The sequence below is a fragment of the Weissella kandleri genome (assembly GCF_045504165.1).
Lineage (GTDB): Bacteria > Bacillota > Bacilli > Lactobacillales > Lactobacillaceae > Weissella > Weissella kandleri_A.
The window spans coordinates 1-45,140 of sequence record NZ_JBJJNY010000011.1; the positions used below are offsets into that span (position 1 = coordinate 1).

At 39.6% G+C, this 45,140-nt stretch carries 42 protein-coding genes and 1 pseudogene; 27 read left to right on the forward strand and 16 right to left on the reverse strand.

All coding sequences use genetic code 11. The features are described 5' to 3' along the window. Positions 1–3 precede the first annotated feature (3 nt). From ACJQWY_RS06920 to ACJQWY_RS05770, 22 genes and pseudogenes are all read left to right on the forward strand, one after another. Positions 4–375 (forward strand): annotated as a pseudogene (locus ACJQWY_RS06920) (IS30 family transposase); the annotation flags it as partial. A gap of 780 nt (positions 376–1,155) precedes the next feature. After that, positions 1,156–1,497 (forward strand): thioredoxin family protein, encoded by a 342-nt coding sequence (locus ACJQWY_RS05670; RefSeq protein WP_407076764.1) that lies wholly within the window; start codon positions 1,156–1,158, stop codon positions 1,495–1,497. A gap of 6 nt (positions 1,498–1,503) precedes the next feature. After that, entirely contained in the window at positions 1,504–2,970 is a 1,467-nt protein-coding gene (locus ACJQWY_RS05675; protein ID WP_407076765.1) for an oligosaccharide flippase family protein, read from the forward strand. A gap of 24 nt (positions 2,971–2,994) precedes the next feature. Then, positions 2,995–3,891, forward strand: coding sequence for an ABC transporter ATP-binding protein (locus ACJQWY_RS05680; protein ID WP_407076766.1), 897 nt, complete (start codon positions 2,995–2,997; stop codon positions 3,889–3,891). Then, entirely contained in the window at positions 3,892–5,145 is a 1,254-nt protein-coding gene (locus ACJQWY_RS05685) for an ABC transporter permease (protein ID WP_407076767.1), read from the forward strand. 374 nt (positions 5,146–5,519) lie between these two features. Then, positions 5,520–8,198 (forward strand): DNA polymerase I, encoded by a 2,679-nt coding sequence (polA, locus tag ACJQWY_RS05690; RefSeq protein ID WP_407076768.1) that lies wholly within the window; start codon positions 5,520–5,522, stop codon positions 8,196–8,198. After that, positions 8,185–9,003, forward strand: coding sequence for a bifunctional hydroxymethylpyrimidine kinase/phosphomethylpyrimidine kinase (thiD, locus tag ACJQWY_RS05695; protein ID WP_407076769.1), 819 nt, complete (start codon positions 8,185–8,187; stop codon positions 9,001–9,003). The genes polA and thiD overlap by 14 nt, the downstream gene beginning before the upstream one ends. Next, positions 8,987–9,526, forward strand: coding sequence for an ECF transporter S component (locus tag ACJQWY_RS05700; RefSeq protein ID WP_407076770.1), 540 nt, complete (start codon positions 8,987–8,989; stop codon positions 9,524–9,526). Before thiD ends, ACJQWY_RS05700 begins: the two co-directional genes overlap by 17 nt. Before the next feature lie 38 nt (positions 9,527–9,564). Continuing rightward, a complete protein-coding gene (locus tag ACJQWY_RS05705) occupies positions 9,565–9,708 on the forward strand; it encodes a hypothetical protein (RefSeq protein WP_407076771.1) in 144 nt (47 codons plus the stop codon). Between the two features lie 43 nt (positions 9,709–9,751). Next, positions 9,752–11,035, forward strand: a complete 1,284-nt coding sequence (locus ACJQWY_RS05710) for a tetratricopeptide repeat protein (RefSeq protein WP_407076772.1) — start codon at positions 9,752–9,754, stop codon at positions 11,033–11,035. 11 nt (positions 11,036–11,046) lie between these two features. Next, positions 11,047–11,772, forward strand: a complete 726-nt coding sequence (locus ACJQWY_RS05715; RefSeq protein WP_407076773.1) for a hypothetical protein — start codon at positions 11,047–11,049, stop codon at positions 11,770–11,772. 76 nt (positions 11,773–11,848) lie between these two features. Beyond that, positions 11,849–12,274, forward strand: a complete 426-nt coding sequence (ndk, locus tag ACJQWY_RS05720) for a nucleoside-diphosphate kinase (protein WP_407076774.1) — start codon at positions 11,849–11,851, stop codon at positions 12,272–12,274. A 186-nt stretch (positions 12,275–12,460) separates the two neighbouring features. Continuing rightward, complete coding sequence (locus ACJQWY_RS05725) at positions 12,461–13,150, forward strand: tRNA (adenine(22)-N(1))-methyltransferase (protein ID WP_407076775.1); 690 nt, start codon at positions 12,461–12,463, stop codon at positions 13,148–13,150. A 1-nt stretch (position 13,151) separates the two neighbouring features. Further along, positions 13,152–13,955, forward strand: coding sequence for a Nif3-like dinuclear metal center hexameric protein (locus ACJQWY_RS05730; protein WP_407076776.1), 804 nt, complete (start codon positions 13,152–13,154; stop codon positions 13,953–13,955). Positions 13,956–13,979: 24 nt separating this feature from the next. Continuing rightward, positions 13,980–15,215, forward strand: a complete 1,236-nt coding sequence (gene pepT, locus ACJQWY_RS05735; protein WP_407076777.1) for a peptidase T — start codon at positions 13,980–13,982, stop codon at positions 15,213–15,215. A 2-nt stretch (positions 15,216–15,217) separates the two neighbouring features. Next, on the forward strand, positions 15,218–15,856 hold the full coding sequence (locus ACJQWY_RS05740) for a hypothetical protein (RefSeq protein ID WP_407076778.1): 639 nt from the start codon (positions 15,218–15,220) through the stop codon (positions 15,854–15,856). Positions 15,857–16,070: 214 nt separating this feature from the next. Further along, positions 16,071–16,220 carry a 50S ribosomal protein L33 gene (gene rpmG / locus ACJQWY_RS05745; protein WP_006845447.1) on the forward strand — a complete coding sequence of 50 codons (150 nt, stop codon included), beginning with the start codon at positions 16,071–16,073 and terminating at the stop codon, positions 16,218–16,220. A gap of 2 nt (positions 16,221–16,222) precedes the next feature. After that, entirely contained in the window at positions 16,223–16,492 is a 270-nt protein-coding gene (gene rpsN, locus ACJQWY_RS05750; RefSeq protein WP_407076779.1) for a 30S ribosomal protein S14, read from the forward strand. Positions 16,493–16,774: 282 nt separating this feature from the next. Beyond that, entirely contained in the window at positions 16,775–17,392 is a 618-nt protein-coding gene (locus tag ACJQWY_RS05755) for a 5' nucleotidase, NT5C type (RefSeq protein ID WP_407076780.1), read from the forward strand. A 27-nt stretch (positions 17,393–17,419) separates the two neighbouring features. After that, positions 17,420–18,301, forward strand: a complete 882-nt coding sequence (gene fba, locus ACJQWY_RS05760; protein WP_407076781.1) for a class II fructose-1,6-bisphosphate aldolase — start codon at positions 17,420–17,422, stop codon at positions 18,299–18,301. A 213-nt stretch (positions 18,302–18,514) separates the two neighbouring features. Beyond that, positions 18,515–20,017 (forward strand): YfcC family protein, encoded by a 1,503-nt coding sequence (locus tag ACJQWY_RS05765; protein ID WP_407076782.1) that lies wholly within the window; start codon positions 18,515–18,517, stop codon positions 20,015–20,017. Positions 20,018–20,029: 12 nt separating this feature from the next. Then, positions 20,030–21,367, forward strand: coding sequence for a M20 family metallopeptidase (locus ACJQWY_RS05770; protein ID WP_407076783.1), 1,338 nt, complete (start codon positions 20,030–20,032; stop codon positions 21,365–21,367). A 100-nt stretch (positions 21,368–21,467) separates the two neighbouring features. On the opposite strand, the gene lepA is transcribed toward ACJQWY_RS05770, so the two are convergent. Next, on the reverse strand, positions 21,468–23,243 hold the full coding sequence (gene lepA, locus ACJQWY_RS05775) for a translation elongation factor 4 (protein ID WP_407076784.1): 1,776 nt from the start codon (positions 23,241–23,243) through the stop codon (positions 21,468–21,470). Positions 23,244–23,546: 303 nt separating this feature from the next. Here lepA and ACJQWY_RS05780 point away from each other — a divergent pair, with 303 nt between their 5' ends. The 4 genes from ACJQWY_RS05780 (at position 23,547) to ACJQWY_RS05795 (ending at position 27,823) form a co-directional block, all read left to right on the forward strand. Further along, positions 23,547–24,911: an MFS transporter gene (locus tag ACJQWY_RS05780; RefSeq protein ID WP_407076785.1), complete on the forward strand. Its 1,365-nt coding sequence runs from the start codon at positions 23,547–23,549 to the stop codon at positions 24,909–24,911. Positions 24,912–25,053: 142 nt separating this feature from the next. Beyond that, a complete protein-coding gene (locus ACJQWY_RS05785; RefSeq protein ID WP_407076786.1) occupies positions 25,054–25,476 on the forward strand; it encodes a CopY/TcrY family copper transport repressor in 423 nt (140 codons plus the stop codon). A gap of 51 nt (positions 25,477–25,527) precedes the next feature. Then, positions 25,528–25,908 (forward strand): cupredoxin domain-containing protein, encoded by a 381-nt coding sequence (locus ACJQWY_RS05790; protein WP_407076787.1) that lies wholly within the window; start codon positions 25,528–25,530, stop codon positions 25,906–25,908. Between the two features lies 1 nt (position 25,909). Continuing rightward, the gene (locus ACJQWY_RS05795) at positions 25,910–27,823 is read left to right on the forward strand and encodes a copper-translocating P-type ATPase (protein WP_407076788.1); all 1,914 of its coding nucleotides are present in this window, start codon (positions 25,910–25,912) and stop codon (positions 27,821–27,823) included. A gap of 198 nt (positions 27,824–28,021) precedes the next feature. On the opposite strand, the gene xerS is transcribed toward ACJQWY_RS05795, so the two are convergent. The 5 genes from xerS to larD all read right to left on the reverse strand — a co-directional run bounded on the left by xerS (position 28,022) and on the right by larD (position 34,044). Then, complete coding sequence (xerS, locus tag ACJQWY_RS05800) at positions 28,022–29,092, reverse strand: tyrosine recombinase XerS (protein ID WP_407076789.1); 1,071 nt, start codon at positions 29,090–29,092, stop codon at positions 28,022–28,024. A gap of 186 nt (positions 29,093–29,278) precedes the next feature. Further along, complete coding sequence (locus tag ACJQWY_RS05805) at positions 29,279–30,736, reverse strand: glycoside hydrolase family 1 protein (RefSeq protein WP_407076790.1); 1,458 nt, start codon at positions 30,734–30,736, stop codon at positions 29,279–29,281. 27 nt (positions 30,737–30,763) lie between these two features. Then, the gene (locus tag ACJQWY_RS05810; RefSeq protein ID WP_407076791.1) at positions 30,764–32,593 is read right to left on the reverse strand and encodes a beta-glucoside-specific PTS transporter subunit IIABC; all 1,830 of its coding nucleotides are present in this window, start codon (positions 32,591–32,593) and stop codon (positions 30,764–30,766) included. After that, a complete protein-coding gene (locus tag ACJQWY_RS05815; RefSeq protein ID WP_407076792.1) occupies positions 32,586–33,068 on the reverse strand; it encodes a CAT RNA binding domain-containing protein in 483 nt (160 codons plus the stop codon). Before ACJQWY_RS05815 ends, ACJQWY_RS05810 begins: the two co-directional genes overlap by 8 nt. Before the next feature lie 262 nt (positions 33,069–33,330). Further along, complete coding sequence (gene larD / locus ACJQWY_RS05820) at positions 33,331–34,044, reverse strand: D/L-lactic acid transporter LarD (protein WP_407076793.1); 714 nt, start codon at positions 34,042–34,044, stop codon at positions 33,331–33,333. Positions 34,045–34,329: 285 nt separating this feature from the next. On the opposite strand from larD, the gene ACJQWY_RS05825 reads away from it, so the two are divergent. Then, entirely contained in the window at positions 34,330–35,856 is a 1,527-nt protein-coding gene (locus ACJQWY_RS05825) for a helix-turn-helix domain-containing protein (RefSeq protein ID WP_407076794.1), read from the forward strand. A gap of 69 nt (positions 35,857–35,925) precedes the next feature. Here the strand turns inward: ACJQWY_RS05825 and ACJQWY_RS05830 are convergent, their stop codons facing one another. The 10 genes from ACJQWY_RS05830 to ACJQWY_RS05875 all read right to left on the reverse strand — a co-directional run bounded on the left by ACJQWY_RS05830 (position 35,926) and on the right by ACJQWY_RS05875 (position 44,904). Then, positions 35,926–36,519 carry a glutathione S-transferase family protein gene (locus tag ACJQWY_RS05830; RefSeq protein WP_407076795.1) on the reverse strand — a complete coding sequence of 198 codons (594 nt, stop codon included), beginning with the start codon at positions 36,517–36,519 and terminating at the stop codon, positions 35,926–35,928. A gap of 38 nt (positions 36,520–36,557) precedes the next feature. Further along, positions 36,558–37,139, reverse strand: a complete 582-nt coding sequence (locus ACJQWY_RS05835; protein ID WP_407076796.1) for a hypothetical protein — start codon at positions 37,137–37,139, stop codon at positions 36,558–36,560. Positions 37,140–37,143: 4 nt separating this feature from the next. Next, positions 37,144–37,464: a hypothetical protein gene (locus ACJQWY_RS05840; protein ID WP_407076797.1), complete on the reverse strand. Its 321-nt coding sequence runs from the start codon at positions 37,462–37,464 to the stop codon at positions 37,144–37,146. 24 nt (positions 37,465–37,488) lie between these two features. After that, on the reverse strand, positions 37,489–39,525 hold the full coding sequence (locus ACJQWY_RS05845) for a pectate lyase-like adhesive domain-containing protein (protein WP_407076798.1): 2,037 nt from the start codon (positions 39,523–39,525) through the stop codon (positions 37,489–37,491). A gap of 215 nt (positions 39,526–39,740) precedes the next feature. After that, positions 39,741–40,484, reverse strand: a complete 744-nt coding sequence (locus ACJQWY_RS05850) for an EAL domain-containing protein (RefSeq protein WP_407076799.1) — start codon at positions 40,482–40,484, stop codon at positions 39,741–39,743. A 66-nt stretch (positions 40,485–40,550) separates the two neighbouring features. Continuing rightward, positions 40,551–41,741, reverse strand: coding sequence for a GGDEF domain-containing protein (locus tag ACJQWY_RS05855; RefSeq protein ID WP_407076800.1), 1,191 nt, complete (start codon positions 41,739–41,741; stop codon positions 40,551–40,553). 35 nt (positions 41,742–41,776) lie between these two features. After that, complete coding sequence (locus ACJQWY_RS05860; RefSeq protein WP_407076801.1) at positions 41,777–42,505, reverse strand: EAL domain-containing protein; 729 nt, start codon at positions 42,503–42,505, stop codon at positions 41,777–41,779. Between the two features lie 103 nt (positions 42,506–42,608). Then, positions 42,609–43,787, reverse strand: coding sequence for a thiolase family protein (locus ACJQWY_RS05865; RefSeq protein WP_407076802.1), 1,179 nt, complete (start codon positions 43,785–43,787; stop codon positions 42,609–42,611). Between the two features lie 258 nt (positions 43,788–44,045). Further along, positions 44,046–44,489 (reverse strand): hypothetical protein, encoded by a 444-nt coding sequence (locus tag ACJQWY_RS05870; RefSeq protein ID WP_407076803.1) that lies wholly within the window; start codon positions 44,487–44,489, stop codon positions 44,046–44,048. A 268-nt stretch (positions 44,490–44,757) separates the two neighbouring features. Then, positions 44,758–44,904 carry a nucleoside hydrolase gene (locus ACJQWY_RS05875; RefSeq protein WP_407076804.1) on the reverse strand — a complete coding sequence of 49 codons (147 nt, stop codon included), beginning with the start codon at positions 44,902–44,904 and terminating at the stop codon, positions 44,758–44,760. Positions 44,905–45,140 lie beyond the last annotated feature (236 nt).

Here is a 45,140-nt window from a genome sequence, read left to right on the forward strand (position 1 = left end):
TCTATTTATAATTGGATTGATAAAGGAATGCTTGATTTCAACCCGGAATTACTACCAGATAGGGCGCGTTGTCGTAAGCGGCAGAATGAAACGTGTGGAACGTTCAAAATTAACGCTACAATTGATCAAAGACCTGATGCTGCCAATAAAAGAACGGAATTCGGACATTGGGAAGTAGATACTATTTTGTCATCTCGTGGTCAATCTAAAGAATGTTTAGCTACATTTGTAGAGAGACAAAGTAGATTTATATGGGCCATTAAAATTCAAAATCGATCAAGAGACTCTATGAACCATGTATTTTCAACATTTATGAATCAATTTGGTTCAACAGTAAAATCGATTACAGTTGATCATGGGAAAGAATTTTCTGGATACCGTGANATATGGGCCATTAAAATTCAAAATCGATCAAGAGACTCTATGAACCATGTATTTTCAACATTTATGAATCAATTTGGTTCAACAGTAAAATCGATTACAGGTGATCATGGGAAAGAATTTTCTGGATACCGTGAATTGAATCATAAATACAATATTCCTGTTTATTTTTGTCATCCTTATGCTCCATGGGAACGCGGATCAAATGAATAATTTAATCGAAAATTACGTTTGTTTTTTCATAAGAAAACCAATTTCAATCATGTATAAGAAGACGAAGTCTTCGAAGCACTTGAATTCATTAATAACCGACCACTATAAGTATTAAATGGAAATACAGCTATATCTACATTTAGAAAGTATTTTAATGGGTGTTCGGATTAATGTTGCAATCTGCCGTGTTTAGAAGAAAAAGAATTTAATTTTAGAAAAATATTTTAATATTAATCGCTTTGGCTTAATTGTTGAAGCGTTTTTTGTATATAATCAATTCAAAGAATAAAGGTAACATTCGTTATCTAAAATCAATTGTTTTTGTAGTGATTAAATAAAAAAAACGTGTAATTTGGGTAATGATTGATACCTATACCGATAAATTGATAAATTTTGAAGGTTGAACAGAATTTGACCCAAAGAGTGAAAAAATATGGTAATTTTGATAATTTAAATAACTGATTGTAAGATTTTGCATGATTAAAATAAGAATAGATTGAATTAATGAATTAGGACAGTGTATGATATTGATAGTTATTAAGAATTTGGGAGGGTTGGCTGATGGATTTTTATGAACCAAGTATTATGAGTGATCAGGAATTAAATGCGCAAATTAAAACTAATGGTAAACAAATTATGTTTATGAGTGCTGAATGGTGTGGGGATTGTAAAGCAATTAAGCCCTTTATTAAAGCCTTAAAAAAGCATGCCGAAGATGCAGGGATTAACTGGTTTGATGCTGATCGCGATGCGAATATGGCGATTGCTCAGGCACAAGATATCTGGGGCATCCCCGTTTTTGTAGCCTTCGTTGATGGTGTACAAGTAGATCATCTTGGTGATGGGCAACGGGTGGCACCCAAAGAAGTGACCGAATTTATTGATAAGTTAATTAATCGGTAATTATTAATGCGAGGATTAAAAAATTATTTCAATCAAGTTGTCTATGAATTGATGCAAGTCATTATTCCCTTGATTCCCCTGGCCTATCTAACCCATGTTTTGGGGATGAATAGTTTTGGCTTAGCCGCTTGGGCGATTGGGAGTATGGATTTGTTGTGCCTTTTATTTTTAGGGTCTAGTAATCTCTTAGGGCAAGATCTTTTAAGAAACAATCTAGATGAAACCGAAGCCAATGTCTTCTGGAATGTTTTCGTTATTCGGGGACTGGCGATTTTAGCGGCTGCCATCTTCTTTGGTGGCTTTGTCTGGTGGCAGAGTCAAACCAATGGCTTGTATCAAAGCCATCACGACTTACTGCGTGCGAGCTTGTTATTGCTAGTGGGGAGTGCACTTGATTTTTCGTGGTATTTTATTGGTACGAAGCGGCCTTTGCGTCCTTTATTGCAAGCGACGTCGACCAAAGTACTATTTTTAGTGCTAGTCTTGGTTTTAGTTAAAACGCCGGCTGACTTTAATAATTATGTTTTATTAATTGGTTGGACGCGAATTGTTGGGAATCTTTTCTTGATTTTCCAATTACCGTCAACTTTGAAAAAACGCATCCATTGGCACATTGGAAGCTATTTGGGGCAGTGGTTGAAAACTTTAACCCATGTTCTAGGCTTTGAATTATTCGCATTAAGTGGATTAGTCATTGCATCCATTCAAGGCCCTACTGAAATTGCGGGGATGGGTTATTATGAAGCCGCCTTACAGCTCACGCAGGTAGGAATTGTTTTAGTGATTACGGTGGGCGTTAGTACCTTGCCACGCTTCTATCAAATTTATCAACAAAATAATTATCAAAAATTGATTGAACATATTGATAATGCGGTGGAGTCTGTGACAGCCGTTGGGATACCATTAATGTTTGGGACGGCGGCAACCGCAGTCCAATTTAATACTTGGTTCTTAGGACAAGGCTTTAGTGCGGTTGGACTCTTTATGGCCGCTTTGGCTCCATTAATTTTATTGTTGGGTTGGAATACCATTTTGGGTGGTCAATTCCTCTATCTGGCTGGACAAGCGCGGGTGGTGAATTTTACCCTTTGGTTAGGGGTGATTATAAATACTACTATCGCCTGGCTGTTAGTTCCGCGGTACGGTCTATTTGGAAGTATTTATGCTTTATTAATCACAGAATTAATGATTTTTGCTATTCAGTTGTACTATGCGCGCGAAGTGATTGCGTTTGGTCGGATTATTGCCCTCATGTCTAAGTATATGGTGACAGGAAGTCTAATGTACTTAACGATTGTGGTAACCACGTATAATTGGCCACCTTACCCATCGACAACAGTGTTTCAGATTGGGTTAGGTATTATGTTATATGTTATTGGGATTGTCTTATTACGTAGTCCGCTGGTGAAAAAATTTGGACGGATTTGTAAAAGTTATTTGAAGGTCATTCGACGCCGATATCGGACAGAATAAATATGATGAAAATAGGGAAACAAAATGATAGAAGTTAAAAATGTGACAAAACGCTTTGCCGATAAAGTAGCGGTTGATGACTTGAGCTTTACGGTTAAACCAGGAGAAATTATGGGCTTAATCGGGCAAAATGGGGCGGGTAAAACTACTACTTTTCGCATGTTGTTAGATTTTATTGAGCCCAGTCAAGGGACCATCACGTGGGACGGTCAAGCTTTGAATAATGACCTGCGCCAAAAAATCGGCTTTTTACCGGAAGAACGCGGACTATATCAAAAATTAAGTATTGAAGAACAAGTTTTGTATTTTGCAGAATTACACGGGATGAAACGGCGGGATGCGCGACATGATTTAGCGCTGTGGATGGATAGATTCAATGTGGTCGGGCGACCAACGGATAAGGTGCAGAAATTATCCAAGGGAAATGCACAAAAAGTTCAAATAATTGCGACTTTAATTTTTCATCCTGAATTCTTGATTTTAGACGAACCTTTTACGGGGATGGATCCCGTGAATGCGGAGATAATTTTGAATGAAATTCATGAATTGAAACGTTCCGGGGTGACAATTATTTTTAGTTCACATAATATGGCAGGGGTCGAAAGCCTATCAGATCATGTGACGATGCTGCGTCATGGTCAAACAGTCCTTCATGGTGAAACGAATCAAATTCGGGAACGCTATGGGCGCACTGAAATTTATCTGGAAGCGCCGCAAACTGACGCAGAGTTGTTGGCACTTCCAGGGGTCCAAAAAGTCGAACCGGAGGGAATGGGGCGGCGTGTTTTCTTAGCTAATCCTGATGTTGGGCGGCAGGTTTTTTCCTTGGTTAGTGCTAGCGGATACGTGCAAGCTTTTAGTCAACAAGCACCTTCGTTAGATCAAATTTTCAAACGAGAAGTGGCGAAGGGGGAAAATTAAATGTTTTTGAAACAACTTTTATTAGTCGCTAAACAAACTTTTAAGGTCCGCGTCAAAACAATTGGCTATTGGTCTTTAGTCTTATCACCTATCTTAATCGCTGGCGTCATCTTTATGTTTGGATTGTTGTTTAATACCTTGTCCAGTCACCCGACGCCTGTAGTAGGTGTACGGGTTGATTCAGGTCTGGAACAGCGCTTAATGCATAGCCAGACGATTAAAGCGAAATATCGGCTAGTCGATAGTGAGAAGCAAGGCTTAAAATTGCTCCATCAGCAAAAAATTGACAGTTTATTGACGCAAGCTGGTACGACATATTTGGTGCAAAATACACCCAAGGGGCACCCAGTTGATGCAGATCAACTGCAAACCTTTTTAAAACAATATACGATTGAACAAAAGGCTCAGGAAATGCATTTATCATCGGTCGAGTTACAAGCCTTAATGGCACCACCGACGACTAAGACTCGTTTAGTGAGCGTAAAAGGGGAAAGCGCCGGTGATGATGCTGCTAAACAGGCCCAATATATGTTGACGGTTGGTTTGGGAATTTTCATTTTCATCTTCCTATCAACTTATGTGGGGATGATTGCGACAGAAATCGCGAATGAAAAGTCATCTAGAATTATGGAAATTCTATTAGCTGCTACGAGTCCCGCCGTGCAGTTCTTTGGTAAATTGTTGGGAATTATTGGGCTAGCATTGCTTCATTTAGGACTTTACGCGGCCATCTTGTTACTTTCATGGCAATTCATCCCAGCGAATAATCGTTACGTGCTGATGTTTAAAGACATTTTAAAAGGGGTCGACCTTAATTTTGTCGTGACGACCTTATTAATGGTCTTCTTAGGCATTGTCTTGTATTTAATTTTAACAGCGATTATTGCGGCGATGATTAATGACCAAAGCCAGGTGCAACAGGCGGTTTCACCCGTGACTTATTTGGCAATGGGTGGTTATATTTTGACCTTTATGGTTTCAAGCACTAGTGAAAACATGGTGATAAAAGTTCTATCTTATCTGCCATTCCTGTCACAAACCTTAATGCCCGCACGTGTAGGTTTGCAGCTCACGCAACCATATGATGTTTGGCTAGCGATCGGGTTCCAAATCGTGATGATTTATTTCCTCGGTCGTTATGGATTGCGTGTCTATCGCGACAATGTCTTACGTTATAGCGAAGGTAATTTAACCTGGGAGAGCCTAAAAAGTTTGGGTAAGATTATCCATTATCAAAAAAATAGTCAAGCTTAATGCTTGGTCCTCCTCATTATAAGGAGGACTTTTTTGATGGATTCAAAAATAAGTGTACAATTTGCAACATCCTGCTAAAACGATGAAAAAGATTCCAGAAGTATAAATTAATTTAAAACTGACTCTGAAAATAGCATAAGCTTAATTTCAGAGTTTTTTTAATTGAGCAAAAATAAGTCGATTGACGTTGCTTGAACCGTTTGATTTTAGGTAGAAAATGAGGCTAGCTCACAGATTTTTTGCAAAAGGTTCATTTTCAGGGACTAGCACAACATGCTATAATAGATTAACTGAAATGTAACAAGTTAGAGCTAATTGACGGATTAAAATTAACGTCTTGATAGATCTAAGCAAAGGAATGGAAGGAAGTATGCATGGCTAAACCAACTTTATTATTAATCGATGGGAATTCTCTGGCGTTTCGCTCTTTTTACGCGCTGATTAATCAGGTGGACCGATTTGTGAGCCATGAAGGTCTTCATACCAATGCTTTAGTCGGCTTTAATAATCTTTTGGATGGAATTGTAGATCCATTTAAGCCCGACAAAGCGCTGGTGGCTTGGGATGCTGGTAAGACGACTTTTCGGACAAATTCTTTTGGTGATTATAAGGGGAATCGGGATAAAACACCGCAAGAATTAGTCGAGCAATTTGAACCCATGAAACAAATGGTGGGGCTTCATGGTATTAAAAATTATCAGTTGGTCGATTATGAGGCTGATGATATTATCGGAACCATTGCCAAAGCGGGGGATGCAGCTGGCTATGCGGTAACGATTGTGACCGGAGACCGGGATATGCGGCAATTAGTGACGGATAATATTACGATTTGGTTGACTAAGAAGGGAATTACCGAAATCGATAAATATACACCAGATCAAGTGGCTGAAGTTTACGGCGGATTGACCCCAGCCCAAGTCGTCGAGGTGAAAGGGTTGCAAGGTGATCCATCTGATAATTATCCTGGGGTGCCCGGCATTGGTGAAAAAACGGCGATTAAGCTAATCCAAGAATATCATTCCATCCCCGAACTGTATGAACATATTGATGAAATGAAGGCTTCAAAGCGTAAAGAAAACTTGATTGCATACCGCGATGATGCTTTTTTGTCGCGCGATTTAGCTCGGATTCGGACTGATGCGCCATTAGATATTAATTTGGATGATTTGGATTATCAGGGGATTCAGTATCGAGCCTTAATTCCTTTTTATCAACAATTAGACTTTAAACAGCAATTGGTTAAACTAGCCAATATGGGCTATGTAGCCGAGGATGTTGAACCGGTCAAAAAACAATCGCTCAAATGGGTTGCGTTGGGTGCGGAGAACGAAGCTGAGTTAGCTCGTATTGAAGATGTCGTGGATGTCTATGTTGAACTCGATGGTGAGAACTATCATCGGGCCAATATTGTGGGCTTTGTGATTGGGAACGCGCAAACAGGTTATTTTGCCAGTCGAAATGTGGATTATTTAACACAGGATTCGCCCGTGCAAAAACTTTTACAAAATGCAGCGCTTAAAAAGCGTGTTTTTAACGCCAAAGCCTTAACGGTTGCTTTAGCTCGTTATGGGGTGCAACTAACGGGTGTGACGTTTGATCTATTATTAGTTTCATATTTGTTAAATGTCAATGATAATAGCGATGATTTAGGGCAGGTTGCTCATGAACATCAGTATTTTGATGTGGCGACGGACGAAGAAGTGTATGGTAAGGGAGCTAAGTTCAAAATTCCAGATGATGATCAAGTCTTTTTGAAACACCTTGGACGAAAGGCACAAGCGATTGGTCAATTAGAACCAGCTTTGTTGCAACAATTAACTGACCAACAGCAAGCCAGCTTATACACTGAAATTGAATTACCATTAACTTTTGTTTTAGCTGATATGGAAATGCAAGGGATTACAGTCAATGCGGATCATTTATTAGCGATGCAGTCTAAGTTTAGCGAACGACTCAGTGAATTACAGCAAAAGATTTATCAGCAAGCGGGTCATGAATTTAATATTCAGTCGACCAAGCAATTGGGAACGATTCTCTTTGAAGAAATGGGCTTCAAACCATTGAAAAAGACTAAGACGGGTTATTCAACGTCTGTTGAAGTACTGGAACAAATGACCGATGTACCCATTGTGGAGTCAATTTTGCAATATCGGCAATTAGCAAAGATTCAGTCGACCTATGTTGATGGATTGTTACGGGTGATTCATGGAAGTGATTCGAAGGTGCACACTCGTTATTTGCAAACGTTGACCCAAACCGGACGGCTCTCATCAGTGGATCCGAACTTACAAAATATTCCGGTACGCGTAGAAGAAGGACGCCAGATTAGAAGCGCGTTTGTCCCTAGTCATGAAGGTTGGTTCATCTTTAGTGCCGACTATTCCCAAATTGAATTGCGGGTCTTAGCGCATGTGACCGGGGATGTGGAAATGCAAAAGGCCTTTTTAGCCGATGAAGATATTCATGCGTCGACAGCGCACCGAATTTTTGGAATTCCTTTAACCGAGCCAATTAGCCCCAATTTGCGGCGGCAGGCTAAGGCGGTTAATTTTGGAATTGTGTATGGAATTTCTGATTTTGGCTTAGCTAAAAATATTGGGACGGACCGTAAAACGGCTAAACAGATTATTGAAACCTATTTAACAGAATACTCAGGTGTTAAAGCTTGGACTCAAAAGATTATTGAAACCGCACGTGAGCAAGGTTATGTTGAAACAATTGCGCATCGTCGGCGTTATTTGAAAGATATTAAGGCGAAAAGCTTTAACTTACGTAGCTTTGCTGAGCGGACAGCTATGAATACCCCAATCCAAGGGTCAGCGGCTGATATCATTAAAATTGCGATGATTAAGATGCAGACTGCCTTAAAAACGCATGGATTGAACTCAAAAATGTTATTGCAGGTACATGACGAATTGATTTTTGAAGTGCCAGCGGAAGAATTAGCAACAATGCATCAGCTTGTCCCTGAAATTATGGATTCAGCGGTGCAATTAGATGTGCCACTAAAAGTAGAGACTCATGAGGGGAAGACGTGGTATGATGCAAAATAAAAGTCAGCCAGCGGTGGTCTTAACAATTGCGGGGGCGGATAGTTTATCCGGGGGTGGAATGCAAGCCGATTTGGCTACTTTTAATGAGTTAAAATTGTATGGATTAGCCACAATGACGAGTATCGTTGCAGTCGGACCTGATGATTTAAAAATTACACCGCTACCGGCTGCATTAGTGCAAGATCAATTACAAACGCAACAAGCAGCGTTTCTTCTACGGGGGGTCAAGATTGGTCTCTTGCCTACCATTGAACAGGTTAAATCTGTTGCTGCATGGATTAGACAATTGCCAAAAACAGTTCCAGTCGTAGTCGATCCCGTCTTAGTTTTTAAAGAGGCTCAAAATGATGCTTCAGCAGCATTAAGGGATGCTTATTTACGGGAACTTTTTCCTTTAGCAACCATTATTACCCCGAATTTAACCGAGGCAATGCAACTAACAGATCAAGTCTTGATTAATGAACAGGATATAGTTCAAGCAGCGCAAGTGTTAATACAAACTGGAACGCAGAGTGTTGTCATTAAAGGTGGTCATCGCTTGGGTGGTTCGATGGCGAAAGATTATTTATTAACAAAGACTGGAGCGCAGTGGTTTACGAGCCCTAAGTTAACTTCAAACAATAATAACGGGGCGGGATGTACTTTTTCAGCTGCTATTTTAGGCTATTTAGTGCAAGGACATTCGTTGGAAATAGCCGTCACGCAAGCTAAAACTTTCGTCCAACATGCAATTGAAGCAGGACTTACAATCAATGAACAGCAAGGTAATGTATGGCAAGGAGCAAATCGTGAATATTCATCTTAAACCAACTTATCGGCTGACAATTGTAGGGCTGTTAGTCGCTTTAAATATTTTGTTAAATATATTTTTACGTTTGCCTACGCCGTCTGGCTTTATTAGTTTAGTGGAAGTCGGAATCTTTTTAGCAGGATGGCTCTTTGGCCCACGCCTTGGTGGGACTGTTGGCGGTCTCACTGGTTTATTAGTGGATTTATTCGCCGGTTATCCGCAATGGATGCTAGGTTCATTAATTATTCATGGGCTAGAAGGTTATTTAATTGGCGCCTGTTGGCAAATAGCTGGTAATAAACAGCGCTCAACTTGGTTTGGGCTAGTGCTGAGCTTAATTATAGGTGGAAGTGCCATGTTGGCGGGGTACTGGCTTTTTGGTATTGGATTACAATTATTAAACCATGCCGCGTTAGCAACCGCATTGACGATTTCTACGGCTGAACTAGCAACCAATGTTCTCCAAGTTTTGGTCGGTTTTGGAATTGCCATAATTTTACGGCCTGTTTTAATACGTTATTTAAAACGACTTAATTAAACGAATCAGATTGATGAAAAGAAAGAAGGTTAGCTAAAATGACCGCTAAAGGATCAATTAAAAGTAATGACTTTGCTCGCGGGGCTGCGCAACAGGGACAGGTTAAACCAACTCCGCAAGCTAAAATGGCCGCCAAAAAAGCGCTATTAGAAAAAGCGCGGGCACAACATTCCACCAAATAATGGGGTGTATCTTTGAAATTTAAAATTGTGGGGGATGAGAGAAATGACGAGTTATTCAGAACAAATGTTGGACGATTTAGATCGTGGTCAATTAGATGCGGCTAAAAAGTCGTTTGCGTCCGCTCTACGTCATGATGATGATGAAACCCTGCATTCATTAGCAGAAGAACTGTTTGCCTTAGGTTTCACCAAAAATGCAAAGCGGACGCTGTTAAAGCTTTTGGAGCGTTATCCAAAGGAAGATTTATTCCGAACAGAGTTAGCGGAGATTGCCATCGCTGACGATGACACTGAAGCAGCCTTAAATTACTTATCTGTGATTGAACCAACTTCAAATGCCTATTTAGAAGCACTGTTAGTTCAAGCCGATTTATATCAATCAGAAGGTTTGAATGAAGTAGCGGAAAATAAGTTGCAGGTGGCAGAAGCAATGGCCCCTGACGAACCGGTAATTCATTTTGCGCTGGCCGAATTGTGGTTTAGTGCCAGCCGGTATAGTGAAGCAATTCCCGAGTACCGGAGCCTGATTGCCGCTGGAACGACGAGCTGGTCAGGGGTTAACTTGGTTTCACGGATTGGGGTAGCGTATGCGATGTTGGGTGATAATCGTAAAGCATTAGGTTATTTGGAGCAAATTCCAGTCACCGAGTTAACGACTGATGTTAAGTTTCAATTGGCGATGTTGTACGCGATGGATGATGAACAAACAGATCAAGCGATTAGACTTTTTGAAGAGCTGTTGGATGAGGATCAAGCCTATGCTGGGGCGTACGTACCTTTGGCACAATTATACGAACAAAAAGCTGATCCAAAACAGGCTTTGGTTACCTATGAGGCCGGCCTAGCAGTCGATCAATTTAATGAAAAATCATATTTGAATGCAGCACGGGTGGCTCAACAGCTTGGTGAAATAGATCAAGCCGATCAGTTATATCAAAAAGCGTTAAAGAACTTGCCTGATAATCCTGATATTATTAATGCGTATGCCAGCTTTTTAGTGTATAATCAGCAGATGATTGAAGCAGTTAATTTATTAAATAAAGCCTTAGAAGATGATGATTATGAGTTAGATGCGTTTGGGTATTGGAATTTGGCGCAAGCTTATACTGATTTAGAAGATTATGCGATGGCTGATCAATATTGGCAAGCGGCCTTCCCATTATTACAAACGACGCCGGACTTCTTAAAACAGAGTTATGCTTACTATCGTGAGGCTGGTAATCGGCCGATGATGCAAAAAAGCTTAGCCGCTTATTTACAGGCTGAACCAGATGATACGGAAATGGCTTATGAATACGAATTATTAAAAGATGATTTAGAAGATTGAGGTCAATGGGGATGGCAAAAGAAAAGACAATTAATTGGATTAAGCTTCAACAGGTATTTGATGAAAACATTCCCAGTTTGAAATTGATTGAACAGTGGGTCGCGGATAATGCCGATTTACAAATTTTAAAACGATATACCATTACCAAAGTATCAATCCCCAAAGCTCATCAAAAAAAGGCCCATGCAGCCTATTTGGTGAAATGGCGTAAAGCCTTGCAGCAGTTTAAGGGACGCTGGCAATGGCGAGAAGTGGAGTCATATCTTTTAATTGAAGAAGGCGGAGAAACTGCTACCACGGTACCAAAGAGTTCTATTCAATCTGCTGAGGTTAAGGAGCAAAAGCCGGCTATTTCTAAGCCATCTGCCAAGGTAGTGACGCAGCAGCCAATCAAGGTCCAACAAATGGCAAGTGATTCTAGGGTTAAAGCTGAACCCAAAGCAACACCTACGTCAAAAGCACATCCGGCTAAGAATAAAGCACCTAAATCAGGCATTAATTTAGAATCTAAAAAAGCGCCGGAGCATGCTAAAGGGCATCATAGTAAAAATATGGAGTCTCAAAATAATGTAGCGAAGAAACGAAACACTTCGGGGCATAATGCGCACCATAATGTAAGCGATAATGGTAAGCATAAAACACATGCCAGTTTAGCGAAGGTACAGCCGGTGCCACTACATGGTCTGGAAATTAAGCAACAAAACCTTTATTCGCGGCGGCCTTTAAGTAAAAATTAAATTATTAGTGAAAACGGTTACATTCAAACGAGTTTTTCGTTATAATATTAATATTATGAACTGGAGGAAAATTTAAATGACTGAACGCACATTAGCAATTGTGAAGCCCGATGGTGTTAATCAAAAGAAGGTTGGCGAAATTATTCGACGGATTGAACGAAAAGGCTATGACATTGTCGACATCAAAATGCTAAAGGCGGATGAAGAATTATTACGCCAACATTATTCAGATTTAGCAGGGCGACCTTTTTTCCCTGGTTTATTAAAGTATATGATGGAAAATGAAGTAGTCGCGATGGTAGTTGAAGGGGATAATGTTGTGAAGGGGTGGCGGACTTTGATGGGGACGACGAATCCGACCGAAGCAGCCCCTGGAACCATCCGTGGTGACTTTGGTCGTGACTGGCCGGGGGATGAAGTACGTAACGTGGTGCATGGATCTGATACGCCAGAGAATGCCGAACGGGAAATTAAATTATGGTTCCCAGAGTTAAAACGTTAGAATTCAAATTAATGGTGCAATTTGGTTACAGCCTAACTGAGTTGTGCTTTTTTTATGCGAAAAAGCGGCCCACATGTATATTCAGCCAAAGGAGAACCAAGCATGGGCGCATGGTGAATTTATGCTAAAATAGAAACTATTAAACTGCAATTCCTCACTTAGGGGATGCTATTGAGGAGATACAATATGGACGCAATTAAATTATCACCACGCTTACAGGCCGTTGCTGAATTTGTACCGGCACGGGCGCGCCTTGTAGATATTGGTTCAGATCATGCTTATTTACCGGCTCATCTTTTATTAAATCAGCATATTGCATATGCGGTTGCCGGCGAAGTGGCGGTCGGCCCCTTCCAGAATGCCCAGCAAACGCAGGAACAATTTCAATTCGGGCCAAACTTAGTAACTCGTTTGGGGGATGGTTTTGCGGTGGTGCAGCCTGAAGACCAAATTGATACAGCAGTCATTGCCGGTATGGGTGGGCAATTGATTAATAAGATTTTAACGGCAGGCCTTTCTGAAACGGGGGCCTATGAGCATTTGATTTTACAACCTAATACGGATGTCCACATGGTGCGAGAATGGTTGCAAAGGCACCATTATCAGTTGGTGGATGAAACCATTTTGTTTGATGATGGGCACTATTATGAAATTTTGGTGGCCCAACCGGGTGAAGTTCAATATTCACCGGCGGAATTAATGTTTGGACCGTTTAATTTAAAACGACGCCCAGCACCTTGGCAACAATATTGGCAGCGTGAGACCAATAGATTGAAAAACTTATTAGTACAGATGCAACAAGCTGGTCAAGACGCCAATTCTGCTTATCAAGCATATGAAAATCAATTGAACCTGATTGAGGAGGTCTTAAATTAATATGTTACAAGCGCAAACATTGATTGATGCAATTGAAGCTTTAGCGCCACTCAATTTGGCGTGGGAGCGTGATGTCGTTGGATTACAACTGGGTCGTGCTGACCAACCCATTAAACGGGTGATGACAACGTTAGACGTTCGGCCTGAGGTAGTGCAAGAAGCGATTGATAAGGATGTTGATTTTATTTTTTCCCATCATCCCTTAATGTTTCATCCGGCGCGGAATTTGGATTTGAGTCGTCCGCAAAATCAAATGTATGCCGATTTGTTGAAGCACAACATTGTCGTTTATAGTGCGCATACGAATTTAGATGCTGCAGTGGGGGGGATGAATGATTGGCTAGCTGAGGCTCTGCGAATTCAAAATCCGCGGCCATTAATTCCTAATGCGGATGGTAAATCTGGTTTAGGTCGGATTGGGATATTAGAACGGCCCAAAACCGTACGCACATATGCACAAACTTTAAAAGATTTATTTAATGTTGCAGCTGTGCGTGTTATTGGACCTGATTTGGAGCGTTCAATTCAAACAGTCGCAGTGATTGGTGGCGATGGTGGCGATTATTATCGGCAAGCCCAACAAGCGGGGGCAGATGTCTTAGTGACGGCTGATTTGTACTACCATGTGGGGCATGATGTGATTGCTGATGATTTTACGGTAATTGATCCTGATCATCATATGGAAGCGATTGTTAAATTGAAGATGGTGGAACAAATTCAGACTTGGCAACGCGCTTATAGCTGGGACTTAGATGCGGTTTTCCCCTCGGCAATGAATACAGATCCATATCAATATATTTTATAAAAAATCAATTAAGGAGGCTTTACCATGACAAGTAACCAAGGATTAGTTGAACGCTTTTTGCGTTATGTTAAAGTTAATACACGTTCCAATCCCGAAAGTACAAACATTCCGTCTGATTCAAAAGAAGTCGTTTTTTTGAATCAATTAAAAGAAGAACTAGTAGCAATTGGTCTGCAGCATGTTACAACCCAAGCTGACGGCTATGTCTTTGCGGAATTACCTAGTAACCTGAACTATACTGTGCCAACTATTGGTTTAATTGCCCACGTGGATACGGCAGATTTTAATGCAGAAGCAGTCCATCCCCAAATTATTAAAAATTACAATGGCGGTGTTATTCAGTTAAATGATGATTTCACGCTTGATCCTAATCAATTTCCAAGTTTGCTAAAGTATCAGGGACAAACATTGATTACGACGGATGGAACAACCTTGTTAGGGGCTGATGATAAAGCGGGAGTCGCTGAAATTATGAGTGCGGCTGAATATTTTCTTCAACATCCAGATATTCAACACGGTCGAGTTATGCTGGCTTTTGGCCCAGATGAAGAGATTGGGACGGGCGCTGACCACTTTAATGTGCAGAACTTTGGAGCGGATTTTGCTTATACGGTGGACGGTGGTCCGTTGGGTGAACTCGAATGGGAAACCTTCTCGGCAGCAGCAGCGAAGGTGCAAATTCAAGGTTTAAATGTTCATCCAGGTTCGGCGAAAAATCTCATGGTCAATGCTTTACAGGTTGCAATCGATTATCATAACCAGTTGCCTGAGCATGACCGGCCAGAAAACACGGCAGGACGAGAAGGCTTTTGGCATTTAACTAGTTTAACCGGAACGCCCGAGCATGCCACGCTGGAGTATATTGTCCGTGATCATGACCGGACGCAGTTTAATCAACGTAAACAGTATCTAATAGAGCTTGCGCAAAAGATGAATCAAAGTTTTCAAACGGAACGAATTCAAGTTGAATTAAAAGATGAATACTATAATATGGGTGAAATCTTAAAAGATAATATGTATCCAGTAAAATTAGCCCAGCAGGCCCTAGAGACATTAGCGATTGAACCAATTATTGAACCCATTCGTGGGGGCACGGATGGCTCAAAGATTACCTTTTTAGGTTTACCAACGCCTAATTTGTTCGCTGGGGGTGAAAATATGCATGGTCGTTATGAATACGTGTCCGTGGAAACGATGGAAAAAGCATATCAGACTATTTTGAAAATTATTGAACTCAATGTAAAAGAAGGTGGCAATTAAGTATGCAACAATGGTGGCAAAACAAATATATTTGGGCTTGTGGTCTATTAGGGAGTATTTTGATGCTACTGACACCTTTAATTGGGGTGTTAAATTGGCCCGTTTATGCGCCGCTAAAACAAATGAGCGTTATTTTAACAGCACGTGATCAACCATTGCGGACCCTGTTTGTCGGTTATAATTTAGTGGCAACGTTGTTAATCGTCATCTTTTTATGGGCATGGGTACAATTTTGTAGCTATAAGCGGCTTACGCGGCAACGTCAGACAGTTTTAAACTTGTTAGTTGGATTTATCGTTTTGCAAATTCTGCGTTGGGGTTTTCCATTAGTGGGAATGGCGCAATTAAGTTCGGTCACTGATCGATTAAATTGGTATATTTTGTTGTTATTAGTGGGTGATGCTTTGTTGGCCTGGTTAGTTGGACGCATTGGACAAAGTTATAATGCTAACTTGCAACCTTCGTTGACCAATATGTGGCGTCTATCAGGTGGTCTAATGTTAATTTTTACGGGTGCCTTGTTGATTATTCAATTATTGGGGTGGCCGTTTGCCGGTGCATTTGATGAATTAATTAACTTCATGCTCCTGTGGCCTATTATGTATACGAGCTGGGATTTTATTCAGAAGACGTGGCAATAAGCACTGGAGCTGAGCGTTTTACCTGTAAAGTAAATTTACTTTACATATTTTTTAAAAAGGCTTGCAATTTAGGGTAAAGGCGTGTAATATTACTATTTGTAATTTACTAGCTATTGTGCACGACGCAAGCTTGGGGCCTGGTCTATGCAGCTAGGCCTGTCGTTTACACTAGTGGGGATGGCAATCACCCAAATACATTTCAAGGAGTATGTTAATGCGCATTAACATTTTGTTAGAAGCTGCCGAAACCGGTGAGCGTATCTACCTAACTTCAAAGAATCGTCGTAACACACCTGACCGCTTGGAATTGAAAAAGTATTCTCCAAAGTTGCGTAAAGTTACCACATTCAAGGAGGTTAAGTAATCATGGCTAAGAAGTCAAAGATCGCTAAGGCTAAGAAGATTGAAGCAACAGTTGCAAAGTATGCTGACAAGCGTGCGGCATTGAAGGAAGCTGGAGACTATGTTGGTCTTTCAAAGTTACCTCGTAATGCATCACCTGTTCGTATGCACAACCGGGACCAACTTGACGGACGTCCACACGCTTACATGCGTGAGTTCGGAATGTCACGTTTGAACTTCCGCGACCTTGCTCACAAGGGATTGATTCCTGGTGTTAAGAAAGCTTCTTGGTAAGCTGAGCAAGTTTATATTAAACCATGGGTATTTTAATACTCATGGTTTTTTTGTGCCTAAAAAGGTATTTAGTGATCAAATGTAACCTAGACCAATTTATATAAAGCGTTTGTTTAAGATAATGTTTTTCACATTTAGTTTTTATTTGTGAAAAAATAGAACAGTTGATACGAACACTTTTATTCTTTTTACTAGATTTAAAAAATAATTTGTTTTTTCACAACCAGCGCGCTATAATAGGTACTATTATATGTATACCAATTCATATAGTCGGAGGAAAAAATGAATAATCATAAACCAAAATTATTTTTAGATATGGATAACACGATGGTTGATACTTTAGCTGTGTTGAATCTAGCAACGGAGCAAGCAACCACGTTAGGACTTACCAAACCAGATCAAATTCCAGGAATTTTTAGGGATTTAAAGCCATTGCCACATTTAATGGAAGCCTTACAACAATTAAGTGTATATTATGACTTATATATTTTGACCACGGCGCCTTGGAATAACGTCAGCGCTTGGAGTGATAAGCTCGCATGGTTGTACGAATATTTCGGAAATGATGCACATAGCCTCTTTTATAAGCGGGTAATTATGACGCATGATAAAGGCTTAGCGCGAGCTGAAGGAGGCATTTTAGTTGATGACCGTCCTTATCATGGCGCCGCAGCTTGGGAGGATAATGAATTAGGTACGGCTTGGATTCAATATAATTATGATCAAAAGATGCAGTGGGCAGCCGATGGTGGTTTAGTTGACCTATTGATTGCGACCGCTAAGGTTTATCAAACACAAAATATTAATATCCGGACAGCTTTATTGAAAGCCAATCAAATTCGGCATCTCAAGTTGCACGGTCCTATGGATGATTTTCAAAAAGCAGCCTGGGAAAAGTGATAGCACTGGTAAAAGGGAGGAATGAAAATGACAATTCAAAATGCAAAGCAGATGATGCAAAAGGCACGGAAAAATCACTATGCCTTAGGTGCTTTTAATACTAATAATTTGGAATGGACGCAGGCAATTTTGAAGCGAGCGCAAGCAAACGAAGCGCCCACTATCTTGGCTATTTCAATGGGAGCGGTTAAATATATGGGCGGCTTTAAGGTTGTTGCTAATTTAATTCGAAATTTGGATGAAGCTTTGGAAATTACAGTGCCCATCGCGATTCATTTGGATCACGGGACATATGAAGGAGCAAAACAAGCCATTGAAGCTGGCTTTACGTCAGTGATGTTTGATGGATCAGCGCTACCTTTAGCTGAAAATTTGGCGAAAACAAAGGAGATTGTGACCCTGGCTCAAGCTGCCAATGTATCAGTTGAAGCTGAAGTCGGTTCAATTGGCGGTGAAGAAGACGGGGTGATTGGTGAAGGTGAATTAGCTGCTATTGATGATGCGGTTTTGATGACGCAAACGGGGATTGATTTCTTAGCGGCAGGGATTGGTAATATTCACGGCATCTATCCCGAAAATTGGCGTGGGCTACATTTGGACCATCTTGAGCAATTATCAGCAGCCGTAACGGCGGCGCGCGGTCAGGAGATGCCAATTGTTTTGCATGGTGCATCAGGAGTTCCTGATGACCAAATTCAAGCTGCCGTTCAATTAGGCGTGGCCAAGGTGAACGTTAATACTGAATTACAATTAGCATTCCATCATGCTACTCGTCAGTTTGTTGAAACGGATCAAGATCTCATTGGTAAAAACTATGATCCTCGTAAATTCTTGCACCCGGGGGTAGTCGCCATTGAACAAGCTTTAGATGAGCGAATTGCAGTGTTTGGCAATGCTAACCGAATCTAATGGAAAGAAGACAGAATTTAGCAAGAGCTGAATGCTGTCTTTTTTGTAGCTTTGACGTAAGGAGCGAATATATCGGTAAAGAAAACTTAATATTGACTAGAATGGAAATGTATTAAAAAATTAAACAATTTTAATTAATTGCTTTTAAATCGAGTTAAATTAAGCTATTATATAGGTAAAGTTAGATGTTGCACAAATAAAAGGAGTAGACTTATGAATGGAAAAAAGAAAAAATTTCAGATGCCGTCGTCGTTTACGATTCTGTTTTTTCTAATCATTGCAGTAGCCGTTTTAACGTGGATTATTCCCGCTGGTGAATATACTACGAATAAAGCGGGGGAGATTATTGCGGGGACTTACCATAGTCGGGCGGCCAATCCCCAAGGTTTATGGGATGTCTTCATGGCGCCTATTAAGGGAATGGTGGGGACTGATACCGCTGATGGAACCATCTCAATTTCATTATTCATTTTAGTGATTGGTGGATTCTTGGGCGTTGTTAATAAAACTAAAGCTTTAGATGATGGAATTTCATCAACCTTGCGGAAATACGCGGGAAAAGAAAAGCTGATGATTCCACTTTTGATGAGCTTGTTTGCGATTGGTGGTTCCACCTATGGAATGGGTGAAGAAACCATTGCCTTTTATCCTATTTTGATTGCGGTAATGATTAGCGTGGGCTTTGATTCATTAGTGGCGATTTCAATTGCGTTGATTGGGTCGCAGGTTGGGGTGCTAGCTTCTACGGTGAACCCTTTTGCGACTGGAGTAGCCTCACAGAGTTTGAATCTGTCACCGGGGGATGGCTTGGTTCCTCGCCTGATTTTGTTTGTTATTACAGTTACGATTAGCATTGTGTATGTGATGCGTTATGCTAGCAAGGTGAAGCAAGATCCTTCAAAATCAATGGTTTATAATCGGCGTGAGACAGATTTAGCTGAGTTTTCGCTTTCAAGTGATGATGCTGGGACAGAAATGACCGGTCGGCAAAAAGCAGTACTTTGGATCTTTGGGCTTACCTTTTTATTGATGGTGATTGGAATTGTTCCTTGGAGTAGTATTAATGAACATTGGACGTTCTTTGATTCATTTACTAAATGGTTAACGGGAATTCCATTCTTAGGCGATTTCTTAGGTCGCGATATGGCCCCCTTTGGAACCTGGTACTTTGGTGAAATGACAATGTTGTTCCTCTTTATGGCAGTGGTGGTAATGTTTGTTTACCATATGAAAGAGAGCACCTTTATCGATGCCTTCTTAGGCGGAATGAATGAATTCTTAAGCGTGGCGATTGTGATTGCGGTGGCTCGCGGAATTCAATTCATTATGAGCGATGGTTATATTACAGCGACTGTTTTGCACGCCGGTGAACAAGGTCTGCAACATTTGCCTGCTGGAATTTTCATTGTTTTAACGTTCTTCTTCTATATTCCAATGTCATTCTTAATTCCATCAACGTCCGGTTTAGCAGCAGCGACAATGGGAATTATGGGACCTTTGGGAAAGTTTTCTGGAGTTGCGCCCGACCTAATTATTACGGCCTATCAAGCCGCCGTTGGTTGGGTGAATGTTATTACACCTACTTCAGGGATTGTGATGGGGGCTTTGGCCATTGCCCATGTTGATATTGTGACTTGGCTTAAGTTTACCGCTAAATTGATGGGCATTTTGTTAGTCGTTACGATTGGATTCTTGGTAATTTGTACTTTAATTTAAGGAGAAATAATCATGCAGAACTATATTTCAGATGATGTTCAAAAACAAGCCATTCAAGCACTTAGTCGTTTGGTTGCGAAGCCTTCATATAATACTGAAGCAGCGCCTAATGCACCATTTGGTGTGGGGATTCGGGCCGCTTTAGATGAAGTCTTAAAGATTGCTGATGAATTAGGCTATCAAACGTATGTTGATCCAGAAGGTTATTATGGTTATGCTGAAATTGGAGAAGGTCCTGAAATTTTTGGTGTGATTTGTCACGTCGACGTTGTACCAGCTGGTGATATGGATGCTTGGAAAACTAATCCCTTTGAATTGACGCAAAAGGATGGTGCTTTATACGGACGTGGAAGTCAGGATGATAAGGGTCCATCGATTGCTACTTTATTCACGGTTAAGGCATTGTTAGACCAAGGAATGCATTTCAATAAAAAGGTGCGCTTTATCTTTGGAACTGACGAAGAGATTCTTTGGCGGGGGATGGCCAAGTATAATGAAAAAGAGGCCGGTATCACGATGGGCATTGCACCGGATGCTGAATTCCCATTGGTTTATGCTGAAAAAGGGCTGCAACAGTCATATTTGGTCGGACCAGGTTCTGATGAAATTGCATTAGACTTAGTCAATGCTTTCAATGCTGTACCAGGTCTAGCCAACTATGCTGGTCCTAAGCAAGCTGAGGTGGAAGCAGCTCTCAAACAACATGGCTTTGCTTATGACAAACAAGACGGTCAATTGGTCGTGCAAGGAAATTCGGTTCATGCTATGCATGCGCCAGAAGGTACGAACGCGGTGCTGCGCTTAGCGATTGCGCTAGCAGATGTCTTCCCAGGTGTGCCAGCTTTGGAATTTATCAAACAATTTGGTGAAGATGCAACTGGCGAAAATATTTTGGGTGTGATTAAAGATGATGTCTCAGGTCAATTAACCTTTAATATTTCTAGCTTACAAATTAATACGAAAGAATCACGAATGCAAATCGATTTGCGGATACCCGTGCAAGTGAAGCATGATGATTTAATTCAAACAATTGCGGCCAAAGTTGCGCCGTTTAATTTGAAGTATGAAAATTTTGATTACTTGGAGCCACTATATGTACCAAAGGATGGTGAATTAGTCACAACCTTGATGGATGCTTATGCTGAAGTAACGGGTGATACAACTTCACAACCAGGGATTTCTGGTGGGGCAACCTTTGCCCGGACAATGAAGAATAGTGTGGCCTTCGGAGCAATGTTGACGACCACGCCGGACTTCATGCATCAAGCAAATGAAAATTGGCCAATTAAGGATATGCGGATGGCGATGGAAATCTACGCCCAAGCTTTAAAGAAGCTTTTAGTAGATTAGTGATTGCTTAATAAATAAAAATCAAAAAAACTGCAAGAATCTTCAAACCGAGAGGAATGGTGATAATTGCAGTTTTTATTTATTTTTTTAAGATAATTTTTTATCCTAAATCTAAGATGGCATCGAAGACAGCTTGTGGTAATTCAATGTCCACCTTGGCTTGTCCTGAACGTCGGAGCTGTTGCTGCTTTTTAGAGACCTTAGTGCCTTTTGCAGCTACTTTTCGGAGCGGTGGGATGTTTTCACGGGCGATTACGCGACCTTCGACAATCGCCTGAACAGGCATGGCTTGTAGTTTCCGAGGCACAAGATCACGTAACTTTATGACCATATTTTGCGCAATCTGGTCAGCCTTAAGCCGGTGCGTGATAATTGTTAAAGCGTCAATGTTAGCGTAGTCGATGGCAATTTCTAATTTCACTAAATCAGAATATTCATAATCGGCTGATTCAGTGGAAAGTGTAGCGAAGCCATGTGAAACTGATTTCAATTCATTGAAAAAATCATAGGCGATTTCAGAAATCGGCATTAGATAAGTGGCGACGACCATTGAACCAAGCGTATTTAAATCTTCTAACGTTCCCCGCCGACTTTCAGCTAAGCGCATAATATCATTTAACATTTCATTAGGTAAGGTGATTTTAGCATGGACATATGGTTCTTCGACCAAATGGATTTGTGACCAATCGGGAAATTGAATTGGATTTTCAACATAAATGGGTTCATCCTGGTTTTTCAAGGTAATTTTAAAAGTTGAATTGGGCATGGTCGTTAAGACGTTAATTCCGAATTCAGCCATTAAACGTTCGCGAATAATTTGCAGGTGAAAAATACCTAAAAAGCCACCACGAAAGCCCATTCCCAGAGCTTCGGATTGTTCAGGTTCATAATGAAAGGCGGCATCATTTAAAGCTAATTTTTCAATCGCCGTTTTGAATTCTTTATAATCAGTATCCTTAGGGTAAAGCCCTGCATAGACCATTGGTTCAACTTCTTGATAACCAGGTAACGGTTGCTCAGCGGGCATGGCTTGGTTTGTTACGGTATCGCCAATTTTAATACTATCAGGATCTTTGACTCCCGTAACGAGGTAACCAACGTCTCCCGCATTGAGGGTGTGTAATGCTTGAGGTTCCGGTGTAAAGACGCCCACTTCTTTATTCGTTGAAGCAACCTGGCTAGCCATGAAGACTTGCTTGGTTTGGGTAATCAATTGCCCTTCCATAATCCGCACTTGCGCGATTACCCCTTTATACGGGTCAAATTTAGAATCAAAAACGAGAGCTTTCAACGGAGCTTGGATGTCACCAGTGGGAGCTGGAATTTGATTGCGGATGGCTAGTAAGACTTGGTCGACACCTAACCCGCTTTTGGCTGAAATATGTAAAATCTGATCAGCTTGAAAAGTTGGTTCTAATTCGAGTAATTGTTCAGTCGTTTTTTGAATGTCAGCCATTTGATTATCAATTTTATTAATAATGGGGATAATTGTTAGGCCGGCTTCTTTAGCTAAACGGAAATTCGCGACAGTTTGGGCTTGCACTCCTTTAGTAGCATCGACGACTAAAAGCACACCGTCCGTGGCTGAGAGGGAGCGTGAAACTTCATAATTAAAATCGACGTGCCCAGGGGTGTCGATTAAATTATACTGGTACTCTTCGCGGTGGTCATCAATGTAATAATTACGAACCGCTTTAGACTTGACTGTAACGCCATGCGCTTTTTCAACAGCTAAATCATCCAATTGTTGCGCAGTTGATTCACGATCACTAACAGTGCTAGTCATTTCCATAATTCGATCAGCTAAAGTTGATTTACCGTGATCGATATGGGCAATAATGGCGAAATTGCGAATGTGGTCTTGTGGGAAACTCATGTATTTACCTCTTTAAAAAATTTAAATAATAATTATAGCATACCACGCCGAGTTATCTTTGGGGTAAGGTGGGGATGTAAATCTTAAAAAAATAGTCTTACGTGTACAGCTGATATACGGGGCCCGGCGCTTGCTTTGCTTTGGGACGCATGTTAGAATTAACTTATATTTTCGTACAGATAGTATACTTAGTTGTATACCGAGAAAAGAGGCGAGCATAATCTTTTGGTTATGCCCGTTTTTTAATGTCTGAGATTCTGGCTGTGCTGTAAATATATTTAAAAAAGGAGGAGTGCTTTAAAGATGCAAAAAACAAAAGAATGGCATGTATTGGTCGCTGTAATTGCGACTGGTATTATGTGTTTTAGTGGGGTCTTGATTGAAACTTCAATGAACGTCACCTTTCCGGCATTAATGGAAGAATTTAATGTGAATGCGAATGGTGTCCAATGGGTTACTACGGGGTATCTTTTAGCGATTGCAATTATTGTGCCTTTATCAGCTTATTTCATTCGTAATTTTTCATCACGTACATTATTTATTGTCTCAAATATTTTGTTCTTTATGGGAATTATCATTGATAGCTTTGCGGGGACCCTCCCAATTTTGTTAACTGGACGAGTTTTGCAAGGTTTGGGAACGGGAATTGCCTTACCATTAATGTTTCATATTATTTTAACGAAATCACCAATGGAAAAACGAGGCGTCATGATGGGAATTGGAACGATGACGACTTCCATTGCACCAGCGATTGGTCCGACCTATGGTGGAATCTTGATGGGTACCTTGGGTTGGCGTGCTATTTTCTGGTTCTTAATACCCTTGGCGTTGGTTTCCTTTGGTCTGGGCTTATATGCTATGCCACAAGAGCACGTCGAGCGTTTTGAAAAGTTTAACCTAGGGGCATTTGTATTTTTAGGGGTTGGGTTAAGCAGTCTCTTGTTAGCCATTGAACAGCTTTCAATCAGTTGGTTCATTGGGAGCTTAATTGCTTTGATCGTTTTCTATTACTTGAATAAACAGCGTATGTTATTGAATTTAAATGTCTTTAAAAACAGTGTTTTCGACCGTTTACTGTATGGAGTACTCATATATCAAGCCATGTTCTTAGCTTTATCATTTATCTTACCAAGCTTTATTCAAATCGGTTTGGGCAAGTCTTCAACCGTGGCCGGATTGTTCATGTTCCCTGGAGCAGTAACTGGTGCCATTTTAGGGCCAATTTCTGGAAGGATTTTGGATAAGATTGGACCAGTTAAGCCGATTGTTTTCGGTTTGAGCACTTCAACGCTTGCCATGACTAGTTTAGCAATTGCCTTTCAATGGGAACAAATCTGGATTTTCTTAGGTCTTCACGTCTTGACCATGATTGGTTCGGGGATGGCTATTAATAATTTAATGACTGCCACCTTAAGTCAATTAGATGAAACTTTATCTGCGGATGGGAACAGTGTCATGAATACCTTACAGCAATTTGCGGGGGCTGCTTCGACGGCCATTGCAGCACGTTTGTTTGCGATGGGACAGGCTAGCGATGCAGTGCATGGAGCCATGATTGGTGGCCGGCACGGTATTATCTTATTGGCCGTCCTCTTTGTAATCGCCTTAATACTATTTATTACGACAATCAAGTTGTTAAAGCAACAATGGAGCCGGTTAACAGCTTAAGCGTTCTATTAATATTTAAACGCTAGCAGCGAGGAAGATACTCGCTGCTTTTTTAGTAGGCGGAGTAGGGTCATGTTGACAAATGTAGACTATAAGTTTATCATTGTTTACAGATGTAGATGAAGAAAGGAGTTGGTCATTAATGGAAGCCATCAGTAATATTTCAGAAGCTGAATTTGCGGTGATGAATTTAATTTGGGCTAAGCCAGGGTTAACAAGTCATGCGATTAGCGATTTATTGGCCCCTGATCACAACTGGTCAGCCTCAACGATTAAAACGATGTTAGCACGTTTGGTAAAAAAGGGATTTTTAGTAACACAACAACTGGGAAAGCAATATCAATATACAGCGTTAGTGGATGAAGATCATATATCAATAGAGTATACGCAGACACTATTTCAGCGACTATGTGATCGACATCAGGGTAAGGCATTACAAGAGCTCTTGAAAACGGTGCCGATTAGTCAGACTGATATTGCCGCTATGCAAGACATTTTGCAAGCCCGCGCAAAATGCGCTCCAGAAGCGGTGTCATGTCATTGTATTCCGGATAGTAATTGTTAACGATCAGCGTTTGTCAATTTGATTAGAGTTAAGGTGAAAAGGAGCTGAATGATGAGTAAATTAATTGTTGGAATCGTCGGAATTATTATGATTATTGGAATTTTATGGTGGTTTTTTGGAAAACACCAAGTGGCTGAATCAACGGCGGTAATAGAGGACCAAAAGCAGCGCATTAATATTAAAGTTGATGGGGGGTATTCACCTGAAAAAGTTGTTTTAAAGCAAAATGTACCCGCTGAGTTGATTTTTACGCGTACGGATGCTTCAAGTTGTTTGGATCATGTTGTGTTCCCAGATTTAGGAATTAATCAAGCATTGCCTAAGGATCAACCAGTAACGGTGAAGATTGATACTAATCGGGCTGGTGATTTTAATTGGGCCTGTGGTATGAATATGTTCCATGGCCAATTAAAGATTGAACCGGAGGCTTAAGATGCGAATTGAAACGCGTTTTTGGAGTTCATTAGTTTTAACACTGCCGTTGTTGGCGGAGATGATTTTAACACCGCTGGGAATCATGTTCCCCGGAGGCGTTTGGACGATGGCGGCGATTACAACTGTAATTATGTTAGTTGCTGCACGTCTATTTTGGCATAGTGCATGGGCTTCATTTAAAAAGCATCATGCTAATATGGATACTTTGGTTGCGGTTGGGACGGCAACAGCTTACTTTTATAGCTTATGGGCGATGCTTCAACATCAGCCGGTTTATTTTGAAAGTGCCGCGGTGGTAATTACTTTTGTCCTATTAGGTCAAGTATTAGAAGGGCGGATGCGCAAGCAAGCTAGTACTGGGGTTGAAAAACTCATGCAGTTACAAGCTAATACGGCTGAAGTATGGCGTGATGGACGGTATCAAGAAATGGCGATCAATCAACTGCAAGTTGGTGACCAATTACGAGTTAAGCCAGGAGAAAAGATTCCTTTAGATGGAATTGTCTTAGAAGGTAATTCATCGGTAAATGAGGCGATGCTGACCGGTGAAAGTTTACCCGTCCAAAAGCAAAAGGATGATCAAGTTTTTGGGGCAACATTAAATCAAAATGGAACGCTGGTTGTGCAGGTCAATAAAGTGGGCTCGGAGACGATGCTGCAGCAGATTATTGAAGTCGTGCGAAAAGCACAAGCTAGCCAGGCACCTATTCAAAAATTAACTGATCAGATATCAGATATCTTTGTACCGGTCGTCTTAATTGTTTCAATTTTAACTTTTTTAGTTTGGTATTTGTTTTTGGATGCAACAGTTGGTCAAGCCATTAATTATGCGGTCGCCGTCGTAGTGATTGCATGTCCGTGTGCGCTAGGTTTAGCAACTCCAACGGCTTTAATGGTTGGGACCGCTCGTGGAGCTAAATTAGGGATTTTAATTAAGAATGGAACTGTCTTAGAACAAGCCAATCAGATTAAAGTGGTTGCGTTTGATAAGACGGGAACTTTAACTGAAGGAACCCCCAAGGTTACACAAACGGCCACCTTACCACAAGTGGATAATCAACAAATTTTAAATTGGGCGGCGAGTGTTGAACAGGTTTCTGAGCACCCTTTGGCACAAGCGGTGGTTTCCACGGTAAATGCCGATGAATTGCAGCCGGTTCATAATTTTAAAGCAATTGCTGGACAAGGGGCACAAGGTGAAGTAGCTGGGCACTTGGTCACGGTTGGTAATCGCGCTTTGATGGGCGAGGCAACACTAGCGCCAGAATTGGAGACGGCCGCCGTAACTTATATGCAACAGGCGCAAAGTGTGGTGTACGTTGCTTGGAATCAGCAGGTACAAGGTGTACTGGCAATTCAAGACCAACCGAAAGCTTCAGCTAAACCCGCAATTCAACAATTAAACCAAACTAATTACCGAACGGTGATGATTACCGGTGATAATCAAAATGTAGCGCAGGCGATTGGTCAGCAATTAGGGATTGATGAAATCCAGGCCGAAATATTGCCTAACCAAAAAGCGGATCATTTGCAACAGTTAAAGAGTCATGGTCCTGTAGCATTTGTGGGTGATGGATTAAATGATGCACCGGCTTTAGCCACTGCTGATTTAGGAATTGCGATGGGAACAGGAACTGATATCGCGATTGATACTGGTGATATTGTATTGATGAAAAATGACGTAACAGATGTACCCAAGGCATTGAAATTAAGTCAAAAAACCTTCATGAAAATTAAAGAGAATTTATTCTGGGCTTTCATTTACAACATAATTGGTCTACCATTAGCAGCGGGATTATTTGTAAAATGGGGTGTTACATTGAGTCCGGAATTTGCTGGATTGGCTATGGCTTTGAGCTCTGTTTCCGTCTTAGCTAATTCACTTTTGCTTAAATTCTCTAAAATTAATTAAATGGCTTAATATAGAGGTTGTGTATAGGGCAAATTTAAAAATGTATATTACAAAATAATGTAATTTAAAAGCATAGTCAAATTTAAGACTATGCTTTTTTGTTAATTAAGATTCAAGTCGTTTTTTTAATCAGACGCTTATGACAATTTGTATATATTTAAAATCGGTCTAAGAACCATTTATTATTTTAGCGTAAAGCTATTCTAATTTTTCGATTGCTTGATTGCGTTTTTCTTGATCCGCATGAATGTAAATTTTAGTCGCTGAATCGGTAGTTTGACCCAGCGCTTGTTGAACATCGATAACCGAGTTAGTCGCTCGATAAAGCTCAGTGCCGAAGGTATGGCGAAGTTTGTGAGGGGTTGTTTCTCGACCAAAGGCCTTAGTATACTTCTTAACCATACGCTCGACTTGTGATTGAGAAATGCGATAAACTAAGCCACGGCTTAAAGTCACAAATAAGGCTGAATTTGCTTGTTCATCAAAGTTAAGATTGCGGTATTCGAGCCAATCTGCAATATATGGTTCAGCCCAAGCTGCGTATTTGACGACGTCCTCGTGGTCTCCTTTACGAATGACGTTTTCAATAATATGTTGATTATTATCAATATCGTCTAATTCGATATTAACGAGCTCAGTCACCCGAAGACCAGAAGCAATTAGGAGAGCAAAGATGGCACAATTACGAACTTCAGTTTGTTCATAAAGTTTGAGTGCTTGTGGCGATAGCGTTTTTTTATAGTCATTTTGCAACCAATCTAAAAAATTAAATTTACGATTACCGTCATAAATTTTCTTATTAATAGCATTCGCTTTAGCATTTAAGGTTGCCTGACCATATTTGAATTTAATTTTAAGCATGGGATTATTAGCTAAGTAGCTGTGCGGTGTATTTTGTGGATCAGTAGATTCGATAGTTAACCAGCGGAAAAAGCCGCGCAACGACATTAATCTGGTATTGATGGTATTCTTTGAAACCGGTTTAGTACCGTCTGCAGGTGCTAGCATTGATGTAATGTAAGCTTGAATTGTTTCGGAATTAATCGAAGCTAAGTCCGAGACCCGCAAAGCTGTTTGTTTAGTAGCATTTAACGCCGGCGTATTGTTACAAAACCAGCTAAAGAATTGATGTAGATTATTTAAAGTTGTATACATAGTTGATGGTTGCGCGCCGCTGGCCATGCGATAATTATAAAATTGTTTAGTAATGGGAGGCATTAAAAATAATTTTTTTTGTGCGTTTTCAATAAATTGTTTCTTAGTAGTCATAAATAAGCTCCTTAGTTCAAACGACTAGATAAGCCGCCATAATGATTGGGTATTGTTATTTTAACATACTATGCGTAAATATGTAAATATGTCCGCATACTGAAATACTATTAACAACTACCTCACTATGGGATTTTATAAATAAAAAAGACCAAGTCCATTTTGCTGAAACCTGGTCTTAAAATATTATAAATCTGCGCCATTAGTTGCAATTATTTTTTGATACCAATAATATGAATCTTTTTTTAAACGTCGACCAGTCCCATAACCATCATCATCCAAATCCACGTAAATAAATCCGTACCGTTTGTTCATTTCCGAAGTACTAAAACTAATACAATCAATTGGTGACCAAGAAGTATATCCTAAAATCGGAATGCCTTGTTCCAGGCTTAATTTCAACTGATGTAAATGCTGTTGATAATAATTAATCCGATATTCATCGTGAATTTGCTCATCATTTGTAATTCGATCTAGCGCTCCTAAGCCATTTTCAACAATAAACAAAGACTTTTGATAACGGTCCCATAATGTATTTATTGTAATCCGAAGCCCAATTGGATCAATTTGCCAACCCCAGGCTGAAGTTTCTAAATATGGATTAGCTTTTCCAACTACCATATTACCAGCCGCTTGTCGATGCCGGCTTTCTTCGTCAACAATCGTTGTCATGTAGTAGCTAAAGCTAATAAAATCAACCGGATATTGAGCAATTATAGCTTGATCAGCTAACGTAATATCTAAATTCAATGCCTGTTCCTTAAAATATCGGTTCATATAATTGGGATATTCACCCCGTACTTGGACATCTAAGAAAAACAAATTTTGTTGATCGGTTTCTTGGGCTGCTAAAACATCATTGGGTTTAGCTGTAGCCGCATAGGTTTGCATTCGAGCTAACATCGCGCCAATCTGAGCTTGTGGATTGATTTGTTTAAGCTGTTGAGTTGCTAAGGCACTCGCCACAAATTGATAATGAACAGCTTGATACCGTAATTGTAGTTGTTCTTGGCTAGTCTTTTCGGCGTCAAGGACACCCGTTTCATGAAAGCCCCATAAACTTGTATTAATTTCATTAAAAGTTAGCCAATATTTAACCTGTGGATACCGCTTAAATAAAACCGCTGTAAACTTGGTAAAGGCCTTGATCACTTCGCGACTAGCCCAACCTTGATACTTAACACATAGCATGGCCGGCATTTCAAAATGTGAAATTGTTACTAGCGGCTCAATATCATATTTCGCTAATTCCGCAAAAATTTGATCGTAATAGGCTAAACCAGCTAAATTTGGTTCTTCCTCTAACCCTGTGGGGAAAATTCGTGTCCACGCAATTGAAAAACGTAACACCTTAATTCCCATTTCGGCTAGTAAGGCAATATCCTCTGGATAAGTATGATAAAAGTTAATTCCTCGCCGTTTTGGATACTGATCAACATCCATATTATGATACGCTTCATCAAAATCCGCCCGGGTAATCGGCGTTAAAGCCTTATTTTGACGATTAATTACCCGTCGCATCATATCGGCAGTGCTTAACCCTTTACCGTCTGTTTGCCATGCTCCCTCCGTTTGATTCGCAGAAATTGCACTGCCCCATAAGAAATCTTCAGGAAAGCCTTGTGTAAGATTAGCTTGATACATTTAACGTTTCTCCTTAAATAATTATATTTATCGTGCTACTTTTGGGTTTGGTTGCAAGCGAATTAACCAATTTTTAGTCGTTTCTAAGTCTTGCGTTATCTGACATCGATACTCTGGCGTATTCGTCACAATTAATAACACAATTGGATCATATCCAGCCGCTTGGATCGCCGAGCGGTCAAATTCTAAGATTGAATCACCTAAATTTACTTTTTTGCCTGGTTCGACCAACGTTTTAAAATACTTTCCATTCAATTGCACTGTATTAAGTCCAATATGAATCAATAATTCAGCGCCTTGCTTTGAGCGAATGCCAATCGCATGTGGGTGCACTGTAATAATTTCACCAGTTACAGGGGCCGTAATGACGTTTTGTTTCGGAATAATCCCAATTCCTTGCCCCATGGCGCCGCTTGCGAATACTTCATCATCAACGCTTATTAACGGTACAATTTGACCAACAACGGGTGCTTTAACATCTTCGTCATGTAATTGCGTTGGTTGATCATGGGCGGCTTCGGTTACTCCAAAGAAATAAGTCCCCACCGTGGAAACACCAAAAGCCAAGCATAAACCTAACACTAAGTAAATTACTCCGCCATTTAAATATGCCGGTAAGGATAATAAGCTTGGCAGAGTAAAGGCAGTCGCTTGAACTTTTCCTAAGCCAATGATAGCTCCACCCAGGCCACCGGCCCCAACGGCAATATAAAATGGCTTCTTTAATTTAAGGGTAACCCCATAAATGGTTGGTTCCGTAATTCCAAGTAGGCTGGTTATAACTGATGACCCCGAAATTGATTTAAGTTTAGTATCACGTACTCGTAAAAATACACCTAAGGCCGCACCCGCCTGGGCCATTACTGATACACAAATAATCGGTGTTAATGGGTCATGACCAAGCTCGCCGATATTATTAGCGATGATTGGGATAAATGTCCAATGCACTCCAAAAATTACAAATAATTGCCAACAAGCTCCAATAATTGCTCCCGCCAAAAACGGGACACTTTGATTGATACTCATAATTCCGGCTGAGAGCACTTGCCCAATCCAATTTCCTAATGGACCAATGCTCAGCAAAGTTAATGGCACCATAATCATCAAAATCAACATCGGCGTTAGAATATTGCGAATTGAAGCCGGTAAAATTCGGTTGAATTGAGGTTCAAGATAAGATAATAACCAAACTGCTAACAAAATGGGTAAAACACTTGAGGCATAATTCGCCCCAACGACTGGGACACCAAAGAACGTCAACGGGGCTTTAGCCATCAATTGAGTGGCTAAAGCTGGATACACTAAGGCTCCCGCTAAAGCCATTGCTGTATATTGATTGACCCGCAACTGTTTCGCCGCGGTTAAGGCTAATAAAATTGGCAAGAAATAAAATAAGGCGTCACCCGCTGCGTACCAAATTTTATAAACACCACTTTCTGGAGTTAACCAACCAGTAACTAAACTTAATGCTAAAATTCCTTTTAAAACTCCAGTTCCCGCTAAAGCGCCCAAAAAGGGGGAGAAAGTTCCCGAAATAAATGTAATAATCCGGTTAATCATTTTCTCGCGATTGGCCGTTTCTGCTATTGTCTCATCACTAACCTCATCCACTGTTTGATGCTGCTCTCTTAAAGCCTGATAAACTGTATTAACATCGTTTCCAATGACTACTTGCAGCTGGCCACCCGAATCTACTACCGCAACTACTTCATTAATAGCTTCCAAAGTATTTTTGTCCACCAGAGTTTTATCTTTCAATTTAAATCGTAATCTAGTAGCACAATGCCATACGCTTTGTATATTATTCGCACCACCAACCACCGTGATAATTTTTTGCGCTAATTCCTTATTATCCATACCTCTTATCTCCATATTCATTCAACAATTCCAAAGCAATTAGCCCAGCTTCATGAATTGCGACATCACATTTCAAATTATTACTTAACAAACGCAATCCCATTTGACCAATTTGCAATATTTGCGGGTAATTTTCTTGTAAATGCTGATAAATAACAGGGGCTAGCGGATGTGCTTGACCTTCACTTAAGATGATGCGCTCTAACGTTGACGTCAAACGTTCCGCCAACATCTGACTCGACCGAATTCCTAAACCTTTAGTTGCAGTAATCATTTGGTTGACAACTATGCAACAAATTGCATAATCTTCAAAATTATTTAAATGCTGTCTGCTAAACCATTTTTCAATTTTTTGAACCGCTATTTCTTCACCCCCTCTCACTTGATATCCAATCCCGCAACCTAACATCACCACTTCGCCAAATGGTGTTGCAGCAATAATCGCGTTATTATTCAAAATTTTCTTAACCAACATCTATCTCACCCCCAAGCCCTAACAATAAAAAAAGACCCAATAATACGGAAAAGTAACAAAAAAATTTACTTCTCCGTATTATTCGGTCTTGCCCAACGAATTGGTCACAATCCAAATTGCTGTCTTAAATTTTACCATCTAAAGAAAACGTTTTCAATAGTCGTTTTCAAATCTTGCTTCCACTAAAATAAAAAGACTTATGCAGATGATTACATAAATCCTTAAATTGATATTAAAAAACTAATTTTTAAACTATAATGGATTAAAGCCCTAAGAAATATTTAACAAATAAAGCAGCCACCACAGCTCCCACAAAAGGTGCTAATCCAGGAACTAGGATTGCATACTTCCAGTCTGAATCAGCTTTATTCCCAATTGGCAAAATCCAGTGTGCTATCCGTGGACCCATATCTCGCGCTAAGTTCATTGCAAACCCAGTCGTTCCACCAATTCCCATTCCAATGGCCCAAACCAAAAGTCCAATCCCAATGGCTGAAATTCCTTCTGTTTTAACCTGGACAATCGCCAAAATACCAGTCAAAAAGACAAAGGTTGCAAAGGCCTCGACAAAGAAATTACGTGGTAAATTCCGAATTGCTGGTGCTGTTGAAAAAATATTTCGAACATCATCAGGCGCCACATCACCTTCTGAAGCTTTAAATTGATCAGCATACATAATCCAAACGATTACTGCACCAATAATTCCCCCAGCTACTTCAGCCAATGAATAAGGAATAAACATTGACCATGGTAACATGCCCAAAATATTTTGGGCCAAGACCATCGCCGGATTCATACATACCCCGCCAAAAATAAACAAAGCGACGGTAATTCCAAATGCCCATGTAGTAATCGCAAACAAATGCCCGGAACCATGGTACTTCGTTTTATTTAAAACTACGTCTGCATGGACCCCAACCCCAAAGACAATCATTAATGCCGTACTCATGAATTCGGCTAACAAATTATGTATCATTTTAACTCCCTAAAATAAAACTTTTATATTTGTGACAGACAACCATATAATTATGCCCTAAACTGTAACATTAGTAAACCTTAATTTATGTTTATTTATTATCATTTTTATGATAGATTTAATAATGTATACAAATTTAGATACGTATGCTACATAATAATATTCGAATTAATCAATATAAAAATTAAAAAAATCACTAGCTAATCACATATATTTGATACATATAAATTAGTGGTACAACACAAACAAAGCTGTTTATGCTTTTATTAGGAGGTTTCCAATCCAATGCTGGAAGAATACAATGTTAGTTTTGCTTCTAATATTTATAGTTACGATATCCATCACCGGATTTCAATTCTCCAAATTATCGCCGACTATAACGAAGGCGTAGATATTGCCATGATTCAAGAACGTTTGCCCCTTAACCGGCGAACGATTTATAAATATATTGATGAAATCAATAATACTGCAATCAATGATCAGAACGAGGCTGCTGAAGAATTAGGTTATATTGAAAAAAATAATAATACTTATCGCTACGTTGGTAACCGTTTAACGTATCAACGCCTATACATTAGAATTATCGAAAATTCAATACAATTATTATTGTGTAAACAATTACTTCAAAATCCTATCATTAATATTAAACAGTTTTGCATTGATAACTATATTAGCGAAACCGCCTTGCGTCGTAACATTGCCAAATTTAATACCGAAATGGAGCCTTATCAACTTTCCATTGCTCTTTATAAAGGAAATATACGCTTAAGTGGTGAGCCAGAAAAAATCCGATTTGGAATAACCACATTTTTATGGCGTATTTATCGAGGAGTCACTTGGCCTTTTGAGACGGTCTCACAACAATTAATGAAAACAATTGCTAAAGGCATTTTTAAAGAATATAGTATCCCCGATAATGATGGCAAACTAAACGAACTAATGTTTATTTTAGCCACTAATTTTGCGCGAAGCCAAGCAAATATGTTCCCAATCAGCCCTGTGTCTAATGAATTAGTTGATATTTTAATTTTTGATGAACATGATCAACGCGTGTTAACACAACTAACACAAAATTATGGTTTAGCCAAAAATGATGCACAATTTGTCCTCTTATGGTTAAAAACAATTCCAGATTATTATCTCTATCGTGGTCGTGCTTTAGCTATTGATCGAAAACTGGCCTCCTTAAATAACCCGTTTCACGATACGGTTCATCATTTCCTCGATCGAATTCAAACAAAAATGGGTCTAAAGATTGATTTATCAACCGAATCTGGCCAGAATTTCTTAGTTTCACTCATTGCCGGACGTATTCATGTAGCCTTATTCCCTGACATCGATTTTACCATTTCTAATTTAAATTTAGTCGAGGTCTTAGAACAAAACGCCCCACATCTCTTAGCCAATGTTAAAGCGCTACTAGACCCTGCTGATATAGCGCAGATGAGTCCAGTCACCTTGCGCGCCCTTTGCATTCGTTATGGCTATGCCTTTGCAGCCGTCCAATCACTTTTTTATTTTGAACCAACCATTAAAATTTTAGTACAGTTAGATTCGCCCAGTTACATTGATGCCGGTTTCCGCAATCGCTTAGAGACGCTTCTACAACCTTTCTTTAATATTAAAGTCCAACTCCATGATATTAAAAATGAAGCTGATTTGGTCGTGCATACCGATTTGTTTGTCAATTCTAATTACCCCCTAGAAAAACAAATCTATGTCCATAGTCAAATTACAACTAGTGATTTCAATAATTTAATTGAACGTTTAAATAAGATTAAGGCGCAACAAAATACGCAACTTATGGAATAACAATTTAAAAAACGACATTGTATGCACCACCAATGAGGCTGCTACAATGTCGTTTTTTAGTTACTTATCCTATTCTACATCCGCCACCGCATAAAGTTGATACTTAATTGCTCCGGTTAGCTTGTCACCAGCTTTTAACTGCATTTGTGGGTCTTTAAAGTTAATTTTAACCCCTGTTACCGGCGTCGTCAGTAAACCTGTGTTATTAGCAACTGTTTTGTCGGCACTTTTGGCTACAACTGTATCAGTTCCCGTTGCTAAAGCAATGTCATTAATGCTAAATTGATCAACATTAAAGTAATCGCCACCTCGCACTAATTGATCATTTAACACGCTTGCCTTAACGGACCATTGGCGTGCGCTACGGTCATTGAAAACTTGGATATTATCATTCATCGTAGCATTCAACTTGTATCCATTTCGGGCCAATGTCGAACTAAAATCATATGCGCCAGGTACGTGTTCTAACGTCAAATGGGCTTGCGTGGGGTCGCTTGGATCTAATGGATCTGGATCGCCGAGGTCATCTATAATTTGCACCGTGGTGGGCGTTTGCTTAGTCCCGTTAACAACTAATTGGTCGGCTGCTAAGATGGGAGTCGCCCCCGTGGCAAATAAAATCAAGCTGGCAAAAGTGGTTCCTAATATTTTTGTCATTTTCATAGTATTTTCCTCCATTTTAATGGGTCCTTGTCCATTCGCTATGGCACGTTCGGACTGCTTATTAAACTAACTGTTTGCGTGGCAGTATAATCACCCGCTTGAACTGCTGCGGGAAGGCTCATTTGAATTTGACGCGCTGGGATATTATATTCATATTCTCCCGTTGATAAATTGGTTAATTGCAGCATAGACACTTCATTTTGCAATGTTCCGGTCATCATGAACGCTTGCGTGTCTCCTATGTCACCTGACAAAGCCTTAAATTGACCTGCATCAATTTGATACTTTGGTTGAATGGTTTTACCATTTGTTTGGTTTTTAAATGCCGATAATTTAAATTGAAGTTGCCATCGCTGTTGCTTAAATGCCGTATTCACCTTGAGGCGAACCCGTAATGGGCGTTTAGCTTGAAAATGTTGTGGATTTTGACTATATTGCGTCGAAAAATCGGGAGTTCTAATATCTTCCAAAAGAATAGGCGTAGGAGTAATCTGAATTTGAATCGGTGTACTAACAACTTGAGCTTTAACAGATTGTAAAAAACAACCCAAAAATACAACTAAACATCCGATGATTAAACTATACAATAAATATGCCGGTGAGCGTGTTCGAAGGTCCATAATCCTACTCCTTTCGTGTTGATAAAAATTGAATCTGTCGAGCTAGCCAAAATAGCCAAAGCATCAATAAAAATCCAAAACCTAGCATAAAATATAAACGATCTACTCCGGTCGTTGGTAACTGCAAGCCATTGTCAAGAAAGCTTTGTTCAAAAAATGCGGTTTTCGGTGATTCTGTTGGTTCGACCCTTAACCGAACAATTGCTTGCTTTTGTTGTACTTCACTAGCACTAATCAAAGCGTTCCGCCATCCATTAAAGTTCATTCCTAAAAGACTGATACCCACTAACGTAAATTTCTTTTTTAAGTTTAACAGTAATCCCATATTCCCTCCTTTTTGAACGCTTACTTATGGTACATCTGAGTCCACGGTGTTTACAGTCCAAACTACAGTCTGCTGATTTTGATATTGACCGATGGGAATATACGGTTCAGTCTCCAGTACAACTCCCGTTTCGGCATCCCATGTCTGCTGAAAATCCATCTGCACTTGGGCTGGGTTTTGCTGTTGCCAAATAACTTGGCCATCTAAATCTAACAACGGATCAGTTTTATTTTGCCGCCACTTTAAATGAAACGGCGCTTTTAAATCTCCAATAACATGTGCTTGTAGCGTCCATTGACGAGGCGTTGGCCGACTATCTATTACCCGAAACGGCGCAATATTCGCAGCATCACGGCTTAAAATTTGAGTCTTAGCTTTTGGCGTGCGTTGTGACCATTGAAAACTTTCAGGAACATCGATTAATTTTAAACTACCGGTCACATTTACTTGCAACTGAAGATCAGTTGAACCTGCATCACTTAATGAACCATCCGTATTTTCTCGCACAACGTGAATCTGATAAATTTGAGCTCCATAGTCGACTCCTCGCTTTGGTAACTGTATGGTCTGCTCTTTCCATGTGGCTGAACCATCGCCCGTATTAACCTTACTCGTTTTAACGATTTGCTTATTTGCATCTAAAAGTTGAAAATTCAATTGCTCATTGGGATCATTATCTTGCCAATAAAAGGTAAGTTCTTGACCATCCGTTTGTTGTAAATCATACATATCAATATCAAAGTTTTTCGTGGTTTGGACAGAATCACTGCTCCAACTCAACTGCGTGGGCTGATTTTTTTCGCCGACTAATTTTATCTCTTTAGCGGTTTTTAACGCATTTTTTTGGTCAGTGCTAAAGTCTGTTCCATTACGTGAAAAACCACTTGTATTTAATATCCAGCTATCGTTCGTATTTTGTTTCGTTAATGCTGGCTTAGTTTGATTGATATATACGCCATAGCCGTCTAATGGCGGTACAAAATCCGTAAAATCAATTCCTCCAACTAAACCAATCGGTCCAGTACTAGATACACCTTGCCCCGACCATGTCACATCTTGAACATTATCTAACTTGATGTTCCCGCTTGAACCGCCAAAAAAGTTATTACCTTGTTTCGTGTTAAACAAGCTACTTGATCCAGCACCTAAGTTAACTTGTATGTTACTAAATTTATTTTCATTTTTGGTTTGTAGACTAATGTTTGCATTTTGTCCAACCTGAATCTGTGGTTTTAAATTATCTTGGTAAATTAAGCGGCCCAGGGTTCCAGCCGCTAACGAATCTGTTTGCTTAATATTTAGCTGTGCGCCGGACCCAAGATTGAATATTGGAGTGCTTTCTGAGGAATACAAAAAGTCATGTCTCGTTGTAATATTTACTTTTGCATTAGTTTCAACATTAAAACTTAATGCTGTATTTGTAGCCCAAATAAATCCTAAATTAGTGTTATTTTGATCCACAATAGTAGTTTGACTGTTCGCTTTAAAAGTGAATTTATGCGCTTCCGCAAATTCTTGTGAGTTTAATCCCCCCATCATTTGAAAATTATTCGTTCCGCTAAAGATAATCTGATTCTCAGCAGCTGGTAGATAAAAAGGCTGAGCACCTAAATCCGAATAATAGCCAACATTTTCCACTTGTAAGGTCAGACCTCTTTTTCCATTTTGCGGAGCAATACCATAATAATTATTGGCATTATTTAAAATATTTAACCCTAGATTACTTTCTCGGCCAAAATTAATATTTTTATAATGAATTTCAATATCATTTGCGTTAAAATAAACCCCTTGTGTTTGCAAAGTTCCATTAAATAAAACCGTATGTCCCATACCATTAATCACCACTGAATGATTCACCGGAAAACCCTCAACCCCGTAATTCAGGTCATTTTTTAATTGTATTTCAGTCACGTTCGGGTCAGCTAGAGCCGTTCGATATTCTGAATTCGAAGTTACTTCTTTCACATCCGCTGCCATTGAATCAAAACTAATTAATTGCACACCGATGAAGCAAAGTAAGATTAAAAAGCCGGTTTTTAAATGAAAATCTGTTACTTGCATCGCTTTGCTCCTTTCAGCCTATTGAAAACGTTTTCACTTTCTTTTTATTTATTTTAACTGATAATCATACTCAATAGCAATACTTTCTTTAATGTTTTCACTTGTAATTTTTATTCAATTCTCATTTTCTGCTTGTAAATGCTGATTTAAAGCTTTTTTGAAACGCAAAAAAGCATCAGCTATTCGCTGATGCTTTATTAATCTAATTCTACAAATTAACTTAATATCTTTTTACTTTCATCAATTACCAGAGGCATTGGTGCAATCTCATGTGGTTTTTCAAAATGGTAACCTTGTTGCAAACAAACTTGCTTTTGCAGCAAACAATCAACGATATCTTGATTTTCAACTCCTTCTACCACTAGGTCTAGATGTCGATTTTTGGTAATGCTAATCAATAATTCTAAATTTAATTTCAAAACGTCTTGATTGAGTAATTTCCGAACATGCAATAACGACCATTTAATCCGCTTAACATATTGGACAATCAATAACATATTCCCAAGTGAATTATTTCCTTGTCCAAAATCATCAAACGCGACCTGATAACCCATATCTTGCAATCGCGCGAAAGCCTCAACGTTCAAGCCGTTTGCATAAGGCTTTGAACGGTGCTGCGCTGGTAATTCCGTAATCTCAATCCATAGACGCGCATGGACGTTTGGTACAATTTGAGCTAGCATTTCTAGCATTTCAAAAGTCGCCTCATACTCTAACTCTTGTTGATCCAAATTAAATGAAAAAATATCATCTAAATTAGCTTTCAAAATTTGTGGCAACACTTGCAATACGATTTCCATATAATCTTTATGGTTTTTTTCATCACTAATCATCTTTAAATATTGCGTTTGTGGAAAGCCGGGTGCTTGATGGCTACGTAAAAGCAGTTCATATTCTGAACTTGAACCGTCTATCTCTAAGTTAACAATTTTTTGAGCTACAAAATAGAAATCGTTCATTATTACTGTAATCCTTCCCCATTCTTTTCTTTTTTCGTCATATTACACTAGATCAGCAATATATTATTAATTATACTTCCGCGTCCAGTTAGACGTTGTCAAAGCGTGTTTACCTTCATTTTTAGAAGTATACAAGTATGAATCAACCCGCCCATACAAATCCAGTGCTTTGGCATCTTCTAACTTTTGCTCTGAAACACCAGCGGAAACCGTCACATTTAATACTGTATTATCCTTGGCAATTGGTACTCGAACTTCTTCAATATGTTGCATGATAATCTCGGCTGCTTCAACCGCTTCCATTTCCGTTTTATTGCGAAAAATAATCCCAAACTCTTCCCCGCCTAACCGAAATAGTTGCCCGGATGAATTCGTTTCAATTAAAGTACTTTGAACTGAGGACGTCACTTGTTTTAATACTTCGTCTCCCACTAAATGTCCATACGTGTCGTTAACTTGCTTGAAGTTATCAATATCAAATAATAATAATGACCATGGAATTTGGTTATTACTAAAAGCATCAAAGACCTCGTTAAATACACTATCAAATGATTCACGATTATAAGCGTTCGTTAAAAAGTCACGCCCGATATTCTTTTGCAAAGTAATATAGTGTTTCCACATGCGGCGAACAAAAATATTTAAAATATGAATAACACCCATAAAAATAATAAATTTGGTAATAAGTGCTAGGTATTTAGCCACTGTGATATTTGGGTATAGCAATGAAAGCATCATCCACCAGGCATTAGCGTATAACAAAATCATTGCCAAGTATTTCCATGGGTGGTCAATAATGGAGTCAGCCCTTTTTTGAATATATGCTGAAATCAATATTACCGCAATCGCACCCAATACCGCTAAGGCAAAACGCCCCACACTCGGATGTTGCATATTAACAAAGTAGATTAACAAACCCACCGCGGTTAACCCCTCAAACACTAACTGTACACGATTTTTGAGGATGAACAAAAAATATAAAAAGATTATTAATTGTAAATTAGTTTCTGTAAGCGCCAATTGGTTATTATTCATCATAATTAAGTAAACTTGTAAGGTTAGGACCGCCATCAGGGGGACCGCTCCTAGTAACCAATTCATTGTATTCGAAGAAACGCGCATTCTTAATCGTTCTTGCATGAAAACAGACAATAACAAACTAATGGCTAAAATTCCTATCACTACAAAAAAACCTTCTAAACTACTCTGTTTGAAAACGTGTGTTAAAGCATCCCAATAATTATTTAAATATTGCATCAAAATGCTGTCTCCTCTTTTTCGCTTACTAATTTTTAGTCAGATAAATCCAACCGGTTAGTCACTAGCGCAATGGGTTCAACGCCAGCAGGTTTAGCAAATAAATATCCTTGTTGATTGTTAATATTATTATCAAATAACCATTCTGAAATTTCCTGATCTTCCACTCCTTCAATCACTAAATTCAACTGATATTGTTGAGCAATTAAGTTCAAAAATTGGATCAAGTACTCCACTTCTTCTTTAGTCACTTTATTAATCACATGAATATACGACCATTTCATCTGTTTCAAATATGGAACTACGAGTAAAAGGTTACCGATTGAATTATTTCCTTGCGTAACGTCATCCAAAGACATCTGATATCCTAAATTACTAATCTTTTCAAAGGCTTGAACATTAATCGCCGTGCCATACTGTGTTTTTTGATCAAATGGAGGCAATTCAGTAATTTCAATCATCAAACGTAAACGCAACTTTTCATCGATGGCCGCCAACATTTTGAACGTATTTTCATATTCAAGTTCTTGTTGATCTAAGTTTAGCGCAAATCGTTGCTTAGGATTAATTTTCAAAATTTGCTGAACTTCATCTTGCAAAAATTCTAAATATTCATCGTGCTTTTCTTCAGATTGGATGTATTCAGCGTATTTTTGAGCTGGGAAACCAGGGACACTATGGCTCCGGAGCAACAATTCATACTCCGTTTGATTTTCATCCATTAAATTAACAATTTTTTGACCCACAAAATATAAGTCATTCATTTTAAAAACCCCATTTATCTATTTTATATATATTTTTAATAACTAATTGCACAAGTATAACCTAAAATAAAAGGGTTGTAAATATAGTCACAACCATCTTAACTTACCTTGTAATTAGCACTGCGACACCCATTCCACCTCCGACGCACAATGATGCAATTCCACTTTTTTGATGCTGGCGTTGCATTTCATAAATCAAAGTAACTAAAATTCGACTTCCAGATGCACCCACTGGATGGCCTAATGCCAAAGCGCCTCCATTTCGGTTAACCCGACTAGGATCTACTTGCAATCGTTGCATACTTGCCAACGATTGTGCCGCAAAGGCTTCATTTAATTCAAACGTGTCAATTTGATCGATAGTTAAGTGTTGCTCATCTAATAACTTCTCCACGGCGTAATAGGTACCTAAGCCCATCAGTTCAGGAGCAAGGCCCACCAGACTGGCAGCTTGCCATTCCGCCAGCGGTGTTAGTTGTAATTCTTTTAATTTGGACTCACCCACTAAAATAACTGCAGCAGCTCCGTCGTTAATTCCGGAAGCATTACCAGCTGTCACCGTGCCATCTTTTTGATAAACGGGCTTTAGGGCAGCCAATTTAGCTAACGACGTATCGGCCCGAGGCGCTTGATCCGTTTGGACTTGCGTCACCTTGCCTTTAGCATCCATAACTTTTACCGGCGCGATTTCATCATCAAACCGCCCCGCTGCTTGAGCTGCAACTGCCTTTTGATGACTTTCTAAAGCATATTGATCCATCATAGCCCGTGAAATATGATCCGTTTTGGCCACATTCTCAGCCGTAATGCCCATATGAAAACCGCCGTTCGCATCTACCAAAGCATCGGACAAAAGCGTATCTTTTAATTGACCATCCCCCATGCGGTAACCGAACCGAGCTTGGTGTAGGACATACGGTGCTTGGGACATGCTTTCCATCCCCCCGGCAACCACTACCTGCGCCTGCCCACTTTGAATCAAGGAAGCAGCTAAATTAATACTCGACAAACCAGACCCACAGACATCATTAATAGTAATGGCCGGTACTGTTACTGGTAGCCCGGCTTGACGGGCCGCTTGGCGCGCCGGGTTTTGACCTTGCCCCGCTTGCAAAACATTGCCCATTAAGACCTGATCAATTTGATTCGCCTCTAGACGGCCTTGTTGTAAAACAGACTGAATCACCGTTGCGCCTAAATCAACTGAACGATTTTGCGCCAAAGTACCTCCAAATTTACCAATGGGTGTACGTTTAGCCGCCACAATAAATACTCTTTCCATGCTATTCCCCCATCACTCTCCGACTTGATTATCAATCCTTATCTTGTTCTATAGACTTTCACTTAAATAAAAACCATGCCTAATTAAATTACCTATCCAATTGAATAATCTACCCCATAAAGTTTAAACATACTTATCATTATACTATATGCTCTAGAATCTACTCAAATATCTCCGCTTGTAATGCGGTCGTTTTCAAAAATCTCATTAAAAAATGCATCCCCAGCTATCTGCAGGATGCATTACTTTATTTTAATTTTAAACATCTGATTCAACAACTGCCTGGCCTTGATACATCTGACCTTCCACGGCTACATCTATTTTTGTCAGCGATACCGGCGTAGAGACTTGTAGCAGCAATTGATGCGTTCCATTATGTGGAACTACCCCCACATAAGCAACATCATTGAGCATCATTTGCACTAAGTCACCTGCTTGAAAATCACCTTCCAATAGAATTGATTGCTTATGGTCCTGGTCATGATACAATCCAACCATTTGCACCGGCGTTACTCCATTTGCTTTGTTAGTTGCCAAGGACTTGGTAACTGCCATTGACTCAGCTTGGTTCGTTGTCGCATAAGCCGTTATTGGCTGAGTAACCGTAAAGTTAAAAGCCATTGCGGCCGTTGCTAACGAACTAGTCATGAATACTTTTGTTTGAAATTTCGGCTTTGGTTTCACTCGTTGTTGATTGGTCATAATCCAGGCTCCTCCTTTGGAATAAGCTTATTATGTCAATTCAACGATAAAACAAACTTAATAAACGCGTTTTTAACGTATTATATTGATAATCTGTCATTTCATTTGTTGATAATTGATGAATATCTAACTGAGACTGTATTAATTCATCTTGTTTTTTCTTTTCCAGGGCTTCTAAGGTCTTCGTTGGTTTAAGCTGTAGTTGAATTCCTTTATTCTGATTCGATAATTGATTAATTTTAAAATTAACAAATTCTGCGCATTACTTTCAATTCCACACTTTGTCTAAAGATTCATTTCCTCCAATAGTTGATACTCCCAAAAGTTTCAGTTTCTCTGGATGAGCTAATGCTGTCAAAATAGCTAATGCATCATCATGTCCTGAGTCACAATCAATCCAAATTTTTTTAACCATATCGATACCTCTCCTGATTCAATCTTTATTCAATCTTTCTATCTTGAATTAACACCCTCATTATAAAATATGGTGGAAAGATTTTAATACGCCAAATGTCCGAATAGTTGAATGCGCTTTCACGTTCGATTTGAGCGTATTCATACTTGTTGGACTTAAATTGTAACTTCGTCATATAAAAAACACCCATCCTTAGTGCGGTGTACCCAAAAAGTTAAAGTAATATATTTTAGCCG

Bases quoted from the DNA above. Each gene is read 5' to 3' on its own strand.
- ACJQWY_RS05670 (WP_407076764.1), top strand. From the start codon at position 1,156: ATGGATTTTTATGAACCAAGTATTATGAGTGATCAGGAATTAAATGCG.
- ACJQWY_RS05675 (WP_407076765.1), top strand. From the start codon at position 1,504: ATGCGAGGATTAAAAAATTATTTCAATCAAGTTGTCTATGAATTGATG.
- ACJQWY_RS05680 (WP_407076766.1), top strand. From the start codon at position 2,995: ATGATAGAAGTTAAAAATGTGACAAAACGCTTTGCCGATAAAGTAGCG.
- ACJQWY_RS05685 (WP_407076767.1), top strand. From the start codon at position 3,892: ATGTTTTTGAAACAACTTTTATTAGTCGCTAAACAAACTTTTAAGGTC.
- polA (WP_407076768.1), top strand. From the start codon at position 5,520: ATGGCTAAACCAACTTTATTATTAATCGATGGGAATTCTCTGGCGTTT.
- thiD (WP_407076769.1), top strand. From the start codon at position 8,185: ATGATGCAAAATAAAAGTCAGCCAGCGGTGGTCTTAACAATTGCGGGG.
- ACJQWY_RS05705 (WP_407076771.1), top strand. From the start codon at position 9,565: ATGACCGCTAAAGGATCAATTAAAAGTAATGACTTTGCTCGCGGGGCT.
- ACJQWY_RS05710 (WP_407076772.1), top strand. From the start codon at position 9,752: ATGACGAGTTATTCAGAACAAATGTTGGACGATTTAGATCGTGGTCAA.
- ACJQWY_RS05715 (WP_407076773.1), top strand. From the start codon at position 11,047: ATGGCAAAAGAAAAGACAATTAATTGGATTAAGCTTCAACAGGTATTT.
- ndk (WP_407076774.1), top strand. From the start codon at position 11,849: ATGACTGAACGCACATTAGCAATTGTGAAGCCCGATGGTGTTAATCAA.
- ACJQWY_RS05725 (WP_407076775.1), top strand. From the start codon at position 12,461: ATGGACGCAATTAAATTATCACCACGCTTACAGGCCGTTGCTGAATTT.
- ACJQWY_RS05730 (WP_407076776.1), top strand. From the start codon at position 13,152: ATGTTACAAGCGCAAACATTGATTGATGCAATTGAAGCTTTAGCGCCA.
- pepT (WP_407076777.1), top strand. From the start codon at position 13,980: ATGACAAGTAACCAAGGATTAGTTGAACGCTTTTTGCGTTATGTTAAA.
- ACJQWY_RS05740 (WP_407076778.1), top strand. From the start codon at position 15,218: ATGCAACAATGGTGGCAAAACAAATATATTTGGGCTTGTGGTCTATTA.
- rpmG (WP_006845447.1), top strand. From the start codon at position 16,071: ATGCGCATTAACATTTTGTTAGAAGCTGCCGAAACCGGTGAGCGTATC.
- rpsN (WP_407076779.1), top strand. From the start codon at position 16,223: ATGGCTAAGAAGTCAAAGATCGCTAAGGCTAAGAAGATTGAAGCAACA.
- ACJQWY_RS05755 (WP_407076780.1), top strand. From the start codon at position 16,775: ATGAATAATCATAAACCAAAATTATTTTTAGATATGGATAACACGATG.
- fba (WP_407076781.1), top strand. From the start codon at position 17,420: ATGACAATTCAAAATGCAAAGCAGATGATGCAAAAGGCACGGAAAAAT.
- ACJQWY_RS05765 (WP_407076782.1), top strand. From the start codon at position 18,515: ATGAATGGAAAAAAGAAAAAATTTCAGATGCCGTCGTCGTTTACGATT.
- ACJQWY_RS05770 (WP_407076783.1), top strand. From the start codon at position 20,030: ATGCAGAACTATATTTCAGATGATGTTCAAAAACAAGCCATTCAAGCA.
- lepA (WP_407076784.1), bottom strand. From the start codon at position 23,243: ATGAGTTTCCCACAAGACCACATTCGCAATTTCGCCATTATTGCCCAT.
- ACJQWY_RS05780 (WP_407076785.1), top strand. From the start codon at position 23,547: ATGCAAAAAACAAAAGAATGGCATGTATTGGTCGCTGTAATTGCGACT.
- ACJQWY_RS05785 (WP_407076786.1), top strand. From the start codon at position 25,054: ATGGAAGCCATCAGTAATATTTCAGAAGCTGAATTTGCGGTGATGAAT.
- ACJQWY_RS05790 (WP_407076787.1), top strand. From the start codon at position 25,528: ATGAGTAAATTAATTGTTGGAATCGTCGGAATTATTATGATTATTGGA.
- ACJQWY_RS05795 (WP_407076788.1), top strand. From the start codon at position 25,910: ATGCGAATTGAAACGCGTTTTTGGAGTTCATTAGTTTTAACACTGCCG.
- xerS (WP_407076789.1), bottom strand. From the start codon at position 29,092: ATGACTACTAAGAAACAATTTATTGAAAACGCACAAAAAAAATTATTT.
- ACJQWY_RS05805 (WP_407076790.1), bottom strand. From the start codon at position 30,736: ATGTATCAAGCTAATCTTACACAAGGCTTTCCTGAAGATTTCTTATGG.
- ACJQWY_RS05810 (WP_407076791.1), bottom strand. From the start codon at position 32,593: ATGGATAATAAGGAATTAGCGCAAAAAATTATCACGGTGGTTGGTGGT.
- ACJQWY_RS05815 (WP_407076792.1), bottom strand. From the start codon at position 33,068: ATGTTGGTTAAGAAAATTTTGAATAATAACGCGATTATTGCTGCAACA.
- larD (WP_407076793.1), bottom strand. From the start codon at position 34,044: ATGATACATAATTTGTTAGCCGAATTCATGAGTACGGCATTAATGATT.
- ACJQWY_RS05825 (WP_407076794.1), top strand. From the start codon at position 34,330: ATGCTGGAAGAATACAATGTTAGTTTTGCTTCTAATATTTATAGTTAC.
- ACJQWY_RS05830 (WP_407076795.1), bottom strand. From the start codon at position 36,519: ATGAAAATGACAAAAATATTAGGAACCACTTTTGCCAGCTTGATTTTA.
- ACJQWY_RS05835 (WP_407076796.1), bottom strand. From the start codon at position 37,139: ATGGACCTTCGAACACGCTCACCGGCATATTTATTGTATAGTTTAATC.
- ACJQWY_RS05840 (WP_407076797.1), bottom strand. From the start codon at position 37,464: ATGGGATTACTGTTAAACTTAAAAAAGAAATTTACGTTAGTGGGTATC.
- ACJQWY_RS05845 (WP_407076798.1), bottom strand. From the start codon at position 39,525: ATGCAAGTAACAGATTTTCATTTAAAAACCGGCTTTTTAATCTTACTT.
- ACJQWY_RS05850 (WP_407076799.1), bottom strand. From the start codon at position 40,484: ATGAACGATTTCTATTTTGTAGCTCAAAAAATTGTTAACTTAGAGATA.
- ACJQWY_RS05855 (WP_407076800.1), bottom strand. From the start codon at position 41,741: ATGCAATATTTAAATAATTATTGGGATGCTTTAACACACGTTTTCAAA.
- ACJQWY_RS05860 (WP_407076801.1), bottom strand. From the start codon at position 42,505: ATGAATGACTTATATTTTGTGGGTCAAAAAATTGTTAATTTAATGGAT.
- ACJQWY_RS05865 (WP_407076802.1), bottom strand. From the start codon at position 43,787: ATGGAAAGAGTATTTATTGTGGCGGCTAAACGTACACCCATTGGTAAA.
- ACJQWY_RS05870 (WP_407076803.1), bottom strand. From the start codon at position 44,489: ATGACCAATCAACAACGAGTGAAACCAAAGCCGAAATTTCAAACAAAA.
- ACJQWY_RS05875 (WP_407076804.1), bottom strand. From the start codon at position 44,904: ATGGTTAAAAAAATTTGGATTGATTGTGACTCAGGACATGATGATGCA.